This window comes from Mesorhizobium sp. M8A.F.Ca.ET.207.01.1.1, from assembly GCF_004794715.1.
Lineage (GTDB): Bacteria > Pseudomonadota > Alphaproteobacteria > Rhizobiales > Rhizobiaceae > Mesorhizobium.
This window is the reverse complement of record NZ_SRUS01000006.1, coordinates 340,625-396,082: the sequence shown is the minus strand read 5'-3', so window position 1 is coordinate 396,082 and position 55,458 is coordinate 340,625. Positions and strand designations below refer to the sequence as shown.

56 protein-coding genes, 1 tRNA gene and 2 pseudogenes (2 of these 59 only partly in view) are annotated in these 55,458 nt (G+C 62.3%); 15 read left to right on the top strand and 44 right to left on the bottom strand.

Annotated features, from left to right (window positions below):
- The 11 genes from lpxA to EN850_RS20225 form a co-directional block, all read right to left on the bottom strand.
- Positions 1 to 380: the 5' portion of an acyl-ACP--UDP-N-acetylglucosamine O-acyltransferase gene (gene lpxA / locus EN850_RS20275; protein ID WP_135915904.1), read on the bottom strand. The gene continues 451 nt to the left of window position 1, outside the view; only the first 380 of its 831 coding nucleotides appear in the window; the start codon lies at positions 378 to 380; its stop codon lies off the left edge, out of view.
- Positions 381 to 393: 13 nt separating this feature from the next.
- Positions 394 to 861, bottom strand: a complete 468-nt coding sequence (gene fabZ, locus EN850_RS20270) for a 3-hydroxyacyl-ACP dehydratase FabZ (protein ID WP_015317790.1) — start codon at positions 859 to 861, stop codon at positions 394 to 396.
- Positions 854 to 1,909, bottom strand: a complete 1,056-nt coding sequence (gene lpxD, locus EN850_RS20265) for a UDP-3-O-(3-hydroxymyristoyl)glucosamine N-acyltransferase (protein WP_136092097.1) — start codon at positions 1,907 to 1,909, stop codon at positions 854 to 856. Before lpxD ends, fabZ begins: the two co-directional genes overlap by 8 nt.
- Positions 1,910 to 1,982: 73 nt before the next feature.
- Positions 1,983 to 4,358 carry an outer membrane protein assembly factor BamA gene (gene bamA, locus EN850_RS20260; protein ID WP_136092096.1) on the bottom strand — a complete coding sequence of 792 codons (2,376 nt, stop codon included), beginning with the start codon at positions 4,356 to 4,358 and terminating at the stop codon, positions 1,983 to 1,985.
- A gap of 217 nt (positions 4,359 to 4,575) precedes the next feature.
- Positions 4,576 to 5,718: an RIP metalloprotease RseP gene (gene rseP / locus EN850_RS20255; RefSeq protein ID WP_136092095.1), complete on the bottom strand. Its 1,143-nt coding sequence runs from the start codon at positions 5,716 to 5,718 to the stop codon at positions 4,576 to 4,578.
- A 97-nt stretch (positions 5,719 to 5,815) separates the two neighbouring features.
- Entirely contained in the window at positions 5,816 to 6,631 is an 816-nt protein-coding gene (locus EN850_RS20250; protein WP_136092094.1) for a phosphatidate cytidylyltransferase, read from the bottom strand.
- Positions 6,628 to 7,362: an isoprenyl transferase gene (locus EN850_RS20245; RefSeq protein WP_136092093.1), complete on the bottom strand. Its 735-nt coding sequence runs from the start codon at positions 7,360 to 7,362 to the stop codon at positions 6,628 to 6,630. Before EN850_RS20245 ends, EN850_RS20250 begins: the two co-directional genes overlap by 4 nt.
- A 32-nt stretch (positions 7,363 to 7,394) precedes the next feature.
- A complete protein-coding gene (gene frr, locus EN850_RS20240) occupies positions 7,395 to 7,949 on the bottom strand; it encodes a ribosome recycling factor (RefSeq protein ID WP_027142617.1) in 555 nt (184 codons plus the stop codon).
- Between the two features lie 108 nt (positions 7,950 to 8,057).
- Positions 8,058 to 8,780 (bottom strand): UMP kinase, encoded by a 723-nt coding sequence (pyrH, locus tag EN850_RS20235; protein WP_136092092.1) that lies wholly within the window; start codon positions 8,778 to 8,780, stop codon positions 8,058 to 8,060.
- A gap of 152 nt (positions 8,781 to 8,932) precedes the next feature.
- Positions 8,933 to 10,042: an aldo/keto reductase gene (locus EN850_RS20230; protein ID WP_136092091.1), complete on the bottom strand. Its 1,110-nt coding sequence runs from the start codon at positions 10,040 to 10,042 to the stop codon at positions 8,933 to 8,935.
- Positions 10,043 to 10,077: 35 nt separating this feature from the next.
- On the bottom strand, positions 10,078 to 10,605 hold the full coding sequence (locus tag EN850_RS20225) for a nuclear transport factor 2 family protein (RefSeq protein WP_127872489.1): 528 nt from the start codon (positions 10,603 to 10,605) through the stop codon (positions 10,078 to 10,080).
- A gap of 116 nt (positions 10,606 to 10,721) precedes the next feature.
- Between EN850_RS20225 and EN850_RS20220 the strand changes: the two genes are divergently transcribed.
- Positions 10,722 to 11,657, top strand: a complete 936-nt coding sequence (locus EN850_RS20220) for a LysR family transcriptional regulator (protein ID WP_136092090.1) — start codon at positions 10,722 to 10,724, stop codon at positions 11,655 to 11,657.
- Positions 11,658 to 11,670: 13 nt separating this feature from the next.
- Here the strand turns inward: EN850_RS20220 and tsf are convergent, their stop codons facing one another.
- The 5 genes from tsf to EN850_RS20195 form a co-directional block, all read right to left on the bottom strand.
- On the bottom strand, positions 11,671 to 12,591 hold the full coding sequence (gene tsf, locus EN850_RS20215) for a translation elongation factor Ts (protein ID WP_136092089.1): 921 nt from the start codon (positions 12,589 to 12,591) through the stop codon (positions 11,671 to 11,673).
- Between the two features lie 110 nt (positions 12,592 to 12,701).
- Positions 12,702 to 13,484, bottom strand: coding sequence for a 30S ribosomal protein S2 (gene rpsB, locus EN850_RS20210; protein WP_023777441.1), 783 nt, complete (start codon positions 13,482 to 13,484; stop codon positions 12,702 to 12,704).
- A gap of 177 nt (positions 13,485 to 13,661) precedes the next feature.
- Positions 13,662 to 14,273, bottom strand: coding sequence for a LysE family translocator (locus tag EN850_RS20205; RefSeq protein WP_136092088.1), 612 nt, complete (start codon positions 14,271 to 14,273; stop codon positions 13,662 to 13,664).
- Positions 14,270 to 14,548: a DUF4031 domain-containing protein gene (locus EN850_RS20200; RefSeq protein ID WP_127277856.1), complete on the bottom strand. Its 279-nt coding sequence runs from the start codon at positions 14,546 to 14,548 to the stop codon at positions 14,270 to 14,272. Before EN850_RS20200 ends, EN850_RS20205 begins: the two co-directional genes overlap by 4 nt.
- A gap of 36 nt (positions 14,549 to 14,584) precedes the next feature.
- The gene (locus EN850_RS20195) at positions 14,585 to 15,415 is read right to left on the bottom strand and encodes a cell envelope integrity EipB family protein (protein ID WP_135864616.1); all 831 of its coding nucleotides are present in this window, start codon (positions 15,413 to 15,415) and stop codon (positions 14,585 to 14,587) included.
- Between the two features lie 138 nt (positions 15,416 to 15,553).
- On the opposite strand from EN850_RS20195, the gene EN850_RS20190 reads away from it, so the two are divergent.
- From EN850_RS20190 to EN850_RS37860, 5 genes and pseudogenes are all read left to right on the top strand, one after another.
- Positions 15,554 to 16,018 carry a RidA family protein gene (locus tag EN850_RS20190; RefSeq protein ID WP_135864613.1) on the top strand — a complete coding sequence of 155 codons (465 nt, stop codon included), beginning with the start codon at positions 15,554 to 15,556 and terminating at the stop codon, positions 16,016 to 16,018.
- A gap of 14 nt (positions 16,019 to 16,032) precedes the next feature.
- Positions 16,033 to 16,761: a glycerophosphodiester phosphodiesterase gene (locus tag EN850_RS20185; RefSeq protein WP_127872564.1), complete on the top strand. Its 729-nt coding sequence runs from the start codon at positions 16,033 to 16,035 to the stop codon at positions 16,759 to 16,761.
- A 55-nt stretch (positions 16,762 to 16,816) separates the two neighbouring features.
- A complete protein-coding gene (locus tag EN850_RS20180) occupies positions 16,817 to 18,031 on the top strand; it encodes a GNAT family N-acetyltransferase (RefSeq protein WP_135928666.1) in 1,215 nt (404 codons plus the stop codon).
- Between the two features lie 128 nt (positions 18,032 to 18,159).
- On the top strand, positions 18,160 to 18,594 hold the full coding sequence (locus EN850_RS20175) for an HIT family protein (protein WP_135915897.1): 435 nt from the start codon (positions 18,160 to 18,162) through the stop codon (positions 18,592 to 18,594).
- A 107-nt stretch (positions 18,595 to 18,701) separates the two neighbouring features.
- A pseudogene (locus EN850_RS37860) lies at positions 18,702 to 19,742 on the top strand (phosphatase PAP2 family protein); the annotation flags it as partial.
- Positions 19,743 to 19,914: 172 nt separating this feature from the next.
- Here the strand turns inward: EN850_RS37860 and EN850_RS20165 are convergent.
- The 4 genes and pseudogenes from EN850_RS20165 to EN850_RS20150 form a co-directional block, all read right to left on the bottom strand.
- Positions 19,915 to 20,568: pseudogene (locus tag EN850_RS20165) on the bottom strand (chloramphenicol phosphotransferase).
- 54 nt (positions 20,569 to 20,622) lie between these two features.
- Positions 20,623 to 23,091, bottom strand: a complete 2,469-nt coding sequence (clpA, locus tag EN850_RS20160; RefSeq protein WP_136092087.1) for an ATP-dependent Clp protease ATP-binding subunit ClpA — start codon at positions 23,089 to 23,091, stop codon at positions 20,623 to 20,625.
- Between the two features lie 6 nt (positions 23,092 to 23,097).
- Positions 23,098 to 23,427: an ATP-dependent Clp protease adapter ClpS gene (clpS, locus tag EN850_RS20155; RefSeq protein ID WP_010909565.1), complete on the bottom strand. Its 330-nt coding sequence runs from the start codon at positions 23,425 to 23,427 to the stop codon at positions 23,098 to 23,100.
- A 277-nt stretch (positions 23,428 to 23,704) separates the two neighbouring features.
- Positions 23,705 to 24,034, bottom strand: coding sequence for a phasin family protein (locus tag EN850_RS20150; protein ID WP_095774324.1), 330 nt, complete (start codon positions 24,032 to 24,034; stop codon positions 23,705 to 23,707).
- A 285-nt stretch (positions 24,035 to 24,319) separates the two neighbouring features.
- Between EN850_RS20150 and EN850_RS20145 the strand changes: the two genes are divergently transcribed.
- Positions 24,320 to 25,768, top strand: coding sequence for a D-alanyl-D-alanine carboxypeptidase (locus EN850_RS20145; RefSeq protein ID WP_136092086.1), 1,449 nt, complete (start codon positions 24,320 to 24,322; stop codon positions 25,766 to 25,768).
- A gap of 46 nt (positions 25,769 to 25,814) precedes the next feature.
- Here the strand turns inward: EN850_RS20145 and EN850_RS20140 are convergent, their stop codons facing one another.
- The 3 genes from EN850_RS20140 to EN850_RS20130 form a co-directional block, all read right to left on the bottom strand.
- Positions 25,815 to 26,516, bottom strand: coding sequence for a molecular chaperone DnaJ (locus EN850_RS20140; RefSeq protein WP_136092085.1), 702 nt, complete (start codon positions 26,514 to 26,516; stop codon positions 25,815 to 25,817).
- A gap of 241 nt (positions 26,517 to 26,757) precedes the next feature.
- Entirely contained in the window at positions 26,758 to 27,195 is a 438-nt protein-coding gene (locus EN850_RS20135) for a DUF1489 family protein (protein ID WP_136092084.1), read from the bottom strand.
- A gap of 76 nt (positions 27,196 to 27,271) precedes the next feature.
- Positions 27,272 to 28,675 carry an L-serine ammonia-lyase gene (locus EN850_RS20130; protein WP_136092083.1) on the bottom strand — a complete coding sequence of 468 codons (1,404 nt, stop codon included), beginning with the start codon at positions 28,673 to 28,675 and terminating at the stop codon, positions 27,272 to 27,274.
- A gap of 173 nt (positions 28,676 to 28,848) precedes the next feature.
- On the opposite strand from EN850_RS20130, the gene EN850_RS20125 reads away from it, so the two are divergent.
- A complete protein-coding gene (locus EN850_RS20125; protein ID WP_136092082.1) occupies positions 28,849 to 29,568 on the top strand; it encodes a DUF599 domain-containing protein in 720 nt (239 codons plus the stop codon).
- Here EN850_RS20125 and EN850_RS20120 read toward each other — a convergent pair.
- From EN850_RS20120 to EN850_RS20095, 6 genes are all read right to left on the bottom strand, one after another.
- Complete coding sequence (locus tag EN850_RS20120; RefSeq protein WP_136092081.1) at positions 29,541 to 30,338, bottom strand: YdcF family protein; 798 nt, start codon at positions 30,336 to 30,338, stop codon at positions 29,541 to 29,543. The two genes, EN850_RS20125 and EN850_RS20120, sit on opposite strands and share 28 nt — an antisense overlap.
- Positions 30,339 to 30,447: 109 nt before the next feature.
- Complete coding sequence (locus EN850_RS20115; RefSeq protein ID WP_127872503.1) at positions 30,448 to 32,013, bottom strand: amidase family protein; 1,566 nt, start codon at positions 32,011 to 32,013, stop codon at positions 30,448 to 30,450.
- Complete coding sequence (locus EN850_RS20110; RefSeq protein ID WP_135918456.1) at positions 32,013 to 32,468, bottom strand: GNAT family N-acetyltransferase; 456 nt, start codon at positions 32,466 to 32,468, stop codon at positions 32,013 to 32,015. The genes EN850_RS20115 and EN850_RS20110 overlap by 1 nt, the downstream gene beginning before the upstream one ends.
- Positions 32,469 to 32,475: 7 nt before the next feature.
- Positions 32,476 to 32,763 (bottom strand): Asp-tRNA(Asn)/Glu-tRNA(Gln) amidotransferase subunit GatC, encoded by a 288-nt coding sequence (gene gatC, locus EN850_RS20105; protein WP_127872505.1) that lies wholly within the window; start codon positions 32,761 to 32,763, stop codon positions 32,476 to 32,478.
- Positions 32,764 to 32,851: 88 nt separating this feature from the next.
- Complete coding sequence (locus tag EN850_RS20100) at positions 32,852 to 33,268, bottom strand: hypothetical protein (RefSeq protein WP_136092080.1); 417 nt, start codon at positions 33,266 to 33,268, stop codon at positions 32,852 to 32,854.
- Between the two features lie 24 nt (positions 33,269 to 33,292).
- Positions 33,293 to 34,000, bottom strand: coding sequence for a metal-dependent hydrolase (locus EN850_RS20095; protein ID WP_127872507.1), 708 nt, complete (start codon positions 33,998 to 34,000; stop codon positions 33,293 to 33,295).
- Positions 34,001 to 34,123: 123 nt separating this feature from the next.
- Between EN850_RS20095 and ruvX the strand changes: the two genes are divergently transcribed.
- Positions 34,124 to 34,630, top strand: coding sequence for a Holliday junction resolvase RuvX (gene ruvX / locus EN850_RS20090; protein WP_127872508.1), 507 nt, complete (start codon positions 34,124 to 34,126; stop codon positions 34,628 to 34,630).
- Here ruvX and EN850_RS20085 read toward each other — a convergent pair.
- The 3 genes from EN850_RS20085 to EN850_RS20075 all read right to left on the bottom strand — a co-directional run bounded on the left by EN850_RS20085 (position 34,548) and on the right by EN850_RS20075 (position 37,188).
- Positions 34,548 to 34,889 (bottom strand): DUF6105 family protein, encoded by a 342-nt coding sequence (locus EN850_RS20085; protein WP_127278349.1) that lies wholly within the window; start codon positions 34,887 to 34,889, stop codon positions 34,548 to 34,550. The two genes, ruvX and EN850_RS20085, sit on opposite strands and share 83 nt — an antisense overlap.
- Positions 34,889 to 35,437 carry a hypothetical protein gene (locus tag EN850_RS20080; protein ID WP_136092186.1) on the bottom strand — a complete coding sequence of 183 codons (549 nt, stop codon included), beginning with the start codon at positions 35,435 to 35,437 and terminating at the stop codon, positions 34,889 to 34,891. The genes EN850_RS20085 and EN850_RS20080 overlap by 1 nt, the downstream gene beginning before the upstream one ends.
- A gap of 122 nt (positions 35,438 to 35,559) precedes the next feature.
- Complete coding sequence (locus EN850_RS20075; protein ID WP_127278351.1) at positions 35,560 to 37,188, bottom strand: DNA alkylation response protein; 1,629 nt, start codon at positions 37,186 to 37,188, stop codon at positions 35,560 to 35,562.
- A 170-nt stretch (positions 37,189 to 37,358) separates the two neighbouring features.
- Here EN850_RS20075 and EN850_RS20070 point away from each other — a divergent pair, with 170 nt between their 5' ends.
- From EN850_RS20070 to dprA, 4 genes are read left to right on the top strand one after another with little or no spacing between them, the layout of a single operon-like run.
- A complete protein-coding gene (locus EN850_RS20070) occupies positions 37,359 to 38,339 on the top strand; it encodes an aspartate carbamoyltransferase catalytic subunit (RefSeq protein WP_135864588.1) in 981 nt (326 codons plus the stop codon).
- Positions 38,336 to 39,622 (top strand): dihydroorotase, encoded by a 1,287-nt coding sequence (locus EN850_RS20065; RefSeq protein WP_135864586.1) that lies wholly within the window; start codon positions 38,336 to 38,338, stop codon positions 39,620 to 39,622. The genes EN850_RS20070 and EN850_RS20065 overlap by 4 nt, the downstream gene beginning before the upstream one ends.
- Before the next feature lie 54 nt (positions 39,623 to 39,676).
- Positions 39,677 to 40,264 (top strand): glycerol-3-phosphate 1-O-acyltransferase PlsY, encoded by a 588-nt coding sequence (gene plsY / locus EN850_RS20060; RefSeq protein WP_135864584.1) that lies wholly within the window; start codon positions 39,677 to 39,679, stop codon positions 40,262 to 40,264.
- Entirely contained in the window at positions 40,261 to 41,394 is a 1,134-nt protein-coding gene (gene dprA, locus EN850_RS20055) for a DNA-processing protein DprA (protein WP_135915884.1), read from the top strand. Before plsY ends, dprA begins: the two co-directional genes overlap by 4 nt.
- A 7-nt stretch (positions 41,395 to 41,401) precedes the next feature.
- Here dprA and EN850_RS20050 read toward each other — a convergent pair whose 3' ends face one another.
- The 5 genes from EN850_RS20050 to EN850_RS20030 form a co-directional block, all read right to left on the bottom strand.
- On the bottom strand, positions 41,402 to 41,614 hold the full coding sequence (locus tag EN850_RS20050; protein ID WP_127278356.1) for a hypothetical protein: 213 nt from the start codon (positions 41,612 to 41,614) through the stop codon (positions 41,402 to 41,404).
- A gap of 16 nt (positions 41,615 to 41,630) precedes the next feature.
- The gene (gene otsB, locus EN850_RS20045) at positions 41,631 to 42,413 is read right to left on the bottom strand and encodes a trehalose-phosphatase (RefSeq protein WP_136092079.1); all 783 of its coding nucleotides are present in this window, start codon (positions 42,411 to 42,413) and stop codon (positions 41,631 to 41,633) included.
- Positions 42,413 to 44,203 carry a trehalose-6-phosphate synthase gene (locus EN850_RS20040; protein WP_136092078.1) on the bottom strand — a complete coding sequence of 597 codons (1,791 nt, stop codon included), beginning with the start codon at positions 44,201 to 44,203 and terminating at the stop codon, positions 42,413 to 42,415. The genes otsB and EN850_RS20040 overlap by 1 nt, the downstream gene beginning before the upstream one ends.
- A 106-nt stretch (positions 44,204 to 44,309) precedes the next feature.
- On the bottom strand, positions 44,310 to 46,472 hold the full coding sequence (locus EN850_RS20035) for an amylo-alpha-1,6-glucosidase (protein WP_136092185.1): 2,163 nt from the start codon (positions 46,470 to 46,472) through the stop codon (positions 44,310 to 44,312).
- Positions 46,473 to 46,517: 45 nt separating this feature from the next.
- Complete coding sequence (locus EN850_RS20030) at positions 46,518 to 47,579, bottom strand: glycosyltransferase family 4 protein (protein WP_135864578.1); 1,062 nt, start codon at positions 47,577 to 47,579, stop codon at positions 46,518 to 46,520.
- Positions 47,580 to 47,756: 177 nt separating this feature from the next.
- Between EN850_RS20030 and EN850_RS36390 the strand changes: the two genes are divergently transcribed.
- Positions 47,757 to 48,242: a hypothetical protein gene (locus tag EN850_RS36390; protein WP_189343662.1), complete on the top strand. Its 486-nt coding sequence runs from the start codon at positions 47,757 to 47,759 to the stop codon at positions 48,240 to 48,242.
- A 643-nt stretch (positions 48,243 to 48,885) separates the two neighbouring features.
- On the opposite strand, the gene EN850_RS20015 is transcribed toward EN850_RS36390, so the two are convergent.
- Positions 48,886 to 48,961 (bottom strand) — tRNA-Lys (locus tag EN850_RS20015).
- 258 nt (positions 48,962 to 49,219) lie between these two features.
- On the opposite strand from EN850_RS20015, the gene EN850_RS20010 reads away from it, so the two are divergent.
- Positions 49,220 to 49,687 (top strand): BA14K family protein, encoded by a 468-nt coding sequence (locus EN850_RS20010; RefSeq protein ID WP_135915863.1) that lies wholly within the window; start codon positions 49,220 to 49,222, stop codon positions 49,685 to 49,687.
- A 72-nt stretch (positions 49,688 to 49,759) separates the two neighbouring features.
- Here EN850_RS20010 and glpK read toward each other — a convergent pair whose 3' ends face one another.
- The 6 genes from glpK to EN850_RS19980 all read right to left on the bottom strand — a co-directional run.
- Positions 49,760 to 51,250, bottom strand: a complete 1,491-nt coding sequence (gene glpK / locus EN850_RS20005) for a glycerol kinase GlpK (RefSeq protein ID WP_135880434.1) — start codon at positions 51,248 to 51,250, stop codon at positions 49,760 to 49,762.
- Between the two features lie 92 nt (positions 51,251 to 51,342).
- Positions 51,343 to 53,070 (bottom strand): ABC transporter substrate-binding protein, encoded by a 1,728-nt coding sequence (locus EN850_RS20000; protein ID WP_127278378.1) that lies wholly within the window; start codon positions 53,068 to 53,070, stop codon positions 51,343 to 51,345.
- An 80-nt stretch (positions 53,071 to 53,150) separates the two neighbouring features.
- On the bottom strand, positions 53,151 to 53,438 hold the full coding sequence (locus tag EN850_RS19995) for a DUF2160 domain-containing protein (protein ID WP_127278379.1): 288 nt from the start codon (positions 53,436 to 53,438) through the stop codon (positions 53,151 to 53,153).
- Complete coding sequence (locus tag EN850_RS19990) at positions 53,435 to 53,773, bottom strand: hypothetical protein (RefSeq protein WP_136092077.1); 339 nt, start codon at positions 53,771 to 53,773, stop codon at positions 53,435 to 53,437. The genes EN850_RS19995 and EN850_RS19990 overlap by 4 nt, the downstream gene beginning before the upstream one ends.
- Positions 53,773 to 54,690 carry a carbohydrate ABC transporter permease gene (locus EN850_RS19985; RefSeq protein WP_135864495.1) on the bottom strand — a complete coding sequence of 306 codons (918 nt, stop codon included), beginning with the start codon at positions 54,688 to 54,690 and terminating at the stop codon, positions 53,773 to 53,775. The genes EN850_RS19990 and EN850_RS19985 overlap by 1 nt, the downstream gene beginning before the upstream one ends.
- A 1-nt stretch (position 54,691) precedes the next feature.
- A protein-coding gene (locus EN850_RS19980; protein WP_127280974.1) for a sugar ABC transporter permease crosses the window boundary here: on the bottom strand, positions 54,692 to 55,458 show its 3' portion. The gene runs 100 nt beyond the window's last position; the window shows 767 of its 867 coding nt (coding positions 101-867); its start codon lies beyond the right edge, outside the window; its stop codon occupies positions 54,692 to 54,694.

Genomic DNA, 55,458 nt, shown 5'->3' with positions numbered 1-55,458 from the left:
GCGCAATCATGGGCGATATGGGCGTAGGCAAGGAAATTGCCATTGTCGCCCACCGTCGTTTCGCCGCGGCTAGTGTCGGTGCCGACATGCATGGTCACGCCTTCGCGGATGGTGCAGTTGGCGCCGATGACGAGTGTGGTGCGGCCGCCCTTGTGCTTGGTGTTCTGCGGCGGTGCGCCCAAGATCGCCATCGGATAGACCTTGGTCGACGCCCCGATAGTGGTCGCGCCCATCACCGAGACATGGCTGACCAGTTCGACACCGTCGCCGATCACGGCATCGGCGCTGACATGGCAGAACGGCCCAATGCGCACACCCTGGCCGATTTGGGCGCCTCCTTCGACGACGGAGGAAGGATGGATTGACGTCTTGATTTTCATAGGCACTCGATCGTCAGTCGCCGGTGACCATCATGGCTGAAATCTCGGCCTCGGCCGCCTTGGTACCTTCGACCAGGGCTTCGCAGGCGAATTTGAGCAGGTTGCCGCGCTTCTTGATTTTCTTGACGTGGATCTTCAACTGGTCGCCGGGAACGACCGGTTTGCGGAATTTGGCGTTGTCGATGGTCAGGAAATAGACCAGCGACGGTTTCGACGCCCCGAGGCTGCGAATGCAGATGGCGCCGGCCGTCTGCGCCATGGCCTCGACGATGAGCACGCCCGGCATCACCGGCTGCTCCGGGAAATGCCCCTGAAAATGCGGCTCGTTTATGGTCACGTTCTTGATGCCGATAGCGGAGTCGTCACCATCGATGTCCACGATGCGGTCGATCATGAGGAAGGGGTAACGGTGCGGCAGGAGCTTCATCAGCCCCAATATGTCAACCGCTTCCAGCGTTGTCGCCGCCACCATGTCAGCCATTGTCCTTGCCCTGCTTGCGTGCTCTGGCCATCGTGCGCAACATGGCTATCTCTCGCATGGCTTCCGCCATCGGCTGTGCCGGATAGCCACCCCATATCTCGCCGGCGGGAACATTGCTCATAAATCCACTTCTGGCGGCAAGCTTGGCACCTGTACCAATCGTCAGATGATCCGCAAGCCCGACGCCGCCGCCCATAGTGACATTGTCACCCACCACCACGGAACCGGAAATACCCGAAAGCCCGGCCACTATGCAATTGCGACCGATGCGGACGTTATGGGCGATCTGCACGAGATTATCGATCTTTGTGCCTTGCCCAATGATCGTATCGGACATCGCGCCGCGATCGACTGTGGAATTGGAGCCGATCTCGACATCATCCTGGATGACGACGCGTCCGATTTGCGGGACCCGTTCCGGGCCCTTGGCGCCGCCGACAAAGCCAAAGCCGTCCTGGCCGATCCTGGCCCCACCATGGATGATGACCCGATTGCCGATCAGTGCGTACTGGATGCTGGCGCCCGGGCCGACATATCCGTCACGGCCGATCTGGCAGGACTGTCCGATGACGGCGTTCGGCGCAATGACGGTGCCGCTGCCGATCGAGACGCCAGGCCCGACGACGGCGCCGGCCTCGATGACGACGCCGGATTCGACATGCGCGGTCGGGTCGACATGGGCATGCGGCGAAACGCCGGTTTCGCCAGTCATCGGCCCCGGCGTGGCGGCTGTCGGGAACAGCAGGCGCCCAACCAGCGCGAAAGCCTGTTGCGGCCGCGGATGGATCAGGACGGCGATGCCGGCAGGCGCCTTGTTCGCGAATTCCGCCGGACACAGCACCGCAGCCGCCCGCAGCGACGGCATCAGCGCGGAATTACGCCTGCCATCGACGAAGACGAGCGCGTTGGCGCCGCCTTCACTGGCTGGCGCCAACGCTTCGATCGAAACGTCGGATTGGCCCGAATCGACAAGCACCGAGCCAGTCAGATTCGCGACTTCGGCCGCCGTATACCGGCGTGATGGCGCGAAGAACACCGGATCGGTCATTCCAGAAGCTATATCCAGCTAGGTCGGAACATTTCTCCCGGATCCAAAACCCGGGAGCATCGTTGGCCGCCGATCAGAAGCGGGTCGATATGCCGAAGTTGAATTCCTGCACGTCGTCGCTCGCCTCTTTCCTGACCGGGATCGCATAGTCGATACGGATCGGGCCGAAGGGCGAGGCCCACATCAGGCCGAGACCGACCGAGGCGCGCAACTTCATGCCGGTAGAATCTTGATCGACCAGCCCAGTCGCAAGCTTGCTGCCATAGAGCGTCGCCGCATCGGCGAACACCGCGCCACGCAAGCCGAAGCTCTCCGGAACAACCGGCAGCGGGAACTGGGCTTCGGCCGAAGCGTTGAAGTAGGTCGTGCCACCCAGGTGGTCACCGCTGGTGTCGCTGGCAACCGGGCCGATACCACCATAGGCAAAGCCGCGGATCATGCGGTCGTTGCTCTGGAAATGATCGAAGATGCGCAGGTCGCCGTTGCCATATCCCTCGACATGACCGGCCCCGCCCGAAAGGAGCCCGACAAGGTCAAGCTGTTCGGACAGCGTCTGATAGATGCTGCCCCGTCCGGTGATCTTCACGAATTTGGCATCGCCACCGAGACCCGCGACCTCCACGGTCGTGTTGGCGTAGATCCCCTCATGCGGGTTCTTCATGTCGTCGATCGTGTTGTAGACCAGCCCCAGGCTGACCGAAGACTTGATCCACGGACTCTGCTCGATGCCGTCCAGAATGGCCTGTGAGATGTTACAGCTGCCGTCGGGATCTCCGATGGAGGTAGGACCGCAACTATCGTCGACCTTATATTTCTCCTGCGAGATATTATACGCCAACTGGGTCGTGATGCTGTTGGTGATCGGCAGCCCGAAGCGGATCGTCGCGCCGGTGGTGTCGCTGTCGTAGTTGTTGTTGTATTCCCGCGTCGACCTGTAGATGTCGAAACCGGCAGCGATGCGCCGCCCGAGAAAATAAGGCTCGGTGAACGACAGGCTGTAGTCACGCGAGTTCTTGCCGCCGCCGGCCGACAGCTTGATGAACTGGCCACGGCCGAGGAAGTTGCGCTCGGTGATCGATCCTTCGACCGACGGTCCGGCCGCGTCGCCACCGGTCGAATAGCCGGCGCCGATCGAGAACTCACCGGTCGACTTCTCGACCACGTCGACGACCAGCACGACTTGGTCAGGGGCCGAGCCAGGCACGGTCGAAATGTCGACTTTGTCAAAATAATTCAGGTCTTCCAGGCGCTTCTTCGCGCGCTGGATGAGGACCTGGTTGAATGCGTCGCCTTCGCTGACATCGAATTCGCGGCGGATGACATAGTCACGCGTGCGATCGTTGCCGCGGATCTCGATGCGCTCGACATAGGCCTTGGTGCCCTGGTCGACGGTGTAGACCACCGAGATCGTGTGGTTTTCGAAGTTGCGGTCGCCGCGCGGCGTCACCTGCGCGAAGGCATAGCCGGAACCGGCCACCTTTTCCGTCAGCGCGATGATCGAGTCTTCGACATCCTTGGCGTTGTAGACATCACCCTTGCGGGTTTCGACCACCGATTCCAGCGACTTCGAGTCAACTTCCGGGATCGTGCTTTCGACGCTGATGTCGCCGAAATTATAACGATCGCCTTCCTGGACGGTGATGGTGACCGTGTATTTGTTGGTCGCGCTGTCGAGCTCGCCGACAGCGGACACGACCTGGAAGTCGGCATAGCCGTGATTGTAATAGAAACGACGCAGCAGTTCCTGGTCGGCGCGCAGCTTGTCTTCATCGTAGACGTCGTCGCGCAGGATGAACGAGACCCAGGATGAACGCTTGGTGTTGATCACGTCCGACAGGCGGCGGCTGGAATAGGCGCTGTTGCCGACGAAATTGATTGCCGCGATCTGCGTGCGATCGCCTTCGGTGACGTGGAAGACCACGTTCACGCGGTTGTCGCCGAGCTCCATGACCTGCGCGGTCACGCCGGCATCGTCACGGCCGATGCGCCTGTAAGCGGCCTTGACCGCCTCGACGTCGGAATCGAGCGTCGCCTGCGAGAACGTGCCGCGCGGCTTCAGCTGAACCGCCATCTGCAGCGCATTGTCCTTGAGCTTCTTGTTGCCCTGGAACAGCACCTGGTTGACGACCTTGTATTCCGAAACCTTGACCACCAGGGTCGAGCCGACCTGGTTGATCTGGACGTCCGAGAACAGACCCGTGCCGAACAGCGCCTTGACGGCCGCGTCGACATCGGAGCTGGAGAAGGCCTTGCCCGGCTTGATGGTGATGTAATTGCGGATGGTATCGGCGTCGACACGCTGGTTGCCGCTCACCTCAACCCTGCTTACGACAGCGGCTTCGGCCGCCGATGTGGCAACGAACTGCACTGCGAGCGCACCTGGTACGACCAGAGCGGCGGACAGTGCCGCCGCTGACGCGGCGTTTAGAAACTTGGATGCTGCCTTCATCGGGCTTAATAACCTTTTCTCGTAGTCCCCACGGCGAGAAAACCGGACGTGCGGTCATTTCCCCTACCGTATTAACCGGATTTTCCCTACACGCAAGGCTTCTGGTTAATTTGTATTTACTTAACCCTGTTGCGTGGCTTTCGCGTCACTCATATCCCCGTGCATGGTAAACGGCGTCTCAACATCGCCCATGCCCAGGCCAAATTCCTTCATGATTTCAGCACCCAAAGAGATCGTTCCAGAACACGAACCCCATGAAGCACAGCACCACAAGCAGACCGGCCCGATAGGCCATTTCCATCATCCGTTCCGACACTGGCCGGCGGATGACGGCCTCCACCCCGTAGAACAACAGATGGCCGCCGTCGAGGGGGGGAATCGGCAAAAGGTTTAGGATGCCTATCCCGACGGACAGCAGCGCGACGAGCTGCACCAGCCACTCGAAACCGAGTTTGGCAGCCTTGCCGGCCATGTCGGCGATCTTGACCGGGCCACCCAGCTGGCACTTGTCCTCGCGCCCGACAGCGAAGCGCTGCAGGAACTGTCCGGTGCGCTCGATGACGTGGCCCGTTTCCTCAACCGCCGCCGCGACTGCCCCAACGGGGGTGTAGGTGATGAGCCGGGGCTGGCCGAGTTCCTTGTTGTTGACGACGCCGATCACCGCAACCTTGATCTTGTTGCCGAGCGCGTCCTCCTGCTCCATCAGCCGCGGCGATGCGGTCACCGTGACCTCCTTGCCGTTGCGCAGCATGACAAAGGTGATGGTGTCGCCGGCCCGGCCCGAAACCAGCCGCTGCACGTCTCCGAAAGTTTCGACCTTGCTGCCGTCGACGCTGACGAATCGGTCGCCAGGCAAAATGCCGGCCTTGGCCGCGGGACTGTCGGCGGTAACCTCCGCCACCATGGGCTCCGCGACATAACGCCCATAGGAGGCGAACAGCACGGAAAAGACCACGATCGTCAGCAGGAAGTTGAACAGGGGCCCGGCCGCCACCGTTGCCGCGCGCTTCCAGATCGCCTGGGTGTGGAAGGCAACCTTGCGTTCCTCCTCGGTCAGCGTTTCGAGCTCTTCCGATGTCGGCTGGCTGGAGGTGGCGCTCATGTCGCCGACAAACTTGACATAACCGCCGAGCGGTATGGCGCAAAGCTTCCAGCGCGTACCATGCCTGTCGTTGAAGCCGATGAGCTCCGGACCGAAGCCGATCGAGAAGGCCTTGACCCCGATGCCGCACCAGCGGCCAACGAGGTAGTGGCCCATCTCGTGAACGAACACCACCACAGTCAGCACGAAGAGAAACGGCACGAGCGTGCCGAGAAAGAGGCCTTCCGTGCTGAAAATCGCGTGAAGAATCTCGTTCAACTCAGGCCCTCAAATTCTTCCGCGGTCGCGCCGTGACTGTGACATCAATCCAGGCGAATCCAAGGCACGTCGGCGCCAGATCGTGGCATGACACCATTCAAATGGGAAACAGCCCCTGTGCCGGATGGTCGGCGCCCGCGGAAATCCAACCGATGACGTATAGGGCAAGAGCGGCCGCGACAAGCCCGTCGACGCGATCCATGATGCCGCCATGGCCAGGAATGAGCACGCCGGAATCCTTGCAGCCGTGCCGCCGTTTGACCCAGGACTCGAACAAGTCGCCGGCTTGGGCGACAACCGACAGCACGAGCGCCACAAGGCCAAGCAACGCCAGGTTGCCGGCGCCGGCAATGGCTGCCAGCAGAAGTCCCGCGACGACGCCACCGACCGCCCCGCCGAACGCGCCGCTACGCGTCTTGCCTGGCGAAATCGACGGCGCCAGTTTGGGCCCACCGACGGCGCGCCCGACGAAATAGGCAAAAATGTCGGTTGCCCAGACGACCGCGAACAGGAACAGGATGGCGACGAGGCCCGAATGGTCGCCATCGCGCAGCAGGGCAAGCGACAGGCCGGACACGCAGGCATAGGCAAGGCCGCCAGCGTCCCACTGGCCGATCTTGCGAAGTCCCGCGGTGGTCGCCGTTATCGCAACCAGAATTACGACGAGCGGCAGCAGCCACAATGCGGACAGGCCGGCGATCAAGGCGCCGACGAAAATGACCATCAGCGCTTCCGGCAGCAAACCAAGCCCGTCGGCCGCGGCGGGCCGCGACATACGTGTCCACTCATAAAAGATCATTGCCGACATGACCGCGCACAGCAGCCGGAAAGGCAGGCCGCCAAGCCAGGTCAGGCCAAGGGCGACAATGGCCAGCACGACCGCCGAAATCACACGCAGCTGAAGGTTGCTCATCCCGCGGCCGGTCGCGAAGCGACGTCTTGCGGGCCCAGTCCGCCGAAGCGGCGCTCGCGGCCGGCATATTCGCGCAAGGCCTCGGCGAGGTGCTCGCGATTGAAGTCCGGCCAGTAGCAGGGCAGGAAGACGAGTTCGCTGTAAGCAGCTTGCCACAAGAGGAAGTTGGACAGGCGAAGCTCGCCGCTGGTGCGGATGACCAGCTCCGGATCGGGAATGCCTTGCGTGTCGAGAGAGCCGGCAAAGCTTTCGGCGGTGATCGCCTCGCTGTCGATTTCACCGCGCGCCACGGCCAGGGCAAGCTTGCGCGCGGTGCGGACGATCTCGTCGCGCCCGCCGTAGTTGAAGGCGATCACCAGCGTCAGCGAGGTGTTGTGGATCGTCAGCGATTCGGCTTCCTCGAGCAGTCCCCTGATGTCCGCCTTCAGCCCTGCCCGGTCGCCGATGATCCTGACCCGCACGCCGCTCTGGTGCAGTTCGGCAAGGTCGCGACGGATGAACAGCTTCAACAGACCCATAAGGTCGCTGACCTCGGACTTCGGCCGCGACCAGTTCTCCGACGAGAAAGCATAGACGGTCAGGAAGGAGATGCCGAGACCAGGGGCGGCGCGCACCGCCTTGCGCAGCGCCTCGACGCCGGCGCGATGACCCGCGAGCCTCGGCATGCCGCGCGCCTTGGCCCAGCGTCCATTTCCATCCATGATGATCGCGACATGCGCGGGCGTTGTCATGATCTCGCTTTCGGATCAGCCAAGGGCCAACCCTAAACCTGCATGATTTCAGCTTCCTTGTCGGAAAGCAGATGATCGATGGTGCTGATGGTTTCGTCGGTAAGTTTCTGGACCTGGTCGGAACGCTTGCGCTGATCGTCCTCGCTGATGTCGCCGTCCTTCTCCGCCTTTTTCAGGAAGTCCATGCCGTCGCGCCGCACATGGCGCGCGGCGACACGCGCGTTTTCGGCATAGCCGTGCGAAATCTTGACCAGTTCCTTGCGGCGCTGTTCGTTGAGCTCAGGCAGCGGAATCCTCAGGTTGGTGCCGTCGACGATCGGGTTGAAGCCCAGATTGGATTCCCGGATCGCGCGGTCGACCGCGCCGACCATTGACTTGTCCCAGACCGAGACCGAGATCATGCGCGGCTCCGGCACGGTGACGTTGGCCACCTGATTGATCGGCATGGTGGTGCCATAGGCCTGCACCTGGATCGCGTCGAGCAGGTTGCTGGAAGCGCGGCCGGTCCGCAGCGAGGCCAGATCATGCTTGAACGCCGCGATTGCCCCATCCATGCGCCGCTTGAGATCGTCGTACTCACCACTCATTTTAGTCTCCTCGACCCGTCTGCCGCGGGTTCACTGCTTCGGGGCAAGGCCCCGTGTTCGAGCCTGATTTCGAAACCCGGTTTCCCTTCTTCGGGATCAGGCCCCGGATCACTCGTCCGCGACGACCGTACAGCGGCCGCCGCCCCTCAGAATATCCCCGAACCCACCCTTTTCGTGGATCGAATAGACGATTATCGGAATGTTGTTTTCGCGCGCAAGTGCAATCGCAGCCGTATCCATGATCGAAAGGCCGCGATTTATGACTTCGGCGTGGCTGATGCGCTCGAAACGCGTCGCGCTGGGGTCCTTTTTCGGGTCGGCCGAATAGACGCCGTCAACCTGGGTGCCTTTGAACAGCGCGTCGGCGCCGATTTCGGCCGCACGGAGCGCGGCAGCCGAATCAGTGGTGAAGAACGGATTGCCGGTGCCGCCGGCGAAGATCACCACCTTGCCCTGGTTCATGTAGGCGGTCGCCTGGCGCTGCGAAAAGCTCTCGCAAAGCTCGGGCATGGCGATCGCGGACAGCACGATGGCGTCGACGCCGATCTTGTTCAGCGATGTGCGCAGCGCCAGCGAATTGATGACCGTGGCAAGCATGCCCATATGGTCGCCGGTAACGCGGTCCCCACCCTTGGAGGCGACGGCCACGCCGCGAAAGATATTGCCGCCGCCAATGACGACCCCCACCTCGATGCCCAGCGCGCGCGCCTCGGCGATGTCGCCGGCGATGCGGTCGACGACCGAGACGTCGATGCCGAAATGCTGTTCGCCCATCAACGCTTCGCCCGAAGCCTTCAGCAGAACACGTCGGTAGAGGGGCTTCACCGTCATCTGGTTCCTCGAAAATCCCGGCGCGGCAAGCTCCGAAGGCAAAAAAGGCCTCCTGCTTCGCCCGGCGGTGCTGTCATGACGGGTTGACCGGATACACGAAGGGCGCAGCGATGTCACGCCGCGCCCTTGTGCAAAATTCCAGGCTTTTTGGCTCAATTGCTGCTGATGGCAACGGCCTCGCCTTCGACCACCACCGGCAATGCATAACCGGACGGCTTGTCGCCGGTCACGACACCGCCGGCGACACGGACCTGGATCTCGGGACCGAAATAGGAATGCGGGAACGGCGCCGGCGTGCCGCTCACCTTGTCCAGCCGCCGGCGAAGCGCGGGCGGTATGGAGAAGTCGAGCGCCGCGAGATTGTCCTGCAACTGCGAAAGCCTCGTTGCCCCAAGGATGACGGTGGCAATTCCTGGCTGTGTCGCCACCCAGTTGAGCGCCACCTGAGCCATGCCGCGGCCGAGCTCGGCGGCGACTTTCTCCAACTCCGCCACAACAGCCCAGTTGTGCTCGGTAAATTTCTGGAAGCCTGGATGGGTGGTGTTGCGGAAGCCGTCGAGCCGGCCGGCATTGCCCGCTTGCGCCGGGCGGTATTTGCCGCTCAACAGCCCGCTGGCCAGCGGGCTCCAGACCATGATGCCGGCGCCATGGCGTGTCCCGAACGGCACGAATTCATGCTCGATGGCACGCTCCGCCAGGGAGTATTCGAGCTGCAACGCCGAGATCGGCTCATAGCCGCGCAGTTCGGCGATCGCCTGAGCCCGTCCGGCATACCAGGCCGGCACGTCGGACAGGCCGATGTGACGTATCTTGCCCGCCCGAACCAGATCGTCGAGGGTCCGCAGCACTTCCTCGGCCGGCGTCAGCCTGTCCCAGATATGCATGAGATAGAGATCGATGTAGTCGGTGCCCAGCCGCTTCAGCGAGGCGTCGACGGCACGCATGATGTTCTTGCGGCCATTGCCGCCGGCGTTGGGATTGCCGGGGTTCGAGTTCATGGTGAATTTGGTGGCGATCACCGCCTTGTCGCGCAAGCCTCGCTCGGCCACGAATTCACCGAGCCAGGTCTCGGCCGTGCCGCCGGTATATAGGTCTGCGGTGTCGAAGAAATTGCCGCCAGCCTCGACATAGGCGTCGAACATCGCGCGCGCCGTGTCCCGGTCCGCGCCCCAGCCCCATTCCGTGCCGAAGGTCATCGTGCCCAGCGCCAGCCGGCTGACGCGCAGGCCGCTGTTGCCGAGTGTGTAGTAGCTCATCGTCATTGTCTTTTCCGATCCTGATCCGGTTGGTGCGGGCGTCATTGGCCCGGGGTCGCCTTGACCCAGGGATTGCCGCGTTCATGCGTCATGCGGAAGGTGAAGCCATCGACTTTCCAGACGGAGCCAGAACGTGTCAGGTGGTGCTCATACGTGCCCCAGACTTCCCACAGCGGATCGCCATTGCCCTCCATCCGGTTCCAGGCATAGCCGTTCGACAGAACGGTCGCGCTGTCCGCCTCGAGAACGACCTGGTGATTGGTGCGCAGGTGCAGGCTGGTCTTGCTGCCCTTGAGATTGCCGGCCCAGGCGCCGATCAGATCGTCGGACGCAATGTTGGCCGCGGGCTGCCCGGACAGGCTGCTGAAGTCGGCGGTGACCCGATCCGCGAAATAGAAGCGCGCGCGCTTCCAGTCCTGCGCGTCGACGGCGCGGTCGATGGCATCGGCGATGCGGATGACCGCGCGTTCGTCCGCGAGCGCTTGCCAGCCGGATGGTTCCGCCCCGCCGGCATCGACCGGTGACAGCGCCACGCCGGCCGCGAAAGTTACGTGCTTCAACGCATTCATGTCTCTTCTCCTCAATGCCATCAGCCAACCGCGGATGTGTCGGCGACAATATGGATCGGTGTCTTGGCATCGATTAGATTGCATTGTTCGCAAGGACCATGCGATATCATTCATGAATGGATCGGGACCTGCTCACCCATCTGCCTGTCGTCGTCGCCGTTGCCCGGCGCGGCGGCTTCGCGCTTGCCGCGGCCGAACTCGGTATGAGCCCGTCGGCGGTCAGCCATGCGGTGCGCCTCGTCGAGGAGCGGATCGGCCAGCCGCTGTTTGCGCGCACGACGCGCAGCGTTTCGCTCACCGAGGCCGGCAAGGCGCTGGTGGAAACGGCCGCCCCTGCCCTCCAGGACATTGCCGAGCAGATGGACCGCATCCGCAGCGTCAAGGGCAGGCCGTCTGGCCTGCTCAGGATCAATGCCTCCAACATCGCGATCCCATTGGCGGTGACGCCGGTCGTCGCCGCGATGGCCGAGCGCTATCCCGACATTACGGTGGAGGTTTTTGCCGATCAGGGATTGGTCGACATCGTCGGCGAAGGTTTTGACGCCGGCATCCGGCTCGGCGAGATGATCGCGCAGGACATGGTGGCCATCCGACTGACGCCGCCCTTCAAAGTCGTCGTCGTCGCCTCTCCCGCCTATATCGGACGACGTGGGCGTCCGCGCAGCGTGGCCGATCTCGCGAACCACAATTGCATCGGGTACCGGCTTGTCCGCTCGGGTGCCCTCTATCGCTGGGATTTGACCTGGGATGGCAAGGATGTGGTCATGGAAACCAGCGGTACGGCCATCGTGACGGACTCGCTGGCCGCCATTGATCTGGCGCTCGCTGGCGTCGGCCTCGCCTATATGTTCGAGCCGCTGGCGCGCGCGGATCTGGCGGCCGGGCGCCTGGTGCAGGTTCTGCCGCAATCTGCGATCGAGGAACCCGGCCTTTTCCTCTACTTCCCGCGCCGCGCCGCGATGGCGCCGAAGCTCAGGGCCTTTATCGACACCGCAAACGAAATCGGCCTGACATCCTTGCGGACATCAGGCCGAAAAACACAGTCGCAATAATGCGGTAGGACGCTTACTTCTTGACCGCCGCAGCGACTTCCGCGGCGAAATCGGACTCTTCCTTCTCGATGCCCTCGCCAAGCGCGAAGCGCAGATAGGCCGTGATCTTGGCGGGCGCGCCGATTTCCTTTTCGGCATCCTTCAGCGCCTTCTCGACGGTGATGTCGGGATTGAGCACGAAGGCCTGCTTCAAGAGCACGACATCTTCATAGAACTTGCGCAGGCGACCCTCGACCATCTTCTCGATGATCGCTTCCGGCTTGCCGGACTGGCGCGCCTGGTCGGAGAAGATGGCCTTCTCGCGCTCGACAGCGGCCGGGTCGATCTGCTCGGCGGTCAGCGCCATCGGGTTGGTGGCGGCGACATGCATGGCGACCTGGCGGCCGAAGGCGTTAGCGGCATGCTCGTTGCCGGTGGTCTCGATCGCGACCAGCACGCCGAGCTTGCCAAGGCCATCGGCAACCGAATTGTGGACGTAGGTCGCAACCGCGCCATGCGGAACGGTCAGCTTGGCCGAGCGGCGGAAGCCCAGGTTCTCGCCAATGGTGCCGACAGCGTCCTTGATGGTGTCGGTGACCGACTTGTCGGAGCCCGGATACTTCGCGGCAGCCACAGCCTCGGTCGTGCCGTAGGCAAGCGCCACCTTGGCGACGTTGGCGACGATTTCCTGGAAGGCGGCGTTGCGGGCGACGAAGTCGGTCTCGGAATTCACCTCGACGACGGCAGCTTCGCGCACGCCATTGTCGACGCCGATCAGGCCTTCGGCGGCAGTGCGGCCGGCCTTCTTGTCGGCTTTGGAAATGCCCTTCTTGCGCAGCCAGTCGACGGCCTCTTCCATGTTGCCGTTGGTCTCGTTCAACGCCGCCTTGCAGTCCATCATGCCCGCGCCGGTCAAGTCGCGGAGTTCTTTGACCTGTGCAGCCGAAATGCTCATTGTCGCCTCTTTGTTTCAAATGCGCCGACGCACCATCGAATCTCGACGGTGCGTCTGTTTAGCGTGCCAAAATATGAGAAAGATGAAGGCCGCAAGCCGGCCTTCGATTATCAAGCCTCTGGGGCTTCCGACGCCGGAGCCGGATCGAGCGCCGGTTCGACCGGAGCTTCGACCGAAGCGCCGATGTCGACGCCGAGCGCGCCCTGCTGACGGGCGATGCCGTCGATCGCAGCCTTGGCGATCAGGTCGCAATAGAGCTGGATGGCGCGGGCCGCGTCGTCATTGCCGGGGATCGGGAAGTCGATCTTGTCCGGGTCGCAGTTCGAATCGATGATGGCGACGACCGGGATGCCGAGACGCTTCGCCTCGAGGATGGCAATCGCCTCCTTGTTGGTGTCGATCACGAACATCAGGTCAGGCGTCGAGCCCATGTCCTTGATGCCGCCGAGCGCCTTGTCGAGCTTCTCGCGCTCACGGTCGAGGTTCAGGCGTTCCTTCTTGGTCAGGCCTTGCGCCTCGCCGGCCAGCATCTCGTCGAGCTTGCGCAGCCGCTGGATCGAGTTCGAGATCGTCTTCCAGTTGGTCAGCATGCCGCCGAGCCAACGCGAATTGACGTAGTACTGGGCCGAACGCTGTGCCGCATCGGCGACGATGTCGGACGCCTGCCGCTTGGTGCCGACGAACAGCACGCGGCCGCCCTTGGCAACGGTGTCGGAAACCTGCTTCAGCGCCTGGTGCAGCAAAGGCACCGTCTGCGAGAGGTCGATGATGTGGATGTTGTTGCGGGCGCCGTAGATGTAAGGCGCCATCTTCGGGTTCCAGCGGTGGGTCTGGTGGCCGAAGTGAATGCCAGCTTCCAAAAGCTGGCGCATGCTGAAATCAGGCAGTGCCATTCTCATTTCCTTTCCGGTTAGCCTCCACGGACACAGGCATTTGTGGACCGAAATCCTCGAACGCCACCGGAGGTCTCAGCCGGATTTCTCCCGGGCAGACACCAAAGTCCGTGTGTGGAATGAGCGCGCATATAGAGGGGAAGTGCTGCAAACGCAAGCCGTGTAGCGCTTTAACGCCTAGCGTGCGGCAATCAGCGCTCCGGTGCCGATCATGGCGCTGCCGGCAAACCTGTTCATCAGCCGCATGCGCCTGGGCGTCCTGAACCAGCCCGAAGCCCGGCCAGCAAGCCCGGCATAGACACCCATGGTGAGGATATTGACGCTGATGACCACGGCCACCACCAGCAGGCCGTCGACAAATGTCAGCGTGTCGAGATTGAGAATCAACGGCATGATCGAGGCATGGAACAGAATCGCCTTCGGATTCCCCAGCGCAATGGACGCACCAAGGAAGAAGAACCGCGACAATCTCGTCGGTGCCGCCTGCGGCTCGTTCGTTTGCGCGGTCGAAGCCCTCCACATCCTGACGCCGAGAAAAATCAGGTAGGCGGCGCCTGCATATTTCAGCAGGAGGAAGATCCATTCGAATGTCTGGGCCAGGGCCACCAGCCCGAGCAGGGCCAGGGTGACCAGTACGGCATCGCCGGCGGCGACCCCAACGCCGGCTATGAAGGCGCGGAGGAAACCACGCGACACGCCATTGGTGATGACGGCGAACATCGCGGGTCCCGGTGTGGCGGCGGCGAGCGTGACAGCGGCGCAATAAGCAAGAAATGCCGTTAGTGTCATAGTTTGGCCTTTCCGTTGGGCACCCGCACGCGCCGGAAGATCGCGACGATCTCCTCGCGGCTGCATTCGATGGCGCCGAGCCGTACCGCGCGGTCGCGCTCGAAACCGGTGATGTCATAGTGTGGCGCCGATGTCCTGGGCGGCCCCTGATAGGACGAGCGCTTCACGCCAAGCCGCGATGCGAACCGGTGCAGCTCGTCGGTGTCGTCGGCCATCAGGTGGCACCAGCGATGGCCGGCCCACTTCCAGATCGCCGCATCGACATAGACCGCCATCAAGCCCGCCACGGCCAGCTCACTCGCGCATCGCCGCTATTTCGATACCGGGCAAGGCTTTGTCTGGTCGAACAGCGACAGATTGACCAGCTTGCCGGTCATCGAGAAGTCGCCATAGTCCATGACGAGATCACGGGTGATGCCGTTCTCGTGCAGCTTGAAGCTGATCCGGTATTCCGGCACTTCCTCGCCGTTCTGGGTGCTGTCGTCGAAATAGGCGATGTCGACCGGCCAATATTTGTCGGCGGCAAGCTTCGCCAGTGCCGGCGCTTCCGGATCGGCCTTGTCGGCCTCGGTCTTCTTGCCGACGACAACCGTGGTCGTCATCACCTTGTTGGCGTCCTCCGAGCCATCGAACAGGTTGGTCTGGTAGAAGTTTTCGCCTTTTTCGGCCTTGCCGATCAGCTCGACCAGATGTTGGGTCGGGAACTGGGTGGCAGCGAGTTCGAGACTATTCTTCTCCGGCTTGTCGATATCGACCTTCAGGCCCTTGGCATTCTTTGTCGCGACGCCCTTGACCTCCTTATCGAGGTTCTGGTCGACGAAGGACTTCGTCACGAAGGAAAACATCTTGCCTTCCGCGTCCTCGAACGTGGTGGTCTGCTGGTCGGTCAGCTTCGTGTTGTCGTTGGTCGCGATCTGGGTGACGAAACGGAATTTCACCGTATAGCCTTCGCAGGCCGAGCCGTTGAACTCGTAGACCATGCGGCCGGTGATGCCGGTGATGCCGGAGCGATCATCCGCCTTCTTGAGGGTGAGATCGTAGACGGCACGATGCGCCTGCAGCGCCGGTACGGCGAAAGCGGAGCCCACGGGGAACAGCGCCGACAACAGAACGGCGTGGAATGCAAGGCGCGTTGCGCGCATGAGGTACTCCAATCGTCGCGGCTGATGGCAGGCCGCAGGGAAAGATGGTCCAGCTTAAAAAAAGTCGTGGCGGAAGCGAGGCAAAAATAGCAATTTCGGCCCGGCCAGCGCGGCACCTTCCAGCAATAGGGAAAAGCAATGAGTGAAACAATCGAAAAGCGGCTAAGTGATCTCGGCGTGACGCTTCCTGTTGCCGCCGCGCCCGCCGCCAACTACGTGCCCTATTGCAGGACCGGCAATCTGCTGTTCACGGCGGGACAATTGCCGCTCAAGGACGGCAAGCTGCAGGCGAGCGGCCTGCTTGGCCGCGACGTCGACACGGCAAGCGGCAAGGAGGCGGCGAAATACTGCGCCATCAACATCCTGGCGCAAGCCAAGGCGGCACTTGGCGACCTCGAGAAGATCCGCCGCCTGGTGAAGATCACCGTCTTCGTGGCGTCGGCCCCCGATTTCGTCGAGCAGCATCTGGTCGCCAACGGCGCCTCCGATTTCCTGGTTGCCGCGCTCGGCGAAGGCGGCAAGCACGCACGCTCCGCCGTCGGTACCGCCTCCCTGCCGCTTAATGCCGCGGTGGAGATCGAAGCGGTCTTCGAAGTCGAATGAGTGAAGGTGCAGACATGACCGACCTCTCCTGGCTGACTGCCCGGCCGGTTGCCCATCGCGGCTTTCACGACATGAACAAGACGCGCTGGGAAAACACGCTTTCCGCCTTCGCAGCCGCGGCCGAACGCGGGTACGCGATCGAATGCGACGTGCATCTGTCGTCGGATGGCGTTCCCATCGTCATCCATGATGATGATCTGCAAAGGTTGACCGGGCAGGACGGGTTCGTCTGGCAACGGAGCGCCGCCGAACTTACCGCGCTCAAGGTTGGCGGCACGGCGGATCACGTGCCGACGCTGCAGGAAACGCTCGACCTCGTCGACGGCCGTGTGCCTATGGTCGTCGAGCTGAAAGGAACTCCCGGTCGCGATGAAGGCCTGGTGGCACGCGTCGGCAAGATGCTGAAGCGCTACAAGGGCAAGGCTGCGATCATGTCGTTCGATCACTGGCTGATCCGCGATTTCCCCAAACACGCGCCCGGCATTCCAGCTGGATTGACCGCCTATGGCAAGGACGCCAAGCTGATCGAAGCGCATTTCTCCATGCTGGCGCACGAGCTCTCCTTCACCTCCTACGCCGCCGGCGATCTGCCGAACCCGTTTGTCAGCTTCGTGCGCGAAAAGCTCAAAATGCCTGTCATCACCTGGACGGTGCATGACCAGCCGGCGGTCGACCTGACCTTTAGATATGCCGACCAGATGACGTTCGAAGGGTTCGAACCCGACTTGGTCAAAGTCGCCTGAAGAGGGTGCCCGAAACGTGACTTGTAGCGGCCCGAATGGAGCTTAAATAAGCCTCATGGATCAGGGCGACGACGGCGACGGACAAACGGCGAATGCGGACTATGCGATCCGCATCGCCGCCGGTATAGGCGCCTTTACCTGCGATGAATGGAATGGCTTTGCCGGAACCACGCGCGGCGACGCGGAAGTCGGCTATAACCCGCTGGTTTCATTCGCGTTTTTGAGCGCTCTGGAGGATTCCGGCTGCGCCGTTCGGCGCACTGGCTGGCAAGGCCATCACCTGCGGCTGGAGACTGCGCAAGGCAGGCTGCTCGGTGCGGTTCCCTGCTATCTCAAGTCGCACAGCCAGGGCGAATATGTGTTCGATCATGGCTGGTCGGATGCCTTCGAGCGCGCCGGCGGCCGTTACTATCCCAAACTGCAAAGTGCCGTGCCGTTCACGCCCGTCACCGGCCCTCGCCTGCTGGTCGGCAAAGGCGAGGATCAGGATGCAGTGAAGGCCGGCCTTGCCGCCGGGCTCAAAATGGTGACCGACAAGCTCGGCGTATCCTCGGCACATGTCACTTTCGCGCAGGAGAGCGACGTCGCGACGCTTGAGGCTGCGGGCTTCCTGCATCGCACCGACCAGCAATTCCACTTCTTCAACGAAGGCTTTTCCACCTATGACGACTTCCTCGCCACGCTTGCCTCGCGCAAGCGCAAGGCGATGAAGAAGGAACGGCGCGAAGCGCTCGCCGATGGCATCACGATCGACTGGCTCACCGGCAAGGACCTGACCGAAAAGGCCTGGGACGACTTCTACGCCTTCTACATGGACACTGGCAGCCGCAAATGGGGCCGCCCCTACCTGAACCGCCAGTTCTTCTCGTTGATCGGCGAACGCATGGCGGACGACATTCTGCTGGTGATGGCCAGGCGCAACGGGCGCTACATTGCCGGCGCCATCAACTTCATCGGCTCCGATGCGCTCTACGGCCGCAATTGGGGCTGCATCGAGGACCACCCCTACCTGCATTTCGAGGTCTGCTACCACCAGGCCATCGAGTTCGCCATCGAACGCAAGCTGAAGGTGGTCGAGGCGGGTGCGCAAGGCGAACACAAGCTGGCGCGCGGCTACCGGCCTGTGACCATGCATTCGGCGCACTACATTGCCCACCCCGGCCTGCGCAAAGCGGTCGCCGATTATCTCGGGCGCGAACGGCGCGAGGTGGAGCGGATGGGCGAGTATCTGGAGGAGCATACCCCGTTCCGCAAAGATCTCGAGGAATAGCCGGCCTCATCGCGCGCTCGTCGAGGCCGGCATGGTCGATCTCGATCGATCTCCCCGCAGCTTCGTCTTGCCGCTCGGAGGCGGCTTCGTTACACCGGACGGCAAAGGCACACTCCGGAGCGTTCGCCATGACTGAGGCCTATGACACCGACAACATCTTCGCCAAAATCCTGCGCGGCGAAATACCCTCGCACCGTGTGTACGAGGACGAGGCTGTCGTGGCTTTCATGGATGTGATGCCGCAAGGACCAGGCCATACGCTGGTGGTGCCGAAAGCGCCGTCGCGCAATCTGCTCGACGCCGACCCCTCGACATTCGCCCTCCTTTTCACGGTCGTTCAGAAAGTGGCACAGGCGGTCAGGAAGGCTTTCAATGCCGACGGCGTCACCATCATGCAGTTCAATGAGCCTGCATCCGGACAAACCGTCTATCACCTGCATGTCCATGTCATCCCGCGCTTCGACGGCATCCCCCTGAAACCGCACACGGGCCCGATGGAGAATCCGGAAGTGCTGGCGCGGAACGCAGACAAGATCCGCGGCGCCCTCCAGAGCGGATTTTAATCCTTTATAAACCGGCAGATCATGGTGTCGCCTGTATTACAGCCTGCGATTACTTTGTTCATACCTTTGCAAGCCTTTCCGGGGCATGTTTTCGCGGAGGACGGGCGATGCGGGATATTTCGGAAACTTTAGGCAGGCAGCCTGGCGCCAGCGCGAGCGGCGCCTTCGTGCATCTTTTGGCCGAATCATTTTATCGCCACCGCGCTATTCATGCGGTCGCCCTGTTTACACTCGGACTAAGTTTCATGATTGGCGCCCGGGTCGGCAACCGGCCGGATTTTGGACTGCTTGTCGAATACGGCTTCTACCTGGGGGTGTATTCCTGGGTTGTCGGATGTGTCTACGCGGCATTCCGCCTGTTATGGCTGGCCATTGTCGACGGCGCCACCTCGCCGCTCCGTCTTTTCCTGAATTCATTCTGGGAGTTGCTGTCTGATCGAAGGCGCATCGCCAACGGCGTGAACGGGCTGGTCGCGATCATGGCTTTTATATCCGGCTTCACGGTACTGAAAGGAGCGATCGCGTTGCTGGCGCCTTTCTCCTGGGACCAAGCCTTTGCACAATTCAGCGTCGGCCTGCATTTCGGCCGCCCTACTTACCAATGGGTCTGGTGGATCGTCGAAAGCCCCCTGGCCGTTCATTTTCTCAATCTTTGTTACAATCTTTGGTTCGTGGTGCTGCTCTCGGCGATCTTTTCAAGCGTCGCGGCGGCTCGCGATTCCCTGCTGCGACATCAGTTTCTGCTCAGCTTCATGCTGGTCTGGCTGATAGGCGGCTTCGGCATTGCCCTGATATTCTCATCGGCCGGCCCTTGCTATTACGCCAGGCTCGGCCTTGGCGATCTCTATCAACCGTTGATGGACGCACTTCAATCGGCAAATCGGCAGTATCCGATCTGGGCCCTTTCCCTGCAGGACAGGTTGTGGGACGGTTATCAGGGTTTGCCTTCGGGCAGCATGGGCATATCGGCATTTCCCTCCATGCATGTCGCGTCGGCCGTGCTCATTGCCCTCTATGCGACCAGGCTATCGGTCAGCCTTGGCACTTTGATGTGGATATTCGCGGTGCTCATCATGCTCGGTTCGGTGGTCCTTGGCTGGCACTATGCCATTGACGGCTACGCCGGCGCGCTTATTGCCCTTGCGATCTGGAAAATCACCGGCGCGGCGTTGTCCCGGGCGGACGCAAGAACTATTACCGTTTTGGAAGAGCTGTCCGGCCTCGGCGCGCTGCCACTCATTTGTTTACGCCGCAACCGGCCGATGGCCTGGCCATGGACGACGGCGCTTATCCACGCCAAATCATTTGCGGACAATTGGATCAGGAAGACCGGAGCGCCGCAAAAGCCGGATCCGAAAGCCTCTGAAACGCCGTTGGCGCCACCACTCCCTTCAGAAGCTGCTGGCGGATCGCATCCGCGCATTGCCCGGCACCGAGGCGTGACGTATCGACTTCCAAATCATACACGCCAGGCCGGTGCACCTCTCCCTGCCACAGGCGTACAGGCAAAGGCACGGGATCACTGGGCGCGCCGGTAACGTAGTTCCCGCCCGCGGCGCTGGCGGCGCGCCTTTCCATGATGACCTCGATCGGGCAGCGAACGCCGACAAACAGGACCGGCAGACCGGCGAGCCGCCTCGCGCAATCGGCCAGGATGTGGAGCGGTTCCGAATAGGCTTCGTGGTGGCCGACATCCGCAACGACATTCAGCCCTAATCGACTATGCGCCGCGATCGATTCATAAAGGGCCGCATAGAAGCGCGGCACGAAAACTTCCAGATCGGGCCGCTCGCCGCCAGGGCGCAGGCCTATTCCGGGACGATATAGCGGCGGCGTGATCTGCTCATGGCTGTCAACGCCCAGATTCATTCATGGACCGTCAAAGCTCTCCCCGATGGCCCCGGCTATGCTCGACTTTCCCGAACGCGGCGCGCCGTTGAGGATGATGATTTGCCCGGCCACGCGCCACCTCATTGTTCCCATGAAAAAAGCCCCGTTTCCGGGGCTTTTTTTTGACTTTCGCCAGGCTCAGCCCTTTCTGGGCAGTTGCGGTACAAGGCTGCGCTTGCCGCCGTCCTTGCCCTTGGGCTCCGATTTCTGCGCCACGACCTTCTTTACCGCGGGCTTCCTGGCCACGGCTTTGGGTGGCTTCGGCGCGTCTTCCGGCTCTTCCTTCTTCGGCTTCACCGGCGCCTCGTCGGCAAGCGATTCGAGCTTGAGGCCGGTCTCGCCGGTTTCCTTCTTCTCGACGGTGACGCGCACCGTGCCGCCCTTCTTCAGCTTGCCGAACAGCACCTCGTCGGCCAGCGGCTTCTTGATGTGCTCCTGGATGACGCGGCCGAGCGGACGCGCACCCATGCGTTCGTCATAGCCCTTGTCGGCGAGCCAGGCGATCGCGTCCGGCGACAGGTCGAAGGTGACGCCACGCTCTGAAAGCTGGGCTTCCAGCTGCATGACGAACTTCTGTACCACCTGGTGGATGACCGGCACCGGCAGCGAGCCGAACGGAATGATCGCATCGAGGCGATTGCGGAATTCCGGCGTGAACAGCCGGTTGATCGCCTCGACATCGTCGCCTTCGCGCTTGGTCGAACCGAAACCGATCGCCGCGCGCTGCGCATCGGATGCGCCCGCATTGGTGGTCATGATCAGTATGACATTGCGGAAGTCGATCTGCTTGCCGTTGTGGTCGGTCAGCTTGCCGTGGTCCATAACCTGCAACAGGATGTTGAACAGGTCCGGATGCGCCTTTTCGACCTCGTCCAGCAGCAGCACGCAGTGCGGATGCTGGTCGACACCGTCGGTCAAAAGGCCGCCCTGATCGAAGCCGACATAGCCGGGAGGCGCGCCGATCAACCGCGAGACGGTGTGGCGTTCCATGTATTCCGACATGTCGAAGCGGATCAGTTCGACGCCCAGCGAGGCGGCCAGCTGCTTGGCGACTTCCGTCTTGCCGACACCCGTTGGCCCAGAGAACAGGTAGGAGCCGATCGGCTTCTCCGGTTCGCGCAGACCGGCACGTGCCAGCTTGATCGCCGAGGTCAACGCGGTGATGGCGGTGTCCTGGCCATAGACGACGCGCTTGAGCTCGATGTCCAGGCCCTGCAGCACCTTCTCGTCATCGGCCGAAACCGTCTTCGGCGGGATGCGCGCCATGGTAGCGATCGTCGCTTCGATTTCCTTGATGCCGATCGTCTTCTTGCGCTTGGCTTCCGGCACCAGCATCTGCGAGGCGCCGGTCTCGTCGATCACGTCGATCGCCTTGTCCGGCAGCTTGCGGTCGTTGATGTAGCGCGCCGACAGCTCCACCGAGGCCTTGATCGCCTCGTTGGTGAACTTCACCTTGTGGAATTCCTCATAATAGGGCTTCAGGCCCTTCATGATCTCGATGGCGTCCTCGATGGTCGGCTCGTTGACGTCGATCTTCTGGAAGCGTCGCACCAGCGCACGATCCTTCTCGAAGAACTGACGGAATTCCTTGTAGGTGGTCGAACCGATGCAACGTATTGCACCCGACGACAGAGCCGGCTTCAACAGGTTCGACGCGTCCATCGCGCCGCCCGAAGTCGCGCCGGCGCCGATCACCGTATGGATCTCGTCGATGAACAGCACTGCGCCCGGATAATCCTCGAGCTCCTTGACGACCTGCTTCAGCCGTTCCTCGAAATCGCCGCGATAGCGCGTGCCGGCCAAAAGCGTGCCCATGTCGAGAGCGAAGATGGTGGCATTGTGGAGCACTTCCGGCACGTCGCCCTCGACGATGCGCTTGGCCAGGCCTTCGGCGATCGCCGTCTTGCCGACGCCGGGGTCACCGACATAGAGCGGGTTGTTCTTGGAGCGGCGGCACAGCACCTGGATGGTGCGGTTGATCTCGCTCTCGCGGCCGATCAGCGGATCGATCTTGCCGGCCTTGGCCTTGTTGTTGAGGTTGACGCAGTAAGCCGTCAGCGCGTCCTGCTGCTGCTTCTTCTTGCCGCCTTCCTCCTGCGGCTCGGCGCCGTTCTGGCCGCCCTGCTCGTCGTCGGCGCCGCGCGGGGTGCGGCTCTCGGACGCGCCCGGGCGCTTGGCGATGCCATGCGAGATGTAGTTGACCGCGTCGTAGCGGGTCATCTGCTGTTCCTGCAGGAAATAGGCGGCATGGCTTTCGCGCTCGGCGAAGATGGCGACGAGCACGTTGGCACCCGACACTTCCTCGCGGCCGGATGACTGCACATGGATCACCGCGCGCTGGATCACGCGCTGGAAACCGGCCGTCGGTTTGGAATCCTCATCGTAGCCGGTGACCAGATTGTCGAGCTCGGTATCGATGTAGGTCAGAACGGTATGCTTCAGCTCGTCGAGATCGACGTTGCAAGCGCGCATGACGGCGGCCGCCTCGGTGTCGTCGATAAGCGCGAGCAGCAGGTGTTCAAGGGTTGCATATTCATGGTGCCGCTCGTTGGCGAGCGTCAGCGCTTGATGAAGCGCCTTTTCCAGGCCTTGGGAGAAAGCCGGCATGTTACCTCACTTCTTCTCCATCACGCATTGCAGCGGATGCTGATTCTGTCGGGCGAAATCCATGACCTGGGACACTTTGGTCTCGGCCACCTCGAATGTATAGACCCCGCACTCGCCCACTCCATGATTGTGAACATGAAGCATGATGCGTGTGGCGGCTTCGCGGTCCTTCTGGAAAAAACGTTCCAGCACGTGAACCACGAACTCCATCGGAGTGTAGTCGTCGTTGAGGATGAGGACCCGGTAAAGGCTGGGCTTCTTGGTCTTGGTTTTGGTGCGCGTGATAACGGCCGTCCCGCGGCCGGCCTCATTGCCGTCGCCGCCGCCGTTTTGCATCCGCGCCACTCGTCTCGTGGCAGTCAAACCGATCGTCACGTAATCCTGCCTCTTCGAATCCTCATGCGAGTTCGACATGTAGGTGTTCGATGGACGATTTTAAGCCCTTCTGGTTAGCTGACAATATGGCTAGGTGACCAACTTGGCGGATTTTCGCATTCGTGAAGCGTACGCTGTCGCGGATCGGAAACTGGCATGAAAAAACCCGGTCGCGTTTCCACGACCGGGTTCTGCCCCACCCACGAAGGGCCGGATCTTGAAAATTGTCGGGCGAAAATTACTTCGCCTTGGCAACGATCGATTCGAACGGCTTGTAGGCTTCCTTGGCGAGTTCGGCATAGAGGTCGCCAATCTTGGTGGCCTCGGCGACGAACGCCTCGTAGGACTGCTTGGCATAGTCGGACTGGATCTCGATCGCCTTGTCCAGCGACTTGGCCGAGAACAGCTTCTCGAACGCGGCGCTGCCGGCTTCGAAGCTCTTCTTGGTGTATTCGCCGGCCTCGGTGGCGATCGCCTGCGCGCCCTTGGACAAAGAGGCGAAGCTCTTCAATCCGGTGTCGGCGAACTCCTTGCCGTACTTGCTGAAGTCCTCATAGGTCTGGGTCATTTCATACTCTCCCTGGACGGTTGAAGCGCCCTGCCCCGAGCGCCGTTGTGCAATGCATGATAATATATTGTGCGCCGCACAAAAGTCAAGAATTCAAGGGCTCGCCACCCCGCCGGCACCGGCAATGGCTACAATTCGAATAAAGGAAGGCTCAAACCACCAGAAAATGGTGAACGCGGCGGTTACCATAAACGGATTGGTAACGCTGCCCCGCTAGCTTGGCCGGAAGCGAGGCAGGATCCCTTTGCCGCCTCCAGCGCAACGAGAAATTCAAAGGAACTACCAGTGCGTCAGGCGTTGTCGGGCATCGTTTCCAAATCCGCGTCCCCTCTCAAAACGATCATGATCCTCGCCATGGCGATGACATTCGTCGTCGCGGATGCGGCATCGTCGCTCGCGGCAAAGTCAGCGGCCATCGTCGTCGACGCCAAGACCGGCAAGGTGCTCTATTCGGCAAACGCGGATGGCCGGCGCTATCCTGCCTCGCTGACCAAGATGATGACGCTCTATCTGACCTTCGAAGCGATGGCGAAGGGCAAGATCAGCAGAAACTCGCCAGTCGTGTTTTCGGCCCATGCCTCCGCCGAGGCACCGACCAAACTGGGCGTAAAGCCGGGCGGATCGGTCACGGTCGAGACGGCGATCCTGTCGATAGTCACCAAGTCGGCCAACGACTCGGCGACCGCGCTTGGCGAAATGATCGGCGGCAACGAAACCAATTTCGCCCGCATGATGACGGCCAAGGCGCGGCAGCTCGGCATGGACGGCACCGTCTTCCGCAACGCCAACGGCCTGCCGGATCCGGGGCAGTTCACCACCGCGCGCGACATGGCCACGCTCGGCATCGCGCTGCGGGAACATTTCCCCCAGTACTACGGCTATTTCGCGCAGCGGTCCTTTCTCTACGGTCGCCAGCGCATCAATGGCCACAACCGCCTGCTCGGGCGCATCAAGGGCGTCGACGGCATCAAGACCGGCTATACCCGCGCCTCCGGCTTCAATCTCGTCTCGTCCGTTAATGACGGCAACCGCCGCCTTGTCGCCGTTGTCATGGGCGGCACGTCGGGCGGCAGCCGCGACAACCAGATGGCTGGCCTGATCAACACCTACCTGCCGAGGGCCTCGACCCGCGGTGGCGGCGATCTGATCGCCAAGGCGGACAGCAATCCAATCAAGGCACTTGCGAAGGTTCTCCTGCCCAAGCACGACGCGCCGACCCCGGACGAAAAGCCGGTGGCCGTCGCGGACGCCGATACGGCTGTCGCGGACGACACGACCACGGCTGTCGCGGACGACGCCACAGTTGCCCAGGGCGACAGCGAGGACGAGGATACAGCCGAGGCAGAGGCGCCCAAGCTGGTTGTTCCGGCAAAGAAGGTGAAGACGGTCATCGTCTCCGCCCCCAAGGTTGCCACCGCGCAGGTCGTGGCCGCCTATGCCGAGCCCGCCCCGGCCGCCGTCGATCCGGTCAGCACCGCTTCGGTTCCGTCAGGCTGGGCCATTCAGGTTGCCTCCTCGCCCAACCCGTCCGAAGCTCAGGCTTTCCTCGACAAGACCACCAAGCAGGCTCCCAAGGTGCTGGCCGACGCTTCCGGCTTCACCGCCGCTTTCGACAAGGGCGGCGTCACTTACTACCGCGCCCGTTTCGGCGGCTTTGGGTCGAAGGACGCCGCCTGGAAGGCCTGCACCGCTTTGAAGAAGAAGAAAATCGAGTGCTACGCCGTCCAGCAATAGGACTGCGTGGAAGATTTCTCCCGGAAGAATATTGCGTCGAAGGAGACTAGTTGTGATTGGAGAGCAAGACGTCCTTGGCTTCGTTAATCCGCGCCGCCAGGAAAGACGTGCCGCCGATGTCGAGGTGCAGGCGCTGCATCAGGCGGCGGTGCGCCTTGCGGACATCCGCCGCGGCGGCCCCCGCTTCAAGACCAAGGACCTTGTAGGCCTCCTCCTTAGTCATGGCGCCCGGACCTGGCGCAACACCCAGCCCTTCGCCACCGTTCGTCTCAGCGTTTTTGCGCCAGACGGGAAATCTGCCGTCAAGATACGTCTCTAGCAGTTGGCGGCTCTCCGGATCGCCGGAGAGCTCGCGGTAGAGATGCTGCAATTCCGCTTGGGTCATCGAGCCAAGCATCTTGCCATCGTGGCGGCCGGCAAGAACCAGCCCTTCAAGGCCGCCCGTATCGTGATCGAGTTCCATCTCGAGTGCCGCTGTCCGCACGGTTGAGCGTTTTCCAGCAATTGGCCTGGCATTTGGGCGCCCGGTACGCGTGGCGCCATACCAGGCGATTGCCACGAACAGGATGATTCCGCCGATGCCTTGACGCCCGACCACGAGCACGGCGCCGCCGATCAGCGCCAGCAGGATCGGCCCCAAGGTTCTCATCCCGCTTGCGAGTTGCGCCGGATCCGCACGGAGAAAGGCCATGGCCAACCCCAGGAGCACCAGCAACAACGCGACCACAACGATAATTGCGCCTAACATTTCCCATCGCCCCGCAGATATCCTGTCCGCCTGGACAGCCGCGTGATGTCCTTCAACACTTTTTCTGCGCCAGAATCATGGCCTTTACCCCCGCTGGAAGAGGACCATCATACGAGCTGGTTCTCCAACGCCGCGGCCTGTGTCGACTTCGACAGTTTTTCCTCGCGCATGGATTTCAAGATGTGGCGTCGTCGCGTCGCTTGCAAGTCCAGTGCGAAGCAAGTTTGAGGGCCAGAAATGTCTAGAGCAGGCCGAGATCGGCGAGCTCGCGCCTGAGTTTCGGCGGCATCTCGACCAGCCCCGCCCTGCCCTTGCCGAGATCGGTCGGAGCGTCCGCTGGCTTCAGATAACGCCAGCCCTGGAAGGCGCGGCGCGGCTGCCAGTCGGTGCGCACCACCTCGGGATCGAGCATCAGATGGCAGCGGCCGATACCGTCGTCATCGGTGAACGGCCGGATCTCCGTGATCAACTGCCGGCATTGCACGCTGCCCTTGATCACCCAGTAGAGCGAGCCGCCATCGGTGACCTCGTCGCCACGTGTCGGCACCATGCGGGTGGTGTGCCAGTGTTCGGCTGGTTCGCCGGCACGGCGGCGCTCGTCGAGACGGAAGGCGATCCAGTCTTCGAGATCCTCGACACTGTCGCAGCCGACGCAAAGCTTTAGGAGATTGAGAGTCATGCGCTAAGGTTAGTCCGGGGCGCCGAGACGTCAACGGCCTGGCGGACTTCTCCACAGTGCCGGTTTGGGCCAGATCTCAACACTCAACGACATTGACGGCAAGACCGCCAAGGCTGGTTTCCTTGTACTTCTCGTTCATGTCGAGGCCGGTCTGGCGCATGGTCTCGATCGCGGCGTCGAGCGGCACGAAATGCACGCCGTCGCCCTTGATCGCCAGGGACGCGGCCGTGACCGCCTTGACGGCACCCAGCGCGTTGCGTTCGATGCACGGCACCTGCACCAGCCCGCCGACGGGGTCGCAGGTCATGCCGAGATGATGCTCGAGCGCGATTTCGGCGGCATTCTCGACCTGCTCGGGCGTGCCACCCATGACGGCGCACAGGCCGGCGGCCGCCATCGCCGAGGCTGAGCCCACCTCGCCCTGGCAGCCGACCTCGGCGCCGGAGATGGACGCATTGGACTTGATGATGCCGCCGACGGCCGCTGCCGTCAGCAGGAAATCGCGGATGCTCGGCTGGTCGGCCTCGGGATGGAAATGCAGCCAGTAGCGCAGCACCGCCGGCAGAGTGCCGGCCGCGCCGTTGGTCGGCGCGGTGACGACACGCCCGCCGGCCGCATTCTCTTCGTTCACGGCCATCGCGTAGATCGACAGCCAGTCATTGGCGAGCAGCGGGTTCGGCCGGTTCTGCTGCCACTGCTCCTGCAATTTGTCATGGAGCTGCCTGGCGCGCCGCCGCACCTTCAGCCCGCCCGGCATGATTCCGTCCTGCGACAGGCCGCGGTCGATGCAGCTCTTCATGGCGCCCCAGATGGCGTCGAGGCCGGTGTCGAGCCCCTCGCGCGACATCTGCGTTTCCTCGTTGGTGCGCTTCATGTCGGCGATGGAAAGGCCGCTCTTGGCCGCCATCTTCAGCATCTCGACCGCGTTCTTGAAGGGATACGGCACTTTCTTGCCCTCGGTCGTGACCGAGCCCTTGACCTTCATCCGTTGCAGCTCTTCTTCCGAAACCACGAACCCGCCGCCGATCGAATAGTAGATGCGCTTGAGCAGCAGCCGGCCGCCCGCGTCGTGGGCATGGAACGCCATGCCGTTGGCGTGACCGGTGAGCGGCGTCTTGCGGTCGAGCACCAGATCGGTGGCCGGGTCGAAATGGTAGGAGGGATGACCGGGCGGTGAAATCAGCTTGTCGGCAGCGATGCGGCTGATGATGCCGTCGGCCTGGTCGGGGTCGACCGTTTGCGGCGTCTGGCCGGCAAGGCCGAGAATGACGGCACGGTCGCTGCCATGGCCGATGCCGGTATAGGCGAGCGAGCCATGCAGGCTGGCAGCGATGCGGTCGACCTTGGCACCGGCGGGGCGCGGCCAGTCGTCGCCCGCGACCTCTTCGAGAAAGCGGCGCGCGGCCGTCATCGGACCCATCGTGTGCGAGCTCGAAGGGCCAATGCCGATCTTGAACAGGTCGAAAACGGAAAGGAACACGCTGTCTCCTGGGTCACGTCGAGGACTACATATAGGAATTCCCGGGATGTTTCCGCTCTTTTGACGATCGCGGCGCAGCACCTGCCGACCTTGTTTGCTCCGGCAGCGACATTGATTGTCTGTCGCCATATGCGGCGATCGAAGCGATCGCGCGGGATATGGTAAACTCAACCATGGGCGATTCCTCCTATCTGTCGGCGGCCGATCTCGCGGCGCTTGGCTTTTTCCTCCTTGCGTGGGTGCTGCACACGCTCGCGTCCGATGGCAGGCTGGTTAGCCGCATGTCGCTGACGACCGCCATGAATGCGCAGCGCGAGGCCTGGATGCGCACCATGGCCGAGCGTGAGATCCGCATCGTCGACACCGCCATCATGAGCGGCCTGCAGCAGGGAACCGCCTTCTTCGCCTCCAGTTCGCTGATCGCGCTCGGCGGCTGTTTCGCCCTGCTTGGCGCGTCGGACCGCGTCATCGAGGTTCTCAGCGACCTCCCGCTGGGCGGCGTGCCGGATCGAGCCGCTTTTCAGATCAAGGTGCTGGGGCTGGTGCTGATTCTCGCCTTTTCCTTCTTCAAGTTCGGCTGGGCCTACCGGCTGTTCAACTATTGCTCGATCCTGATCGGCGCGGTGCCGATCCCGCATGGCGAAGCCTCGCGCAATCCGGTCACGCAAACGGCCGTGTGGCGCGCGACGCAGATGAACATGCTGGCCGGCAAGCATTTCAACTCGGGCCTGCGCGGCGTGTTCTTCTCGATCGGCTATCTCGGCTGGTCCGTCGATCCCCTGGTGTTCGTGCTGTCGACGCTTCTGCTGCTGGCCGTCCTGGTGCGGCGCCAGTTCTTCTCGGCAGCGCGGCGCGCCGTCATCGGTCAGCCGCCCGGCGCCGGAAACGGCTGATCAATGCGCCCGGAAAGCCAATAGGCCAAAAGTCCGATCCACTCGCGAACCGCCATCGTGGTCGCCTGCAGCGAGTCGGACGGGTTGTCTCGGAACAGGCCGATGCCTTCCTTGCCCGAGGTACGATAGTCGACCGGCCATGGAACGGTTGGAAAACCGGCCTTGTCGAACAGCGCCTTGGCGCGGGGCATGTGAAAGGCTGATGTCACTAGCAGCCATGTCTCGCCCGGCTTGGGTTTGACCAGTTCGCGGCTGAAGACCGCGTTCTCGTAAGTGTTACGGGATTTGTCTTCGAGGATCAGACGGTCGGCCGGTACACCCAGCGCCTCGAGCAGGCGTGGCGCCGTGTCGGCATCACCTTCGCCATCGAAGAACAGTGAGCCGTTTCCACCGGAGACCACCACTGTTGCCTGCGGGAAACGCCGGGCGAGGATTGCGGTCTCGACCATGCGATCGCCGCTGCTGTTCAATTCATGGCCGCCGCGCACGAGGTTGATAGCGCCCTCGAAGCCGCCGCCGAGCACGGCGATGCCGTCCACCTTCTCCGGCAGCGACGGCTTGGGAAAGCGTTCTTCCAACGGATTGAGCATCATGGCGCCGAGCGACGTCCAGGCCGATAGTGCAAGGATCAGGAACGCCAGCACACTGCCGGTGACGGCAAGTCGCCGCCGGCCGATCATCCCCGCGATCAGCCCCGCCAAAAGCAGGAAGATTGTCAGGTTGAGTGGCTGGATGAAGAACCAGAAGACCTTGGAAAGATAGTAGAACATCGCTCAACCCTTACAGCGCCAAGGACGCCGTAATGCTTCAGTTTCACGCATGATCCTATCCGAAAATCGATCGCGATTTTCGGGGGCATGCGTCAGACGAGCGATACCCTTACCACCACTTCTCCGGCTGGAATGTGCCGGCCGCCTGCTCGATGACGGCGGCGGTCTGGAACAATGTCTCTTCCTCGAACGGCCGGCCGATCAGCTGCAGGCCGAGCGGCAATCCCTTGGGATCGAGGCCGGCGGGCACCGCAATGCCGGGCAGGCCGGCCATGTTCACGGTGACCGTGAAAATGTCGTTGAGGTACATCTTGACCGGATCGGCGGCCATGTCCTCGTCGGCGATGCCGAAGGCGGCGGACGGGGTCGCGGGCGTCAGGATGACATCGACACCGGCGGCGAAGACGTTTTCGAAGTCGCGCTTGATCAGGTTGCGCACCTTCTGCGCCTGCAGATAGTAGGCGTCGTAGTAGCCGGCCGACAGCACGTAGGTGCCGATCATGATACGGCGCTTGACCTCGCGGCCGAAGCCGGCGGCACGCGTCTTCTCGTACATCTCGACAATGTCCTTGCCCGGCACGCGCAAGCCGTAGCGGACGCCGTCATAGCGGGCGAGGTTGGACGACGCCTCGGCGGGAGCCACGATGTAATAGGCCGGCAGCGCGTATTTGGTGTGCGGCAGGGAGATGTCGACGATCTCGGCGCCGGCATCCCTGAGCCAGGCAATGCCCTTCTGCCACAGGGCCTCGATCTCCTCAGGCATGCCCTCGACGCGGTATTCCTTGGGAATGCCGACCTTCATGCCCTTGATCGGCTTGCCGATCGCAGCCTCGTAGTCCGGCACCGGCCTGTCGACTGACGTCGTGTCCTTCGGATCGACCGAGGCCATGGATTTCAAAAGAATGGCAGCGTCGCGCACGTCGCGAGCGATCGGGCCGGCCTGGTCGAGCGACGAGGCGAAGGCGACGATGCCCCAGCGCGAGCAGCGGCCGTAGGTCGGCTTGATGCCAACAGTGCCGGTGAAGGCGGCTGGCTGGCGGATCGAGCCACCGGTGTCGGTCGCCGTCGCACCGGCACACAGGAAGGCCGAGACGGCAGTCGCCGAACCACCGGAAGACCCACCCGGCACCAGCTGTGCATTGTCGAGGCTACGCTGGGTCTTCGTGCCGCCGGCCGACACGAAGCCGCCATCCCCCTGATGTGTCGTCGGCATCACCACCGTATCGAGGCGCGAACGCCGCCACGGATTGATGACCGGGCCATAGTAGGAGGTCTCGTTGGACGAGCCCATGGCGAACTCGTCCATGTTGAGCTTGCCCAGCATGACCGCGCCATCGGCCCACAGATTGGATGTGACGGTCGATTCATAGCGCGGCTTGAAGCCGTCGAGCACATGGCTGCAGGCCTGGGTATGGACGCCTTCAGTACCGAACAGGTCCTTGATCCCAAGCGGAATGCCTTCCAGAGCACCGCCCTCGCCCTTGAGCAGCCTCGCGTCCGACGTCTTGGCCATCTCGCGTGCCTTGTCTCCGGTCACAGCGACATAGGCATTGAGCGCCGGATTGGCGCGATCGATCGCCGAGAGATAGCTTTCAGTCAGCTCGGTCGCGGTGATTTCCTTGCCGCGCAGCTTGGCGCGGGCCTGCGAAATCGTCAGTCGGGTCAGGTCGCTCATCATAGGCTCTTTTCGTAAAACACCGACCACTCGGAATCGGGATAATCCAGCACCGGCCCGCAGCGCGAGAACCCGGCACGTTCATAGACGGTCCAGGCGGCCGGATGGCGGTCACCGGTCTCCAGCACCAGCCGCTTCAATCCTTCATGGCGCGCCAGCGCCTCAAGCCGCTCAACGACGCCGGCGCCGATCTTGCGGCCGCGATGCGAAGGCCTGATATACATGCGCTTGACCTCACCGATCGCGTCGCCGTGCCGCTTCAGCGCGCCGCAACCAATGGCGATCCCATTGTCGCGAGCGATGAAAACTGTCGTGTCCTGCCCCGCCATCTGCTCGACAGTCAGATGGTAGCAATGCTCCGGCGGCGTCAATTCGAGCAAGGTTTCGTTGAGCTCCCTCACCAGGCCGCGCACGTCGTCCTGCAGCGGCGTCTCGATGGCGATCTCGATTGCCATCGGCGCCTTACTCCACGACCTTCGGCACGAGGAAGAAATTCTCGTCGGTCGCCGGTGCGTTGGCGACGATGTCGGCCGCCTTGTTGCCGTCTGTGACGACATCCGCGCGCTTCTTCATCTCCATCGGCGTCACAGAGGTCATCGGTTCGACACCGGAAACATCGACCTCGTTCAACTGTTCGACGAAGCCCAGAATGGCGTTCAACTCGCCGGTCATGCGCTCGGCATCTTCCTCGCTCACCGCGATGCGGGCGAGATGCGCGACGCGCTTCACTGTCTTGACATCAACGGACATGTATTTGCCTCGGGAAAAACCAGTCCGGGCTATAGCGGCGCGGCGCGCGGCGCGCAACATGCGCCGGCCGACAATCGGGCAAACAGCTTCATGGCAGGGCAACGCCTTCGCAGAGATAATAGCTGCCGCTGTTACCGCTCGCCTCGCTCTCATCGTCGATGGGTCGGCCCGAGACGAGATCGAGCTGCGTCGGGCTGATCCGCGTCACCGACAGGACATCCGGAAAGACGTAGCCCGGTTCCTGGCAGATGGCCGTCACCGCCCAGCTGGGCGAGCCCGTCGCCTTGCTGACTTGAACGAACTCGCAGCTATACTCGACGCCCTGCAGGCCATGCACCGAAAGCACGATGTTGCCGGCATCGACAAGCGCCTGCAGCGTCTCCTTCCTGGCCTGCCCGCAAAGCTCCTCGGACTGCATATAGACGCCGTCGATGAAATCATCGGCGGCGAGCGCGGGCGACGCGGCGACAACCATCGACACGCAAAGAGATCGCCCCAACACCATGGATTTGTTCCGCTTTCGTTGTTTCTATAGGGTAATCGCTTGGCCAATCTTCGGCAACGCGACCTTGACGCCCGACCCTTCCAAGCCGGCTTCGAACTTTTCAGGCGTCGGATCGATCATCGGAAACGTGCCGAAATGGCAAGGGACAACCGTGTCGAACTTGAAGAAGCGGCGGCAGGCGAGGGCTGCCACCGCGCCGCCCATGGTGAAGCGGTCGCCGATCGGGACAATGCCGATCTTCGGCTCGTGCAGTTCGTTGATCAGCGCCATGTCGGAAAAGATGTCGGTATCGCCCATATGATAGAGCGTGCGGTCATCCGGGAAATGCAGGACGAGCCCGCCCGGATTGCCGAGATAGACGTTCCTGCCGCCATCTTCGCCAAACGAGGAGGAGTGCAGCGCCTGGACAAAGGTGGTGGTGAAGCCGCCGCAATCGACCGTGCCGCCGATGTTGCCGGGATTGATCTTCTTGTCGCTGACGCCCTTGCCGACTAGGTACATGCAGATTTCGAAATTGGCGACCAGTTGAGCGCCACTCTTGCCGAGCACTTCCAGCGCGCCGCTGATGTGGTCGCTGTGCCCGTGTGTCAAAAGAACATGCGTGATCCCTTCGGCAGGCTCTTCCCAACCGCCGGTCCAGGACGGATTGCCGATCAAATAAGGGTCGATCAGGATTTTCGCGGCACCGGTTTCGATGCGGAACGCCGAGTGGCCGTACCAGGTCAATTTCATCAATGCATTTCCTCGATTTTTGTCGAGCCAGAGGATAGAACGCCGCTAGCCCCGAGATCAAAGGGTATAGTGTCCGCCGCGCATTCGAAAAGACGCGTGCTACCGAAAAGACGAGGGAAACCGTTGGCTGTCATCACGATTGAGCAATTGCCGGCGCGCCTCGCCGACGGCAGGACCCTGGCAGGGCTCGATCTCGGCGACAAGACGATCGGTGTCGCGGTTTCCGACCGGGGGTTCTCCTTCGCTCATCCCCGCCCGGTCATCCTCAGAAAGAAATTCTCGCTCGACGCGGCCGTCCTTCTGACGTTGCTGGAGAAGGAGAATGTCGGTGCGGTGGCGATCGGACTGCCGATCAACATGGACGGATCCGAAGGCCCACGCGCCCAGAAATCGCGCGCCTTCGTGCGCAACATGGCGCAACTGAGCGACCTGCCCTTCGTGTTCTGGGATGAGCGGCTATCGACGGTCGCGGCCGAACGGACGCTGATCGAAATGGACTTCTCGCGCGCCAAACGCGCCGGCAAGATCGATTCGGCGGCAGCCGCCTTTATTCTGCAGGGAGTTTTGGACCGGCTTCAGTCGCTCGATGCAGCCGATCGAACCGAACCGGACCCGTCCAGCGCCGGCTGACCCAGCCCAAAATCTCGCGACGCCTGCGGAATGCCCACAAGGCCGTCAGCAGAAGCCCGTCGAAGACGCAAGTCTTCGCCACCATTCCGGGGATGATCGATGGGTCGATGCCCAGAATCTGGCCGTAGAGCTGGAAGAAGAAGTCGTGCGTCTGCCGGCTGAACATGACGTAGCCGAAATTGATGTCGTTGGCCGATAGATAGAACCAGCCCCAGAAAATTGCCATCGGGGCGGCCCACATTCCGAAGATGTAACGCATCAGCGGCCTCCCTTTCCGTTCGAGCCAGTCCGACCCGATATCAGGGAGAGCAGCGAATTATGCGCCGCGGCCTTCGCCATGCTGTGCGCCGTGGCGTGGAAATCGTCCCCATCCAACGCGGCTACCGAACGCCGCTCGGCGAGCATCGCGACATAAGAGGCCAGGAGTGCGGCCAATTGCACAGCCACCACCATGAACAGACCGTTGATGCCTTGGGCAGCGCCGCCGATCAGGATCATCGACATCACGCCGGAAGCGGAAATAAAGGCGATGCGAACGACGCTGTCGGCACCCGGGCTGGACGCGTCGTTGATCAGCGTATCGACAAAGGCCCAGAAGAACAGCACCGCCACGACCAGCAATGCGGTCGCCAGCGGAGCGACCACGACGATGTTCTCCAGATTGATCAATCGGGCGCTCTCGACGGTCACGCCGAGTACGCCAAGAGCCGCCGCCACACCTCGATTTCCATCGATACAGATCAGCGCGAGCAGAGCGAAAACGATCGCCCAGTGCACCGACAGAAATGAGGTCAATACGTGTCGCATCGTGATTCCTGCTTCGACAGGAATGACAGTGGGCTTTGCGGTTCGCCGCCGCAACGGAAACCATTTGTTAAGGTTAACGGCGACGGCGGGGATCGGCAACGCCCCCGATGACCGGCATCGCGTCAATTCACCGGCGGATAGAGCGTATCGATGATCATGCGCGCATCGTGACGCGAATCGAGCATACCGTAGGTATTGCGCCACTGGCCCGCGAGCCGCGTCTCGACGAAAGCATCGGCGATCCGCCCTGCCCCCAGTCGGCGTAACTCGGCGGCCGCCGCCGACAGCGCAAGCTGTTCCGTAAGCAGTCGGGCCGAGCCCTCGTCGGTCGAAGCCACCTGCATGGCCGCCTTCAGAACACCGATCGTGCCGCGCCCGCCGGCGCCGAGGTCGCGGTCGATGCCGCCCAGCACCTCTTCGAAAAGGCCGGGCGCGCGGCCAAGCACGCGCAGCACGTCGAGCGCCATGACATTGCCCGATCCTTCCCAGATCGCGTTGACAGGCGCTTCACGGTAATAGCGGGCGAGTGGAGCTTCCTCGACATAGCCATTGCCGCCAAGGCATTCCATCGCCTCGTAAAGCAGCGGCGGCGCGATCTTGCAGACCCAGTATTTGACGACCGGCGTCATGGCGCGGGCGAACGCCGCCTCGCCGCGGTCGCTCGCCGCCTCGTCGAAGGAACGCGCCAGCCGGAATGACAGCGCGGTCGCCGCGGCGACATCGAGCGCCATGTCGGCCAGCACGCGCTGCATAAGCGGTTGCTCGATCAGGTTGGTTCCGAACACCTGGCGATGGCGGGCATGATGGATCGCTTCGGCCAGCCCCGCCCGCATGATCGCCGAAGACGCCACCGCGCAGTCGAGCCGGGTCAGCGTCACCATGTCCATGATCGTCTTGACTCCGGCGCCGGGCTCGCCGACCATCTCGCCGATGGCGTTGACGAACTCGACTTCGGAAGACGCGTTGGAGCGGTTGCCGAGCTTGTCCTTCAGCCGCTGGAAGCGAAAGCCATTGCCCGACCCGTCACCGAGCACACGTGGCACCAGGAAGCACGACAGCCCCTCCGGCGCCTGCGCCAGCACCAGGAAGGCATCCGACATCGGCGCCGACATGAACCATTTGTGTCCCGACAGGCGGTAGAACCCGCTTCCGACGCGTTCCGCCCTGGTCACATTGGCCCGCACATCCGTGCCGCCCTGCTTCTCGGTCATGCCCATGCCGAGCGTCAGTCCGGTCTTCTCGACCGGCGGCTTCTGGCTCTGGTCGTATTTGCGGGTCGTCACGCGCGGCGCCCATTCGCGAAACAGTTTTGGGCTGGCCATCAATGCCGCCAGCGAGGCGCTGGTCATGGTGATGGGGCACAGGTGCCCGGTCTCGAGTTCCGCCGTCAGGTAGAAACGCGCGGCCCGCACCTGATGGCGGCGGCCAATCTCGGCGTCGCCATTTTCCCAGACCGAGGAGTGCAGGCCGTTGGCCACCGAACGGCGCATCAACGCGTGGTAGGCCGGATGGAATTCGACCAGGTCGATGCGCCGTCCCTGGCGATCGTGCGTCCTGAGTTTTGGCGTCTCGACATTGGCGAGGCGCGCCAGTTCCTGCGCTTCTTGCGTGAGCACGAAACGGCCAAGCCCGTCGAGATCCTTGCGCACCGGATCGGAAAAGCGCTCGGCAAGCTGGATCAGCAACGGATCGCCTCGCCAGGCGTTGCCGCCCGTCAGCGGCGGCGGCTGGTTCGTTACGTCGTCGGTCACGCCCAATCCTTCTAGAAAGGCCTTATCGTCGGAAAGCCTCGAATCCGAGGCCATCGGCTAGATATAGCCAAGCGTTGCTGCCCGCGCGACGAAAATACCGGGGAGAACGGCGTCAATGCAAAGCGGGTGCTTGCGGGCGCGAAATCCGCACCCTATAGCAGCCCCTTGAGATGACCGACGCTTCGTCCCTGCCACTCTATCCTCACCGCCATCTTCTGGGCATCAGCGATCTTTCGCCCGCCGACATCGAGCTGTTGCTCGACAGGGCGGATCGGGCGGTCGCGATCTCGCGGCAGTCCGAGAAAAAGACCTCGACGCTGCGCGGCCGCACCCAGATCAACCTCTTCTACGAAGCCTCGACCCGCACGCAGTCCTCGTTCGAACTGGCTGGAAAGCGGCTTGGCGCCGATGTCATGAACATGTCGGTGGCGAGTTCCTCGGTGAAGAAGGGCGAGACGCTCATCGACACCGCGATGACGCTGAACGCCATGCGGCCCGACATATTGATCATCCGCCACCAGTCGGCGGGCGCGGCGGCCCTTCTGGCGCAGAAGGTCGGTTGCTCGGTGGTCAATGCCGGCGACGGCGCGCATGAACACCCGACACAGGCGCTGCTCGACGCGCTCACCATCCGCCGCGCCAAGGGTCCGCTGTCGAAGCTGATCGTGGCGATCTGCGGCGACATCCTGCATTCGCGCGTGGCGCGCTCCAACATCATGCTGCTCAACGCCCTCGGCGCACAGGTGCGGGTGGTGGCACCCTCGACGCTGCTGCCCTCGGGCATCGACAGGATGGGCGTGATCGTCTGCCGCTCGATGGCGGAAGGCCTGAAGGACGCGGATGTGGTGATGATGCTGCGCTTGCAGCGCGAGCGCATGGAAGGCGCCTTCGTGCCGTCGGTGCGCGAATATTTCCGCTATTTCGGCCTTGATACCGAGAAGCTGAAGGCGGCCAAGGATGACGCGCTGGTCATGCATCCCGGCCCGATGAACCGAGGTGTTGAGATCGCCTCCGAAATCGCCGACGGCCCGCAAAGCGTCATCCAGGAACAGGTGGAAATGGGTGTCGCCGTGCGCATGGCGGTGATGGAAGCGCTGCTTGATCCCCGTCGTAATCAAGAGGGCCGCAATCAAGAGGGTCGCGGCGCATGAGCACGACTGTCTTTGAACGCGCTCGCATCGTCGACCCTTCGCGCGGCATCGACGAAGTCGGCTCCGTCATAGTCGATGGCAAGAAAATCGTTGCCGCGGGCAAGGCGGCGCTGAACCAGGGCGTCCCCGAAGGCGCCACGGCAATCGACTGCGCCGGCAAGGCGATCATGCCAGGTTTGATCGATGGCCGGGTCTTCATCGGCGAGCCGGGCGGCGAGCATCGCGAAACCATCGCTTCGGCGAGTGTCGCCGCGGCCGCCGGCGGAGTGACGTCGATCGTCATGATGCCCGACACCGACCCGGTGATCGACAATGTGGCGCTGGTCGAATTCGTGTTGCGCACCGCCAAGGATACGGCCGTCGTCAACATCTTTCCGGCCGCAGCCATCACCAAGGGCCTCCACGGGCGCGAGATGACGGAGTTCGGCCTGCTGCGCGAGGCCGGCGCGGTCGCCTTCACCGATGGCCGGCATACCATATCGAGCGCGCTGGTGATGCGCCGAGCGCTGACCTACGCGCGCGATTTCGGCGCCACCATCGTCCATGAAACGCAGGATGCCGACCTTGGGTCATCGGGCGTCATGAATGAAGGCCTGTATGCCAGTTGGCTCGGCCTTTCCGGCATTCCGCGTGAAGCCGAATCCATCCCGCTCGAGCGTGACCTTGCGCTGGCGCGGCTGACGCGGGGTTCGTACCATGCCGCGAAGATCTCGACGGCAATGGCGGCAAGCGCCATGGCACGGGCGAAGGCCGACGGAGCGGCAGTGACATCGGGCGTGTCGATCCACAATCTGTCGCTCAATGAAAACGACGTCGGCGAATACCGCACCTTCTTCCGCCTGACGCCGCCGCTGCGCGCCGAGGAAGACCGGCTGGCTGTCATCGAGGCGGTCAAGGACGGTACGGTGGATGTCATCGTCTCTTCGCATGATCCGCAGGATGTCGACACCAAGCGCCTGCCCTTCGCCGACGCCGCGGCCGGAGCCATCGGCCTCGAAACCCTGCTGGGCGCCGCCTTGCGGCTCTACCACAATGGCGATGTGCCTTTGCTCCGGCTGATCGAAACCTTGTCCACCGCGCCGGCGAGGCTGTTCGGATTGCCCGGCGGCACGCTGAAGCCGGGCGCGGCAGCCGACCTGGCGCTTGTCGATCTCGATGAACCCTGGATCGTCAGTGAAAGCGGCATCCGCTCGCGCTCGAAAAACACCTGTTTCGAAGGCGCACGCCTGCAAGGCAAGGTCTTGCAAACGCTGGTGGCGGGCCGCACAGTGTTTTCCGCCTGAGCCGGCAATAGCCATGCGACATCGAGCATGGCCGGGGGAAATGCGGGGGAAACAATGACTTATGGCCTGATCCTGGCGTTGGTGTTCGGTTATCTGCTGGGCTCAATTCCGTTCGGCCTGCTGCTTACCCGCGCGGCCGGCCTCGGTGACGTGCGCAAGATCGGCTCCGGCAATATCGGCGCCACCAATGTGCTGCGCACCGGCAACAAGGGGCTTGCCGCCGCGACCTTGCTGCTTGACGCGCTGAAGGGCACGGCCGCCGTGCTGATAGCAGGCCATTTCGCGCCTGAAACAGCGGTCTGGGCCGGCCTTGGCGCTTTTCTGGGGCACCTGTTTCCGGCATGGCTGGGGTTCAAAGGAGGCAAGGGCGTCGCGACCTATCTCGGCGTGCTGATCGGCCTCGCCTGGCAGGTGGCGCTGATCTTTGCCGTTGTCTGGCTGGTGATGGCTTTTCTGTTTCGCTTCTCCTCACTGGCAGCGCTGACGGCGGCCGTCGTCGTCCCGATCGCCCTCTACGTCATGAGCACACCCCAGGTTGCAGCGCTGTTCGTGGTGATGAGCATCATCGTTTTCATCAAGCACAGGGCCAACATTTCGCGGCTGATTGCCGGCACCGAAGGCAAGATCGGAGCCAAGGGGTGAGCGAACCGGCCGCCGGGCCGCGTCTCACCGATCGCCAGCGGCTCAGCTGGTTGCGGCTGATCCGCACCCAGAATGTCGGCCCGGCCTCCTTTCGCGACCTGATCAACCGTTTCGGTTCGGCCGAGGTCGCGTTGGAAATGCTGCCGGAACTGATGATTTCCGGTGGCGCCAACCGAATCGTGCGCATCCCTTCCCTGGCCCAAGCCGAGACCGAGATGGAGGCCGCGCGGCGGATCGGTGCACGCTTTGTCGGCATCGGCGAGGCAGACTATCCGCCGCTGCTGCGCAGCATGGACAATCCGCCGCCGCTGCTGGCGGTCAAGGGTAACGCAGCGGTGTTCCGGTTGCCGGGGATTGCGATCGTCGGCGCCCGCAACGCATCGCTTGCCGGCATCAAGATGGCGCGCATGCTGGCAGCCGATCTCGCAGGAGACGGCTATGGCATCATCTCCGGCCTGGCGCGCGGCATCGACACGGCGGCGCATCAGGGCAGTCTCTTGACCGGCACGGTCGGAGTGCTCGCCGGTGGCCTCGACCTGCCCTACCCGCCCGAAAATACCGGCCTGTGCGATGACATTACCGAGCGTGGCGCCATCATCTCGGAAATGCCGTTCGGCTGGCAGCCACGCGCCCAGGATTTCCCGCGCCGCAACCGCCTTGTCGCCGGTGCCGCCCTTGGATTGGTCGTGGTCGAGGCTGCGCAGCGCTCAGGCTCGCTGATCAGCGCCAGGCTTGCCGGCGAGATGGGCCGACTGGTCTTTGCCGTGCCTGGCTCCCCGCTCGATCCACGCGCCGCCGGTACCAACGGCCTGCTCAAGGATGGAGCGACGCTGGTCACCGAGGCTTCGGACATCTCCAGGGCGATCCTTCCGCTGACCGGCATGCGAACACCTGATCCGCCGCCGTTTGAAGACCCGCCCGACTTTTCGGCCACGGCGCCACCAGGCGAGAGCGACCGGGCCAAGGTGATCGAAGCGCTGGGGCCGACGCCGGTGCCGGTCGACGAGATCATCCGTCACACCGGCCTGCACCCCGCCCAGGTTTTCATGGTGCTGCTTGAACTCGACCTCGCCGGCCGCCTTGAACGCCACGCCGGCGGCAATGTTTCGCTGGTTTTCGGGGACGGCTAACCCGCCCTCAGTGGCGGTCGGTCTTTTTATCCTCCGCCTCGGCGTGATCCTGTGTGTCGGCGCCAAAGAGATCCTTTTGGACAAACTGGCGCCAGACCTCGTCCGCGTCCCGCGGGCGCGACGGATCCAAACTCGGCTCGCTCTCGTGCGCATTCGGGACCGAGCGCCGGCGTAGCCAAGCAGGCATCATCTCCTGGATGAGACTGGTGAATTGGGTCATCGCCGACTCCTTCGGTTCAGGGATGGATCAGACCGGTCGATCCATCCAAGTTGCTCTGGCTCACCGCACCCAGCCAAGCCAAAGCCTCGCCGACGTCGGCCAGCGCATGGCGCGCCGCTGTCGGTCCGCGCGGTTTTATCCGGATCGAAATGCCGTCCATCTCATTGACGGCCTCGAAACCATTCTCGTCGGATGTGTCGTCGCCCAGAAACACCGGCCGCCTCCCCTCGAAAGCCGGCAGATCCAAAAAGCGCCTGATTGCCGCTCCCTTCGCCGCCTCCAACGGCATCAATTCGACGCCGGCATTGCCGGCCAGCACCCGATACCCCACGGGCAACCTGTCCAGCGCCTGCTCGATCAGTTGCGTCGCGCGCTGCAACAAGTGCGGTGCCGCTCGTGTGTGGATTGCCAGGATCGGACCCTTGCGCTCGATATAGACGTCCGCACTATCCAGCTCCGCTTCGATCTCCTCGGCAAGTGCGGCAATGTCGGCCGGCTCTCCCGCCGCCTCGACCGGCCCATCACGCGCGAGCCTGTGCTCAAGACCGTAAAGCCCGGCGGCGCGCAATCTGAGGGGCTGGAAAAGATGATCGACAGCAGCGATCGACCGCCCCGTGATGAACGCCAGAGCTCCGTCCAATTGCAATTCGAGCCCCACCAACAGCGTCCGCAACTCATCGCCGACAACCACCGCATCGGGATGCGCGGCATGTTCGAGAAGCGTGCCGTCGATATCGAGGAACAAGGCCCACGCACCCTGCGGGACTTTGGGTACGGTCAAGTTTGACAATGTCGACATCACAGGGCCGCCACGCGCTTGCGGTCGAGCAGCGATATCACATTGCCGGGAGAACTGGGACCAGGAGAACGTGGGGCGGCGCTGACGGCACGATCGACCGCATCCCGCTTGCGCAGGCGCGCCGCATCGAACAGCATGCTGCCCGCCCATCGATAGACATTGTTTTCGCGCACGACCTCGCGCATGCGTCGCATGCGCTGACGTTGCTCTTCCGGTGACATGGTCAAGGCCTGCAGCAGGGCGTCGCCCATCATCGCCGCGTCGTAGGGATTGACGATCAGCGCCTCCAGCAATTCCTTCGACGCGCCGGCGAACATGCTGAGCATCAGCACGCCCTGTTCATCCTCGCGGGCCGCGACAAACTCCTTTGCAACCAGGTTCATGCCGTCGTGAAGGCTGGTGACCATGCAGACGTCGGCGGCCCGGTAAATCTCGTACACCTCCGTTTGCGAGTGATGTTCGGTCACCAGCACCACAGGGGTATAGTTTTCACGACCATGGCGCTCGTTGATATCCTCGGCATGGCGCAGACATTCCTCATACAATTGTTGATAGGCAGGCAAGGTGCCGCGGCTGGGCGCGGCGATCTGCAGGAACGCGACCTTGCCGATCCATTCCGGATGCAGTGTCAGCAGCTCATCGAGTGCGTTGAGACGATCGAGGATGCCCTTGGTGTAGTCGAGGCGTTCGACGCCGACGCACAGCCTGACGTTCTCGGCCAGGCCGAATTTCTCGCGAATGAGCTGGCGACATTCTGCAACAGCAGGCAGTTTGCTCAGATGCGGCGGCTCCCATTCGATTGAAATCGGATAGGCGTGAACCAGGCTGATCTGGCCGCCATAGGAGATGGCGGAATCCTCACGCTCGATCCTGCTCTCCAGGAAGCGGTCGACGCTGTCGATGAAGTTGTTGCAATGGAACTGGGTGTGAAAGCCGACGATTGAACTGCCCAGCAGTCCTTCGAGAATCTTCTCGCGCCATGGACAGATGCTGAACACCTCGGAATTCGGCCACGGAATGTGCCAGAAGGTGATGATGATCGCTTCCGGCAGGCGCTCCCGGATCATCCGCGGCAACAGCGCGAAGTGATAGTCCTGGACCAGCACGATGGGCCGCTCGTTGCGGGCCTCCGCCACGACGGTGTCGGCGAATTTGCGGTTGACCGTCTCATAGGCCTCCCAGTCGGAGGCGCGGAATATCGGCCGGGTGAAGGCTATGTGGCAGAGCGGCCAGAGCCCTTCATTGGCAAAGCCGAGATAATAGCCCTGCTGTTCTTCCTCGCTCAGCCAGACGCGGCGCAACGTGTAGGAAGGGTTTTCAGGCGGCACCTCGACGCGGTCATTTTCATCGACGACAAGCGCATCGGCCGAACCGCCGCCATAGGCGATCCATGTGCCGGCGCAGGCGCGCGTAATCGGCTCCAGCGCTGAAACCAGCCCGCTGGCAGGCACGACCAGCTGGATATCGTCCCCCTTGCGGTTATGAATGTAGGGTTCGCGATTTGAAACCACGATCACCTGCGCATCGGGAAGTTCCTTCGCCAAAATGTGACGCAGAGTTTCCGGCGACCATTGGACGAGCGCGGCGGTCGCGGATTGCCCGTTCTTTTCGAATTCCGGCAATGGACCGCGAACGGGTCCTGGTTCGAGACTGGCGCGCTTCGTGTTTCTGGCCCGAAGCGCCCGTGACACCACCACCGCAAGCGCGATGCATAAGATACCGACAATTGCGAGAATGAATAGCCACGGTGCGGCCGAAGGGACGACCAGGTACGAACTGTTGTCGGGCATTTCGAATTGATTACCTTTCAATGGGATGCGGCAGATCCACCGACAGGAACTCCGGCATCCTTGGCGTGGTGATCCAACGTTCCGCACACATGATGGTTCCGATTTTTCAACTCCTGACCACCAGAGGCACCAGTCCCTCATGCGCATCCGCAAGGAAGGCGCCGACACGATCTCCCACGCGTTGAAACGTCAGATCCACCGCCACATGTCCTACCGAGAGATGACGAATGACGAGATTGTCGATACCGATCGGCAAGCGCGGCTGGGTCACGTGAATTTCGTTCGTCCCACCATCGATCTGAAGGCCGAGGCAGGCCTGCATGAGCATGAAGGCGGAACCTGCGGACCAGGCCTGCGGCAGGCAAGCCACTGGATAGGCAATCGGCGCTTCGCCGGCCGCGCGCGTGAACCCACAGAACAGTTCGGGCAGCCGCATGTTGAAATGAACCGCGGATTCGAAGGTCCCGCTCATCAACCGCACCACGCTGTCGCGGATGCCGTAGCGCGCCAGTCCGGCGGCGCAGATCGCGGTGTCGTGCGGCCAGATGGAGCCGTTGTGATACGACATTGGATTGAAGAAGATCGCGTCGTCCGCCAGCGTTCTCAGTCCCCATCCGGAATGAAACGAAGCCGACAGCAACTGGTCGGCGACCATGCGTGCGCGATCCGGATTGGGCAGGCCGACATACAGCAGGTGACCGGCGTTGGACGTGCGCACCTTGCAGGGTTGGCCATCGCCATCGATGGCCAGCGCATAGTAGCTGAGGTCCTCGATCCAGAAATGGCGTTCGACTTGTTGGCGAATGACGTCGGCGCGCACTTCCCAATTTTCGGCCCGCTCCTCTTCGCCGCGCAGCCGTGCAAGCTTTGCCAATCCCTGGAACGCTGCAAAGACGTAGCCCTGCACCTCGACCAGAGCGATCGGTCCTTTCGGAATGCGGCCATCGGCATGGAAGACGGAATCGAAACTGTCCTTCCATCCCTGGTTGGCAAGGCCGGACTCGGCGGCGCGCTGGTAGGTAAGGAACCCTGTCGAACGACTGGCTGTCTCGATCCACTCGGCGGCGGCGCACAGCGATGGCCACAGGCCATCGATGAAAGCCGTGTCTCCCGTGCGGTCCGCATAGGCGCAGGCGAGATGGATGTAGAGCGGCGTCGTGTCGACGCCGCCATAATAGCGGCCGAACGGCAACTCACTCAGCGCCGCCATCTCGCCCTTGCGGGTCTCGTGCATGATCTTGCCGGGCTCGGAATCGCTGAAGGGGGAGGTCTCGGTCGCCTGGTGCTGGGCGAGAAAGGCAAGCACACCACGAGCCAGGCCGGGATTGAGCCAAAGCATCTGCAGAGCTGAGATCACGCCGTCCCGGCCGAAGGCGGTGGAGAACCATGGAATCCCGGCATAGGGGTAAGGGCCGGTCGTCAATTCCGTCGTGAGCAACGCCACATCGGCGCGGGCCCGCTCCATCCAATCATTGAAGACGCGGCCCGAACTGTGCAGTGTCGCCCCGTGCCGGCGCTTGGCGCGCATGCCGAAACGGGCACGGGCGGCGGCAGCCCGGAACCGCCGGCTTTCGGGGCGGTCTGGCGTCTCGCCGCCCACTTCCACGTAAAGCGTCTGGCTGCTTCGCTTGGTAATCGCGATGAAGAAATCCGCCCGCTCGGAGGTCAATTGATCGGGCGTCTGCGAAAACGATATCGCGGAGGTCCGTACCACCTTGTCCAGGCCTTCGTAGCGGAGCACGACCGAGTTCCGATCGATCTCGGCCGTGTGGGCGGTGCCGCGTTTGGAGCGGGTCGAGCCACGGACTTCGAACATGTCGCGAAAATCGGCACCAAAGCGCAGCGACACCAGGACCGTCGAATGCTCCCGGCTGTAGTTGGAGAGCGTGATGCGTTCATACAGCCTTTCCTCCCACAGAAGCCTGGCGCGCTCGATATGGATCGCGCCCTGCGGAATCTGGCGGCTCGCGGTGCTCTCGATCGGCAGATTGGTCAGGTTGGTGGTGAACAGGACGTTGTCCTGGCTGAGCGATGCGCCAAGCAACGACAGCGACCGCCCGCCGACCGTCAGGCGAAATTCCGAAAGCACACGCGTGTCGTCGCGGAAGAAGCCGTCGCCGGCGCCACGTATGTCGCCATAGGCATCGGCGACCGCAAAGCAATCGCCATGCTTGAGAGCATAAAGCCGATGCGGCTCCCTGGGGGCGGTTTCGTCCAGGGAAGCCAGTGCTATGGCAGGATCGAGCTTGCGCTCGTCGAGTTGGGTAATGGTCAAGAAGATTGTCCCGTGCTGGTTTCCGAACGGGTTGAAGGTCTACGAGGCTCTGCTCTGCTCGACGCCATTGCTCAGCCGCGAATACGCCGCGACATAATCCCTGGCCATTCTGTCGGCGGAAAACCGCCTTTCGAAGACCGCTCTTATTCTTCGCCTGTCGAGTTGCAGGAGAGCGGGCATCGAGGCGACGGCATCTTCGATGGTTTCGACGACAAAGCCGGTGACCCCATAATCGATGATCTCTGGCATGGCCCCGCAACTCCAGGCCATGACTGGGGTTCCGCAGGCCATGGCCTCGATCACCGCAAGCCCGAAGGGTTCGGGCCAATCGATGGGAAACAGCAAAGCGGCCGCATTGCCCAGAAACCTGCCCTTCTGGTCCTCGTCGATCTCGCCGACATACTCGACCCGGTCGCCATCGATCAGCGGCTGCACGACTTCCTCGAAATAGGCGCGGTCGCCATCGCCGATCTTGGCGGCGAGCTTCAGTTTCAGGCCGGTGCGGCGAGCGATCTCGATCGCCCGGTCCGGCCGCTTGTCGCGCGACATTCTGCCGAGGAACGCCAGATAGGCGCCATCAGTGCCTGCCTCGAAATCGGGCTCATAAAGCCCAAGCGGCAGCCCATGATGGATTGTCGCCAGCCAATTCGCGGACGCGAACCGCGCCCGCTGGCTGCGGGATATGGAAATCATGGGAAACCGCGGAAACCGGTCATAGGCCTGCGCGAGGTCCGCGTAATCCAGCCTGCCATGCGGGGTCGTCACCGTGCGCTGCGGCATATCACGGAAAAACGGAAAATGCAGGAAATGGCTGAGATGGAAATGGACGACATCGAAATCGTCGGCCCGTTTCCTCACTTCATCGAGCATCGACAAATGCGCCGCGATCTCGGACTTCAGCGGACGGGGATCGAGACGAAGCGCCCTTTCGCGGCACGGCACCAGTCTGGCGGAGGTCTTCGTGTCGCCACTGGCGAACAACGTCACGTCGTGGCCGAGGCCGACGAGAGCTTCGGTAAGATATGAGATGATGCGTTCGGTGCCCCCGTAGAGTCTTGGCGGCACCGACTCGTAAAGTGGTGCGACGTGGGCAATCTTCATGTCCCGGCGTCCCTCAATGAGCTGGTCATAGAGCCAAAATGCATCAGGGCCGGGATCGTTCCTGAATCATTGGAAGATGCGTCGAATGATCGATCCGTCCCCTGTTTGATTCGACCAGCCGCCCTATTTCCTGTCGGTAATGCCGGCCTGCGCTTACCGCAGCCGAAGGAGGTCCAGATGCAGCAACCCAGGGATATCGCAGCCCGGCGCCTGAGCATGATCGTCGAACAATATGTCGAGGCCAGAAAACGGCACTTTGGCTTTGTGTCGACGGACCAGGCTGCCCGAGTGATCCGCAGAACCCTGAAACCCGATCCTTCGGAGCCAGCACTTTCCGATCACGAACTTGACGACATGGTCGCCGCCCTCGCCGTGAAGAACGGCCTGGCCGTCATCTTCGACCGGGGTGTGCGGGGACCGGCCGACGGCGCCGAGGCCGAGCTGAACAGAAAGGAACCGATCATGCGAGCACCGACGGACACCCCGGATGTTGCCGGCGCGGTGGATGCCATCCTGAGCGGTCGTACCGCCCAGCTTTCGATGAGCGCGGTGATCTCCCTGCTGCGCGAACGAACCGGCACCAAGCGATCCGACGCGGATCTGGAAGGACTGATTGCCAAGAAGGCTGCCGTTCTGGATGTGCATTTGTCGCGCAGCGTCTGAGGCGTTGCTGCTCGTCGGGCGTCTCGTCGCTTATAGCGCAAGTCCAGTCCTTGACCGCGAGCACCTTCTCTGCGGCCATATGCCCGGGCTTTACGCGGTCTGAAGCCGGTTCACGGAACCTTCGCTGGATATTGTAACCAGCCGTGCAACGGCAAACGCGGCCAGAATTATGAAAAACGCCGTGATGTTCAAGAACATCGTCGACGCAAAGATGCTCGCGCTCTGGTCATAGCAGCTTGCGAATTCCATGACGCTTTACCCCTTCAAACCTGTTGCATCATGATCCTGCTTCAGAAGAAATTCAAGCAGATGCTAAAATACGTGGACGGGGTTCAAATGCGCGACAGCCAATTGCTTGTCCGGCTCAGCGACGAGTGCAAGGCTGCAGGGGACGCTGACGGTCAACAATGCCGTACGCCGTGGCCCCTCAGTCCCTGGTTAATGAAAAACCCGCCACAGGAGCGACCTGCGACGGGCTTTTGGAGTGGCTACATCCCTGAAGGAATCGACCGCTTGTAGTTTTATTGTGAACTGTGTGATCGCGTTAGCCTATGGTGTGATCGCGGAAAGCCTTGGGCCTGCCCGCCTCAATTTGCGAACACCGAGCGGACACAGATTTACGGATACCGAGACCTGATGCATTTGGTGAGCGCGATGGGATTCGAACCCATGACCTACTGATTAAAAGTCAGTTGCTCTACCGGCTGAGCTACGCGCTCCCGCGGGCTCGAAAAGGGCGCCCCCGAAATTGCGCGGAACATAGGGAGAGTGCCGCGACCGGTCAACCGGAAAAGATGGGTTCCAAACCCGCTCTTTGCCCTAAGTCGCTGCCCCTTGCTTTTGTTCCCCGCACTGAGGTGAGCAGCCCGGCGGATTTGGTTTCGGTCGGGCAGCGGCTGCCAACACGGCGGAACAAATCCGACGCGCCATCGTTTTTCGCCAAAGGGACGTACGCCAAACCCCTGAGGAGAAGACCGATGAATAGAATCACAACGGGCCTGCTTGCCGCCACGCTTTCCGCCACATTCGTCGCGGCGGAGGTGGTTCCGGTCAACGCCCAGCCCGCCTACGTGCCTTTGTCCCAGGCGGCAACGCCGGATGTGCAGACAGTGCAATATCGGGAGTGGAGGAGAAACCGCTCCTTCGACCGCAATTTCTCGCGCAATCGCAGCTTCAGTCGCAACAGTGACATGTATTGGAATGGTCATCGCGGCTATCGGGAATATCACCCCGGCTACCGCCGTCATGGCGATTACTGGTTCCCGCTCGCTGCCTTCGCGACTGGCGCACTGATCACCGGCGCGATCGTCAACGAGAACAACCGCGTCTATGAAGGCAATGCCCATGTGCAGTGGTGCTACAATCATTATCGGAGCTACCGCGCTTCGGACAACACTTTCCAGCCAAACAATGGCCCTCGTCGGGAGTGCCGTTCGCCTTACTGATCCCCAAAGTGAGTATGAGTGGCCTGAAAGTGTGAGTTCCAGGCCCGCGTCGGAAACGGCGCGGGCCTTCCTTTATGCGCTCAGTGTCCTGCGCACCGCATCACGCCAGCCTGCTAGTTTCGCAGCACGATTGGATGCGTCCATATCAGGCTTGAACCGTCGCTCGAGCGCCCAGCTTTTCGCGAACTCCTGCGCCGCGGGCCACACGCCCGCCTTCGAGCCGGCGAGCCAGGCCGCCCCCAGCGCGGTCGTCTCCAGGATTGTCGGCCGATCGACCGGCGCGTCGAGGATGTCGGCGAGGCGCTGCATGGTCCAGTCCGACGCCACCATGCCGCCATCAACCCTGAGCACGGTCTTTGCCTTGGCGCCCTTCCAATCCTTGTGCATGGCATCGAGCAGGTCGCGGGTCTGGTAAGCGACTGATTCCAAAGCCGCTCGGGCGAACTCGGCAGGACCGGAATTTCGGGTCAGCCCGAAGATGGCGCCGCGTGCCTCGGCGTCCCAATGCGGCGCGCCAAGCCCGACAAAAGCAGGAACCAGATAGACGTTCTGCGTCGGATCGGCCTCGGCAGCCAGTTTGCCGCTCTGCTCGGCCTTGCCGATCACCTTGATGCCGTCCCGCAGCCATTGCACCGCGGCACCCGCAATGAAAATCGAGCCTTCCAGCGCATAGGTGGTCTTGCCGTTCAACCGATAGGCGATGGTCGTCAACAGCCGGTTCTTCGAGCGCACCAGATCGCTGCCGGTGTTGAGCAGCGCAAAACAGCCGGTGCCGTAGGTGGATTTCATCATGCCCGGCTCGAAGCAGGCCTGCCCGATGGTTGCGGCATGCTGGTCGCCGGCAACGCCGAGGATTCTTATCTCGGCGCCAAACAGATTTTTCTCTGTGATTCCATAATCATCAGAACAATCCTTGACCTCCGGCAGCATCGCGGCCGGGATGCGCAGGATGGAAAGCAGTTCCTCATCCCAGGCATTCTTCTCGATATTGTAGACAAGCGTGCGTGAGGCGTTGGTGGCGTCGGTGGCATGAACCTTGCCGCCGGTCAGCCGCCAGATCAAAAAACTGTCGATGGTACCCGCCAGCAATTCGCCTCTCCCGGCGCGCCGCCTTGCCCCTTTCACCTTGTCCAGCATCCAGGCGATCTTGGTGCCCGAGAAATAGGGGTCGAGCAGCAGCCCTGTCTTGCGGGTGAATTTCTTCTCGAGCCCCTGCTTCTTGAGCTTCTGGCACAGCGGTGCGGTGCGCCGATCCTGCCACACGATGGCGTTGTGGACCGGTTTGCCCGTCGCCCTGTCCCAGACGACGACGGTCTCGCGCTGGTTGGTGATGCCGATGGCCACGACATCAGCAGCCGTACGGCCGGCCTTTTTCAGTGCGGCCTTCACGGTGGTCACGACGCTTGCCCAGATTTCTTCCGGGTCGTGCTCGACCCAGCCCGACGCCGGATAATGCTGGCTGAATTCCTTCTGGCCGGTGCCCGCGACCTTCATCCGGTCATCGAACAGTATCGCCCGGGTCGATGTCGTGCCCTGGTCGATCGCCAGCACAAAACCACTCATTCCGAAGTCCTCCGCCTCGACACAAACAGGGGAGACGGCAACGCGCCGCCTCCCCCAATTTCACACGGGCGCGAACGCCCGCATGGACAGTCTCACTTCTGCCAGCTCTTCACCAGTTCGTCGTAGTTGATGGTGATCGGCTTTTCCTTCTCGTTCTCGATCTTCAACTGAGGCGCGAGATTGCCCTTCTTGACCGCGTCGGCATTCCAGTAGGCGAGGTCATGCTCTTCGGCCATCTTCGGGCCGATATCGCCCTGAACGCCCGACTTCTCGATGCGGCTCATGACCTTTTCCTGCTCGCCGCAGAGCGAGTCCATCGCTTCCTGCGCCGTCTTGGCGCCGGACGAGGCATCGCCGATCGCCTGCCACCAGAGCTGTGCCAGCTTCGGATAGTCAGGCACGTTGGTGCCGGTCGGCGACCACTGGACACGGGCCGGCGAGCGGTAGAACTCGATCAGGCCGCCGAGCTTCGGCGCGCGTTCGGTGAAGCTCTTGTCGTGGATCGTGCTCTCGCGGATGAAGGTCAGGCCGACATGGCTTTTCTTCACGTCCACGGTCTTCGAGGTGACGAACTGCGCGTAGAGCCATGCGGCCTTGGCGCGGTCGGTCGGCGTCGACTTCATCAGCGTCCAGGAACCGACGTCCTGATAGCCGAGCTTCATGCCGTCCTTCCAGTAGACGCCGTGCGGCGACGGGGCCATGCGCCACTTCGGCGTGCCGTCGTCATTCAGCACCGCCTTGGCGCCGGCGTCGACCATCGAAGCGGTGAAGGCGGTGTACCAGAAGATCTGCTGCGCGACCGCGCCCTGCGCCGGCACAGGGCCGGATTCCGAGAAGGTCATGCCTTGCGCTTCGGCCGGCGCGTAGGCCTTCAGCCAGTCGAGGTACTTCTGGATCGAGTAGACGGCCGCCGGTCCATTCGTGTCGCCGCCGCGCGCCGTGCAGGAGCCGACAGGACGCGAATTCTCGTCGACCTTGATGCCCCATTCGTCGACGGGCAGGCCGTTCGGCAGGCCCTTGTCGCCATTGCCGGCCATCGACAGCCAGGCATCGGTGAACCGCCAGCCGAGCGACGGATCCTTTTTGCCATAGTCCATGTGGCCATAGACCTTCTTGCCGTCGATCTCGCGGCCGGTGAAGAATTCGGCGATGTCCTCATAGGCCGACCAGTTGACCGGCACGCCGAGGTCGTAGCCGTATTTGGCCTTGAAGTCGGCCTTGTTCTTCTCGTCGTTGAACCAGTCGTAACGGAACCAGTAGAGGTTGGCGAACTGCTGGTCGGGCAGCTGGTAGAGCTTCTTGTCGGGAGCGGTGGTGAAGGAGGTGCCGATGAAATCCTTCAGGTCGAGGTTGGGATTGGTGACATCCTTGCCCTCGCCCGCCATCCAGTCGGTCAGGTTACGCACCTGCTGGTAGCGCCAGTGGGTGCCGATCAGGTCGGAATCGTTGACCCAGCCGTCATAGAGGTTCTGGCCGGTCTGCATCTGGGTCTGGATCTTCTCGACGACGTCGCCTTCCTGGATGACGTCGTGCGTGATCTTGATACCGGTGATGGCGGTAAAGGCCGGCGCCAGCACCTGCGATTCATACTGGTGGGTGGCGATGGTTTCCGACACCACCTTGATGTCCATGCCGGCGAAAGGCTTCGCGGCATCGATGAACCACTGCATCTCGGCTTCCTGGTCGGCGCGCGAGAGCGTCGACAGCGGGCCGATCTCCTTGTCCAGGAACGCTTTCGCCTCGTCCATCCCGGCATAGGCGTTGCCTGCCCCGAGCAACAGGACAATGGCGGTCGTTGATGTTAAAAATTGACGTCGCATTAGTTTCCTCCACAGTTTCAAGGTTTCAAGTGCGATCTGGAGCGGTCGCCGGCACGCGGCCGCTCCAACAGTTTCCCCCTCTATACGTAGCGGAACACGCCGATGGCGTAGACCACGGAGAGAGCGAGAGCCCACCACAGGTTGGATCCGACAAGACCCAGCCAAGCGAGATGGATAAAGGCGCTGCCAAGCAGCGACAGGAAAAGACGGTCGCCGCGCGTCGTCTCGAAGCGCAGGATGCCGACGCGCGGATTGCCGCCCGGCGAGGCGTATTCCCAGGCGGCCATGCCGCACAGCAGTAGCAGAATGGTCGCGAAGAAAGCCGCGGTCGGCCACGTCCAGGCCATCCAGGAGAGGTCTAGATTCATTGCCGCGCCTCCATTGCCGCAGACTTCACGAGCTCACCGTTTTCAGCGGCATAAGCGACCAAGTTGATCAAACCGGCGAGGTGCATGAATGCGTGCCACGAGATCGTTTCGTCTTCTCGAGCTTTGTCGACTTCCGCACGTACATCGTTGAGGTCGTCGTACACGTCCCCCATGACACAAGTCGGAGTTTCGGCTTGGAACGCATCGGTGAAATAGACCTTCCAGTATTGGCTTTGCGCCACCTGGATGCTGTCAATGCCTTGATCTTCAAGACCATCAAACAGACTGTTGGTCAGTTGGCGCAGCTCGGAGATTTTGACGTCACCCGCGACCATTATACCCTCCCCAGGGCAAAGCCCTTGGCGATGTAATTGCGGACGAACCAGATGACGAGCGCGCCGGGGATCAGCGTCAGCACGCCGGCGGCGGCGAGCAGGCCCCAATCCATGCCGGCGGCCGAGACCGTGCGGGTCATGGTGGCGGCGATCGGCTTGGCGTCGGTGGTGGTCAGCGTGCGGGCGATCAGCAGCTCGACCCATGAAAACATGAAGCAGAAGAAGCAGGCGACGCCGATGCCGCTGGCGATCAGCGGCATGAAGATCTTGAGGAAGAAGCGCGGGAACGAATAGCCGTCAATATAGGCGGTCTCGTCGATTTCCTTCGGCACGCCCGACATGAAGCCTTCCAGGATCCACACCGCCAGCGGCACGTTGAACAGGCAGTGCGCCAGCGCCACCGCTATGTGCGTGTCGATGAGGCCGAAAGCCGAATAGAGTTGGAAGAACGGCAGCGCGAACACGGCCGGCGGCGCCATGCGGTTGGTCAGCAGCCAGAAGAACAGATGCTTGTCGCCAAGGAAACGATAGCGCGAGAAAGCGTAAGCCGCCGGCAGAGCCACCGATACCGAAATCACCGTGTTCATGACGACATAGGTGATCGAGTTGATGTAGCCAGAATACCAGGCCTTCTGCGTGAAGATGGTGACGTAGTTGGCGATCGTCGGCGCGTGCGGATAAAGCGTCAGCGAGTTGACGATCTCGGCATTGGTCTTGAAGCTCATGTTGATGAGCCAGTAGATCGGCAGCAGCAGAACGATGATGTAGAGCGTCGGTACGATCCACCACCAGCGCGACTCCTCGCCGCGCCGGCGCATCCGCCTGTCGAGTTCGCTCTGTGAGAGCGAACTGGCGAGCCCTTCGGCGGCGGTCCCGTTCATTGCATTGCGCTCGGTGCGTTCGTTGGCGCCAGCCATTTCAGCGCTCCGCGTCGTAGTTGGTCATCACGGTGTAGAACACCCACGACAACAACAGGATGATGAGGAAGTAGACCAGCGACATCGCCGCCGCCGGGCCAAGGTCGAACTGGCCGAGTGCCGTCTTGACGAGGTCGATCGACAGGAACGTCGTCGAGTTGCCCGGACCGCCGCCGGTGACGACGAAGGGCTCGGTGTAGATCATGAACGAGTCCATGAACCGCAGCAGAACGGCGATCAGCAGCACGCGTTGCATCTTCGGCAACTGAATGTAGCGAAAGACCGCCCAGCGCGACGCACCGTCGATCTTGGCCGCCTGGTAGAATGCGTCGGGGATCGAGACCAGGCCGGCATAGCAGAGCAGCACGACAAGGCTGGTCCAGTGCCAGACGTCCATGACGATGATCGTGACCCAGGCGTCGAACGGATCCTGCACATAATTGTAGTCGATGCCGATGGCGTTGAGGTAGTAGCCCATCAGGCCGATGTCGCTGCGCCCGAACACCTGCCAGATGGTGCCGACCACGTTCCACGGTATCAGCAGCGGCAGCGACATCAGCACCAGGCACACCGGCACGCCCCAGCCCTTTTTAGGCATGTTGAGCGCGATGAAGATGCCAAGCGGCACCTCGATCGCAAGGATGATGAAGGAAAAGACCAGGTTGCGGACCATCGCTTCCCAGAATCGGCTGGATGAAAGCAGTTCCTCGAACCACTCCGTACCTGCCCAGAAGAAGACGTTGTTGCCGAATGTGTCCTGCACCGAAT

Excerpts from the sequence above, each read along its gene's own strand:
- EN850_RS20070 (WP_135864588.1), top strand. The coding sequence starts at position 37,359 with ATGACCGACGCTTCGTCCCTGCCACTCTATCCTCACCGCCATCTTCTG.
- lpxD (WP_136092097.1), bottom strand. The coding sequence starts at position 1,909 with ATGACCGATCCGGTGTTCTTCGCGCCATCACGCCGGTATACGGCGGCC.
- EN850_RS20095 (WP_127872507.1), bottom strand. The coding sequence starts at position 34,000 with ATGAAATTGACCTGGTACGGCCACTCGGCGTTCCGCATCGAAACCGGT.
- EN850_RS36390 (WP_189343662.1), top strand. The coding sequence starts at position 47,757 with ATGCAGCAACCCAGGGATATCGCAGCCCGGCGCCTGAGCATGATCGTC.
- EN850_RS20100 (WP_136092080.1), bottom strand. The coding sequence starts at position 33,268 with ATGGTGTTGGGGCGATCTCTTTGCGTGTCGATGGTTGTCGCCGCGTCG.
- EN850_RS19985 (WP_135864495.1), bottom strand. The coding sequence starts at position 54,690 with ATGGCTGGCGCCAACGAACGCACCGAGCGCAATGCAATGAACGGGACC.
- clpA (WP_136092087.1), bottom strand. The coding sequence starts at position 23,091 with ATGCCGGCTTTCTCCCAAGGCCTGGAAAAGGCGCTTCATCAAGCGCTG.
- EN850_RS20050 (WP_127278356.1), bottom strand. The coding sequence starts at position 41,614 with ATGACCCAATTCACCAGTCTCATCCAGGAGATGATGCCTGCTTGGCTA.
- EN850_RS20065 (WP_135864586.1), top strand. The coding sequence starts at position 38,336 with ATGAGCACGACTGTCTTTGAACGCGCTCGCATCGTCGACCCTTCGCGC.
- EN850_RS20000 (WP_127278378.1), bottom strand. The coding sequence starts at position 53,070 with ATGCGACGTCAATTTTTAACATCAACGACCGCCATTGTCCTGTTGCTC.
- clpS (WP_010909565.1), bottom strand. The coding sequence starts at position 23,427 with ATGCAAAACGGCGGCGGCGACGGCAATGAGGCCGGCCGCGGGACGGCC.
- EN850_RS20180 (WP_135928666.1), top strand. The coding sequence starts at position 16,817 with ATGGATCAGGGCGACGACGGCGACGGACAAACGGCGAATGCGGACTAT.
- EN850_RS20080 (WP_136092186.1), bottom strand. The coding sequence starts at position 35,437 with ATGCGACACGTATTGACCTCATTTCTGTCGGTGCACTGGGCGATCGTT.
- EN850_RS20245 (WP_136092093.1), bottom strand. The coding sequence starts at position 7,362 with ATGACAACGCCCGCGCATGTCGCGATCATCATGGATGGAAATGGACGC.
- EN850_RS20115 (WP_127872503.1), bottom strand. The coding sequence starts at position 32,013 with ATGAGCGACCTGACCCGACTGACGATTTCGCAGGCCCGCGCCAAGCTG.
- EN850_RS20135 (WP_136092084.1), bottom strand. The coding sequence starts at position 27,195 with ATGACTCTCAATCTCCTAAAGCTTTGCGTCGGCTGCGACAGTGTCGAG.
- EN850_RS20250 (WP_136092094.1), bottom strand. The coding sequence starts at position 6,631 with ATGAGCAACCTTCAGCTGCGTGTGATTTCGGCGGTCGTGCTGGCCATT.
- EN850_RS20010 (WP_135915863.1), top strand. The coding sequence starts at position 49,220 with ATGAATAGAATCACAACGGGCCTGCTTGCCGCCACGCTTTCCGCCACA.
- rpsB (WP_023777441.1), bottom strand. The coding sequence starts at position 13,484 with ATGGCACTGCCTGATTTCAGCATGCGCCAGCTTTTGGAAGCTGGCATT.
- EN850_RS20225 (WP_127872489.1), bottom strand. The coding sequence starts at position 10,605 with ATGAATGCGTTGAAGCACGTAACTTTCGCGGCCGGCGTGGCGCTGTCA.
- EN850_RS20140 (WP_136092085.1), bottom strand. The coding sequence starts at position 26,516 with ATGTTAGGCGCAATTATCGTTGTGGTCGCGTTGTTGCTGGTGCTCCTG.
- EN850_RS20110 (WP_135918456.1), bottom strand. The coding sequence starts at position 32,468 with ATGGCAATCGAGATCGCCATCGAGACGCCGCTGCAGGACGACGTGCGC.
- fabZ (WP_015317790.1), bottom strand. The coding sequence starts at position 861 with ATGGCTGACATGGTGGCGGCGACAACGCTGGAAGCGGTTGACATATTG.
- EN850_RS20205 (WP_136092088.1), bottom strand. The coding sequence starts at position 14,273 with ATGACACTAACGGCATTTCTTGCTTATTGCGCCGCTGTCACGCTCGCC.
- glpK (WP_135880434.1), bottom strand. The coding sequence starts at position 51,250 with ATGAGTGGTTTTGTGCTGGCGATCGACCAGGGCACGACATCGACCCGG.
- plsY (WP_135864584.1), top strand. The coding sequence starts at position 39,677 with ATGACTTATGGCCTGATCCTGGCGTTGGTGTTCGGTTATCTGCTGGGC.
- tsf (WP_136092089.1), bottom strand. The coding sequence starts at position 12,591 with ATGAGCATTTCGGCTGCACAGGTCAAAGAACTCCGCGACTTGACCGGC.
- EN850_RS20150 (WP_095774324.1), bottom strand. The coding sequence starts at position 24,034 with ATGACCCAGACCTATGAGGACTTCAGCAAGTACGGCAAGGAGTTCGCC.
- EN850_RS20230 (WP_136092091.1), bottom strand. The coding sequence starts at position 10,042 with ATGACGATGAGCTACTACACACTCGGCAACAGCGGCCTGCGCGTCAGC.
- EN850_RS19995 (WP_127278379.1), bottom strand. The coding sequence starts at position 53,438 with ATGAATCTAGACCTCTCCTGGATGGCCTGGACGTGGCCGACCGCGGCT.
- frr (WP_027142617.1), bottom strand. The coding sequence starts at position 7,949 with ATGAGTGGTGAGTACGACGATCTCAAGCGGCGCATGGATGGGGCAATC.
- EN850_RS20085 (WP_127278349.1), bottom strand. The coding sequence starts at position 34,889 with ATGCGTTACATCTTCGGAATGTGGGCCGCCCCGATGGCAATTTTCTGG.
- EN850_RS20185 (WP_127872564.1), top strand. The coding sequence starts at position 16,033 with ATGACCGACCTCTCCTGGCTGACTGCCCGGCCGGTTGCCCATCGCGGC.
- EN850_RS20195 (WP_135864616.1), bottom strand. The coding sequence starts at position 15,415 with ATGCGCGCAACGCGCCTTGCATTCCACGCCGTTCTGTTGTCGGCGCTG.
- EN850_RS19990 (WP_136092077.1), bottom strand. The coding sequence starts at position 53,773 with ATGGTCGCGGGTGACGTCAAAATCTCCGAGCTGCGCCAACTGACCAAC.
- EN850_RS20030 (WP_135864578.1), bottom strand. The coding sequence starts at position 47,579 with ATGAAGATTGCCCACGTCGCACCACTTTACGAGTCGGTGCCGCCAAGA.
- EN850_RS20120 (WP_136092081.1), bottom strand. The coding sequence starts at position 30,338 with ATGTTCTACTATCTTTCCAAGGTCTTCTGGTTCTTCATCCAGCCACTC.
- gatC (WP_127872505.1), bottom strand. The coding sequence starts at position 32,763 with ATGTCCGTTGATGTCAAGACAGTGAAGCGCGTCGCGCATCTCGCCCGC.
- EN850_RS20200 (WP_127277856.1), bottom strand. The coding sequence starts at position 14,548 with ATGGCGGTCTATGTCGATGCGGCGATCTGGAAGTGGGCCGGCCATCGC.
- EN850_RS20190 (WP_135864613.1), top strand. The coding sequence starts at position 15,554 with ATGAGTGAAACAATCGAAAAGCGGCTAAGTGATCTCGGCGTGACGCTT.
- EN850_RS20175 (WP_135915897.1), top strand. The coding sequence starts at position 18,160 with ATGACTGAGGCCTATGACACCGACAACATCTTCGCCAAAATCCTGCGC.
- otsB (WP_136092079.1), bottom strand. The coding sequence starts at position 42,413 with ATGTCGACATTGTCAAACTTGACCGTACCCAAAGTCCCGCAGGGTGCG.
- EN850_RS20040 (WP_136092078.1), bottom strand. The coding sequence starts at position 44,203 with ATGCCCGACAACAGTTCGTACCTGGTCGTCCCTTCGGCCGCACCGTGG.
- bamA (WP_136092096.1), bottom strand. The coding sequence starts at position 4,358 with ATGAAGGCAGCATCCAAGTTTCTAAACGCCGCGTCAGCGGCGGCACTG.
- pyrH (WP_136092092.1), bottom strand. The coding sequence starts at position 8,780 with ATGACGGTGAAGCCCCTCTACCGACGTGTTCTGCTGAAGGCTTCGGGC.
- EN850_RS20125 (WP_136092082.1), top strand. The coding sequence starts at position 28,849 with ATGGGCGATTCCTCCTATCTGTCGGCGGCCGATCTCGCGGCGCTTGGC.
- EN850_RS20220 (WP_136092090.1), top strand. The coding sequence starts at position 10,722 with ATGGATCGGGACCTGCTCACCCATCTGCCTGTCGTCGTCGCCGTTGCC.